The following is a 56,860-nucleotide window of genomic DNA, read 5'->3' as shown; positions in this document are numbered from 1 at the left end:
AGCGCGCGTACCCGGAACGCGGGATCAGCGTCGAGATGCGTACCCGAGACTCAGCGGGCGAACCAGATGCCGATCTCGCGCTCGGCAGACTCCGGCGAGTCGGAGCCGTGGACGAGGTTCTGCTGGACCTTCAGGCCCCAGTCGCGGCCGAAGTCGCCGCGGATGGTGCCCGGGGCCGCGGCGGTCGGATCGGTCGCGCCGGCGAGCGAGCGGAAGCCCTCGATGACGCGCTCGCCCTCGAAGACCGCGGCGACGACGGGGCCGCTCGCCATGAACTCGAGCAGCGGCTCGTAGAAGGGCTTGCCCTCGTGCTCGGCATAGTGCTCGGCGAGCAGGTCGCGGCTCGGCGTGAGCTGCTCGAGGGCCACGAGACGGTAGCCCTTGGCCTCGACGCGGGCCAGGATGGTGCCGGCCAGGCCGCGGGAGACGCCGTCGGGCTTGACGAGGACAAGGGTGCGTTCGGTGGTCACAGGTGCTCCTGGAGGAAAGGGGGCTGGTTTCCCGCCCAGTCTACTGATCAGGCCCCGTCGCCGGCGGCGCCGGGCTCTGCCGGGCCCGCCGCGGGGTGGCTGCGCTCCCACTCGGCCTGCTCGCGGTCGCGCTGGACGTTCTCCCGGTCGAGCCGGGCCCCCGTGCGGATGGCGAAGAACCACGTCACGAGCAGGATGCCGCCTACGACGAACATCATTGGCTCGAAGAAGCCGAGGGCCACGAGGACGAGCTGCAGGATCCAGCCGAGGGCCATCCCCCATGGACGGGAGACCACGGCGCAGGAGAGGACGAACAAGGCGAGCAGGCCGAGCCCACCGCCGAGCACGGTCCCGGCGCCGAGGTCGTGCGCGCGCAGGCCGAACAGCACGAGCGTAGCGAAGAACACCACGAAGGCCTCGGTGAGCAGCAGGACCGAGGCGAACATGACCCGGACCGAGCGGCGCTTCCTGGGCATGCCCGGGCGCCATTCGCGCTGGGCCCTCGTGAGCCTGGCCATCATGAGGCGTCCTTCCCCAGCAGGGTGCGGGCCTCGCCCACGACCGTGATCGATCCGGTGATCAGCACGCCGCCGGCGAAGTCCTCGGTGGCATCGGCGCGCTCGACGGCGTACGCGATCGCATCGTCGAGCTTCTCCTCGACGTGGACGGCGTCCTCGTCGAAGCCGAGGTCGAGCGCCACCTCGGCCAGCTCCTCCGCAGGGATGGCGCGAGAGGATGCCGACTGCGTGAAGCAGTACTCGACGCGCTCGTCCGCGAACTCCTCCTCGAGGGTCCGCAGGATCTCCTCGGCGTCCTTCTCGCGCAGGACGCCCAGGACGATCACGAGGGTCGAGAAGTCGAACGCCTCCTTGAGGGCCTGGGCACTCACCCGGATCCCATCGGGGTTGTGGGCGGCGTCCACGATGATCGTCGGGGACGTCCGCACGGTCTCGAGCCTGCCGGGAGAGCTGACCTCCGCGAACCCTTCGCGCAGCACCTCCACCGACAGCTCGCGCTCGCCGCCGCCGAGGAACGCCTCGAGGGCCGCCACGGCCACGGCGGCGTTCTCCGCCTGGTGGGCGCCGTGCAGCGGCACCACGAGGTCCTCATAGCGCCCGGCGAGGCCCTGGACGGTCACAACCTGACCGCCGACGGCGAGGGAGCGGGACTCGACGCCGAACTCCACGCCCTCGAAGCGGTGCGGCACGCCCACCTCGCGGGCCTTCTCGAGGAGCACCTGCGCCGCCCCGCGGGGCTGCGCGGCGCTCACGAGGAAGCCGCCGCGCTTGATGATGCCGGCCTTCTCGCGCGCGATGTCCTCCACCGTGTCCCCGAGGAGGTCGGTGTGGTCGAGCGAGATGGGCGTGACGACGGAGACCGCGCCGTCGCCGACGTTGGTGGCATCGGTAATGCCGCCCAGGCCGACCTCAATGACCGCGACGTCCACGGGCTCGTCCGCGAACACGGCGAAGCCGAGGATCGTGACGCACTCGAAGTACGTCAGGCGCGGCTCGCCGGCCGCCACGAGCTCGGCGTCCACGATCGCCAGGTACGGGGTGATCTCGTTCCAGATCCGCACGAAGGTCGCATCCGGCACCGGGGCCCCGTCGAGGCTGATCCGTTCCGTGACGCGGGCCAGGTGCGGGCTCGTGTACCGCCCGGTCCGCAGCCCGTGGGCCCGCAGGCCGGCCTCGATCATGCGGGCCGTGGACGTCTTCCCGTTCGTGCCCGTGATGTGGATGATCGGGAAGGCCCGGTTGGGCTCGCCGAGCACGTCCATGGCGCGGTGAAGGGGCGCGAGGCGGGGCTCCATCTTGTTCTCCGGTGCCCGGGCGAGGAGCAGTGCGTAGACCTCCTCGACCGTGGTCGGCTCGGCCGCGGGCTGGGCGGCGCGCTCGCTCACTGGCCGGCCTCCCCGGCCGCCGCGCCCTGGCGCTCGGCCCGGTCGGAGTCGACGCGCTCGACGAGCGCGGACGGCTCGACGTCGGCCACGAGCAGCTCGAGCTCGACCGCGAGGGTCTCGCCCTTGAGCAGATCGGCGTGCTCGCGGGCCGCCGCGATGACGTGTGCCTTCGCGGTGACGCTCGCGCGGATGCGGTCGCCCACGGCGAGGTCGGCGTCCTTGCGCGCCTGCTGGATCACGCGCACGAGGTCGCGGGCCAGGCCCTCGGCCTCGAGCTCGGGGGTGAGGCCCGTGTCGAGGACCACGAACCCGCCGCCGGGGAGCATCGCGACGGCGGCGTGCTCGCCGGCCTTCGCCGGGTCGACGACGGTCTCGAGCGTGTACTCGTGCGGTTCGAGGACGATGCCGCCGGCGGTGACGGAGCCGTCGTCGGCCGACCAGTCCCCCGACTTCGAGCCCTTGATCGCGGTCTGGACGCCCTTGCCGAGGCGCGGCCCGGCGGCGCGGGCGTTGACCACGAGCCGCCGCTCGATGCCGAACTCCTCCTCGCTGGCGTCGGCGGCGTCGAGGAGCCGGACGGCCTTGAGGTTCAGCTCATCCGCGATCACCGCTTCCGAGCCGGCCAGGTGCGCCGCTGAGGGCACGACGACGGTCATCGCCGCGAGCGGCAGGCGCACCCGCAGCTTCGCGGCCTTGCGCAGGGACGAGCCTGCCGAGCACACGGCCTGGGTGCGGTCCATCTGCTCGACGAGCGCGGGATCGTCGGCGAACAGGGCGGGGTCCGGCCAGTCGGTGAGGTGGACCGAGCGGCCGCCGGTGAGGCCGCGCCAGATCTCCTCGGTGACGAGGGGCAGCAGCGGAGCGGCGACGCGGCACACGGCCTCGAGGGCGGTGTAGAGCGCGTCGAACGCGTCAGCGTCCTCGTCGAAGAACCGCTGGCGGGACCGGCGCACGTACCAGTTGGTGAGCATGTCCAGGTATTCGCGCAGCAGGTCGCACGCGGTGGAGATGTCGTAGGCGTCGAGCTGGGCCTGCACGCCGCGCACGAGGCGGCCGGTCTGGGCCATGAGGTACCGGTCCAGCGGGTCGGTGTAGCCGTCGTGGCGGACCGCCGCCTCGAAGCCGGGGCCCGCGGCGCCGTCGCGGGAGCCGCGGGCGGCGTTGGCGTAGAGCGTGAAGAAGCTGTACACGTTCCACAGCGGCAGGATGACCTGGCGCACGCCGTCCCGGATGCCCTGCTCGGTGACGATCAGGTTGCCGCCGCGCAGGATCGGGCTGGCCATGAGGAACCAGCGCATCGCGTCGGAGCCGTCGCGGTCGAGCACCTCGGAGACGTCCGGGTAGTTGCGCAGGCTCTTGGACATCTTCTGCCCGTCGGAGCCGAGCACGATCCCATGGCTGATGACGTTGCGGAACGCGGGGCGGTCGAACAGCGCCGTCGCGAGGATGTGCAGCGTGTAGAACCAGCCGCGGGTCTGGCCGATGTACTCGACGATGAAGTCGCCGGGGTTGTGCGTCTCGAACCATTCCTGGTTCTCGTAGGGGTAGTGCACCTGGGCGTAGGGCATCGAGCCCGAGTCGAACCAGACGTCCAGGACGTCCGGGACGCGGCGCATCGTGGACCGGCCCGTGGGGTCGTCGGGGTTGGGCCGGGTGAGCTCGTCGATGAAGGGCCGGTGCAGGTCCGGCTTGCCCTCGTGATTGAGCGGGAGCCGGCCGAAGTCGGCCTCGAGCTCGGCGAGCGAGCCGTAGACGTCGGTGCGCGGGTACTCGGGGTTGTCCGAGACCCAGACCGGGATGGGCGAGCCCCAGTAGCGGTTGCGGCTGATCGACCAGTCTCGCGCGTTCTCGAGCCACTTGCCGAACTGGCCGTGCTTGACGTTGCCCGGGATCCACGTGATCTGCTCGTTGAGCTCGAGCATGCGGTCCTTGATCTTGGTCACCTCGACGAACCAGCTCGAGACGGCGCGGTAGATCAGGGGGTTGCGGCAGCGCCAGCAGTGCGGGTAGCTGTGGACGTAGCTGGCCTGCTTGAGGAGGCGGCCCTGCTCGCGCAGGACCCGGGTGATGGGCTTGTTGGCCTCGAAGACCTGCAGGCCCACGATCTCCTTCAGCGGCGCGTCCTCGCGGGAGCCGAACAGCGGGAGGAACTTGGCGCCGTCGTCGACGGAGAGGATCACCGGGATGCCGGCCGCCTCGCAGACGCGCTGGTCGTCCTCGCCGTAGGCCGGGGCCTGGTGGACGATGCCGGTGCCGTCGGTCGTGGTGACGTAGTCGGCGACGAGGATGCGCCAGGCCTTGCCCGTGCCGTAGACCTCGGCGTCGGTGAAGTAGTCCCAGAGCGGCTCGTAGCGCAGTCCCTCGAGCTCGGTGCCCAGGTAGGTGCGCTCCACGGCCGCGGCCGCATCCTCGGGCTGGTCGTACCCGAGGTCCTTGGCGTAGGACGCGAGGAGGTCCTCGGCGAGCAGGAAGCGGGTGCCGGCGGCGAACAGCGAGACGCCGGTCGCCTTCACGCCGTGGGGACCGGCGGGCACGACGGCATAGCGCACCTCGGGCCCGACGGCGAGGGCCTCGTTGGTGGGCAGCGTCCACGGTGTGGTGGTCCAGGCGAGGGCCTGGACGCCCTCGAGCTGCCGGGAGATCTCGGAGTCGCCCGCGAGCAGCGGGAAGGTGACGGTGACGGTCTGGTCCTGGCGGTCCTTGTAGACGTCGTCGTCCATGCGGAGCTCGTGGTTGGACAGCGGCGTCTCGTCGTTCCAGCAGTACGGCAGGACGCGGTAGCCGCTGTACGTGAGCCCCTTCTCGTGGAGCGTCTTGAACGCCCAGATCACGGACTCCATGTACTCGACGTTGAGGGTCTTGTAGTCGTTCTCGAAGTCCACCCAGCGGGCCTGCCGCTTGACGTAGGCCTCCCACTCGTGGGTGTACTTCAGCACGGAGGCGCGGCAGGCGTCGTTGAACTTGTCGACGCCCATGGCGTCGATGTCCGACTTCTGGTTCATGCCGAGCTGCTTCATGGCCTCGAGCTCAGCGGGGAGGCCGTGGGTGTCCCAGCCGAACCGCCGCTCGACCCGCTTCCCGCGCAGCGTCTGGTACCGGGCCACGAGGTCCTTGGCGTAGCCGGTGAGCAGGTGGCCGTAGTGCGGAAGGCCGTTGGCGAAGGGCGGCCCGTCGTAGAAGACGAACTCGTTGGCGCCCTCGCGCCCGGCGTCCCGGCCGTCGACCGACGCCTGGAAGGTGCCGTCCTCGTCCCAGTACGCGAGGATGCGCTCCTCCAGCTCCGGGAAGCGCACGGAATGGTTCGTCGCCGCGTCCTGGGCGGCTGCTGCAGAGGCCTTGGGGTACACGCTCACTGGGATCCTGGCTCGCTTCGTGCTGCTGGATGCGAGGACGGCGTCCACCCGGATCTGCCGGACGGGGCCGCGGTACCACCTCACTTGCCTGCGCCGACCGGCGCGGGCCTCTCATTGACGGCTGTGACGGGCCTGCCCGTCCGGTTCTACTGGGCGTTCCCGCTGGCGCGGGCGGCGCTGTTCTTCCGGAAGCTCGCCGGTGATGGCCGGGTCGACGCTGGTGCTGCAAGTCTAAGCACTCGGGCTCGGGCCTGTCGAAAGCAGAAAATATCTCCAACGACTGGAATAAATGGCCGAGGCCGCGCACAATGGAGCCGTCACCAGCGCGCTCACCAAGGAGTCCAGGATGCGCACCACCCCAGCACTGCCGCTGCCGACCCTCGTCTCGGCGCCCGAGTGGGTCGCCGCGGCCGCCGCCGACGGGCTCCGGCTCGAGGTCGCGCACACCGGGCGCCGTCAGCACGTGCCGCGCTCCACCCGCTCGGCCGCCACCGCCATCCTGCGCACCGCCCTGGAGAACGCCGCACGGCACGCCGACGCGTCCCGGCCGGTTCGCCTCGAGGTCGCCTGGCAGCCCGAGGGCCTCCGGCTGCGGATGCTCAACGTGCCCGGGGAGACGGCCCTCGGCCAGATGCTCCGGCCGGGCCGCGGCATCGCCTCGATGGCATCGCACGCCCACCACGCGGGCGGGTGGCTGCGCGCCGGGCTGTGCGACCGGGGGTTCGAGGTCGTTGCCTTCCTGCCGTGCGCCGTCCCGGTCAGCGCGCAGTCCCGCGCCCATGTCCGGGGAGCGGCGCGCACGGTCCCAGCCCTCCTCGCGTGGGCCGCGGGCGCGTGAGCCGGCCCCGCCGGCCCTAGGCGCGCCTGCGGATGAGCTTGTGGGCAGCGGCCTGGGCGACCGGCCGGACCACGATCTCGTCGAGGTTGATGTGGTGCGGGACGGTCACCGCATAGCGGACGACGTCGGCCACGTCCTCCGCGGTGAGCGGCTCCTCGACGCCCTCGTAGACCTTCTCGGCCGCCTCGGCGTTGCCGCCGAGCCGGCGCAGGGAGAATTCCTCCGTCTTCACCAGCCCCGGGAGCACCTCGACGACCCGCACATTGTGCTCGGCCTCCTCAAGGCGCAGGGCCCGCGTCATGGCCCGCTCGGCGGCCTTCGCGGCGTTGTAGCCGCCCCCGCCCTCGTACGAGACCAGGGCGGCCACCGAGGTGAGGTTGAGCACCGTGCCGTGGCCGTTCGCGCGGAGCATCGGAAGGAAGGCCCGGGTGATCTTCATCGTGCCCAGGACGTTGGACCGCAGCATCCACTCCCAGTCCTCGGTCTTGGCCTCCGCGACCCAGTCCGTGCCCCGGGCACCACCGGCGATGTTCACCAGCGTGTCCGCCCCGCCTGCGTCGACGACGGCGGCGACGAGGCGCGCGACGTCGTCGTCCTCTGAGATGTCGGCCGGGACGGCGATCGCCCCGGTCTCGGCGGCGAGGCTCTCGAGCCGCTCTGCCCGCCGCGCCACGGCGAACACCCGCCAGCCGTCCGCGGCGAGGGCCCGCACGGTGGCCTCTCCGATCCCGGTGCTCGCTCCGGTCACGATCGCGGAGCGCTGGTCAGTCTGGGGCACAGTCGTCGTCATGCGCCCAACCTACCGCGCTCCCCCGCTCGGCCGTTCAGCGTGCCCCGAGCAGGTCCGCGAGGACCACCGCCTGGTTGTGCTCGGTGTCCCTGGCCGAGTACACGAGGTCCACGCTGCCGTGGTCCCGCACCGCCGCCTCGAGTTCGGCGAAGGCCTCGGCACCGTCGAGCTCCTGGCGGTACTTGCGCGCGAATTCCTCGAAGCGGGCCGGGTCATGGCCGAACCACGTGCGGAGCCCGTCGGAGGGCCCGACCTCCTTGAGCCAGAGGTCCACCGCGGCCCTGTCCTTGCTCAGCCCCCGGGGCCAGATCCGGTCCACGAGGATGCGGAAGGTCCCGTCGGGAGACGGCTCGTACACCCTGCGGATCCGCACGCTGCCCATGCCGCCATGCTAGGACCGCCCACGCCGCAGGGCCACGGTCGGCCACGTGCAGCAGAAAGCATGGAAGAATCGATGGCATGCCTGAAGCAGCCATCACGGGTACAGACACGCCCGACCGCACCCCGACGAATCCGACGAACGTCCCGGACAAGCCCGCCCTCGAGGGGCTCGAGGCCAAGCTCACCGAGCGCTGGCTCGCTGAGGGGACCTACCGGTTCGACCCCGACACGACCCGCGAGGCCGTCTACTCGATCGACACGCCCCCGCCCACGGCGTCCGGGTCCCTGCACGTCGGACACATGTTCTCCTTCACGCAGACCGACCTGCTCGCGCGCTACCAGCGCATGACGGGCAAGAACGTCTTCTACCCCATGGGCTGGGACGACAACGGCCTGCCGACCGAGCGGCGCGTCCAGAACTACTACGGCGTCCGCTGCGACCCGGCCATCCCGTACGACGCGGACTACCGGCCGCCGGCGCAGCCGGCCAAGAACCAGCGCGATTTCGACGTCGTCTCCCGGAAGAACTTCATCGAGCTCTGCGAGGAGCTCGCGGTCGAGGACGAGAAGGTCTTCGAGCACCTGTTCAAGACACTCGGGCTCTCGGTCGACTGGGGCCTGACGTACCGCACGATCGATGACACGTCCCGGGCCGTGTCCCAGCGCGCGTTCCTGCGGAACTTCGCCGCCGGCGACGCCTACCTCGCCGAGGCCCCGACGCTCTGGGACGTCACCTTCCGCACCGCGGTCGCCCAGGCTGAGCTCGAGGACCGCGAGGTTCCCGGCGCCTACTACCGGTACGCGTTCACCGCGCCCGACGGCGAGGCGGTGCACATCGAGACCACCCGGCCCGAGCTGCTGGCCGCCTGCGCCGCCCTCGTGGCCCACCCCGACGACGAGCGCTACCAGCACCTCTTCGGCACCAGCGTGGTCTCGCCGCTGTTCGGCGTGGAGGTCGAGGTCAGGGCCCACCCGCTCGCCAAGCCGGACAAGGGATCGGGCATCGCGATGGTCTGCACCTTCGGCGACCTGACCGACGTCACCTGGTGGCGCGAGCTGCAGCTGCCGACCCGCCCGATCATCGGCCGCGACGGCCGCCTCGCCGCCGAAACCCCGGAGTGGATCACGGACGAGGACGGCCGCGCCGCCTACGCCCGGATCGCGGGCAAGACCGCCTTCTCGGCCAAGGAGGCCGTCGTCGAGATGCTCGCCGAGCAGGGCCTGCTCGACGGGGAGCCGAAGAAGATCCTCCACCCGGTGAACTTCTACGAGAAGGGCGACAAGCCGCTCGAGGTCGTGACCTCGCGCCAGTGGTACATCCGCAACGGCGGGCGCGACGAGGAGCGCCGTGCGACGTTCGTGCAGCGCGGCCGCGAGCTCGAGTGGCACCCGGCCTTCATGCGGGCGCGCTACGAGAACTGGGTCGAGGGCCTCAACGGCGACTGGCTCGTCTCGCGCCAGCGCTTCTTCGGGGTCCCGATCCCGGTCTGGTACCGGCTCGACGCCGAGGGCAACCCCGACTACACGGCCCCGATCGTGCCGGACGAGGCATCGCTGCCCGTTGACCCGGTGGCCGAGCCCGCCCCCGGCTTCACCGAGGACCAGCGCGACGTCCCCGGCGGCTTCACGGGTGACCCAGACGTGCTCGACACGTGGGCCACCTCCTCGCTCACGCCGCAGATCGTGGGCCGATGGAGCCGGGACGAGGCCTTCTTCGCCAACGTCTTCCCCTTCGACGTGCGGCCGCAGGCCCACGAGATCATCCGCACCTGGCTCTTCTCGACCGTGGTGCGCGCCCAGGAGCTCCATGGCTCGCTGCCGTGGAAGCATGCCGCGATCTCGGGATGGGTCCTCGACCCCGACCGGAAGAAGATGTCCAAGTCGAAGGGCAACGTCGTCGTCCCGACCGACATCCTCGAGGAATACGGTGCGGATGCCGTGCGCTACTGGGCGGCCTCCGCCAAGCTGGGCGCGGACACGGCGTTCGAGGTCGCCCAGATGAAGATCGGCCGGCGCCTCGCGATCAAGGTCCTGAACGCCTCCAAGTTCGTCCTCGGCCTCGGCGCGACGGAGGCGGACGTCCTTACCGACGGTTCGGACCCCGTGCTCGTCAACCCGCTCGACCGTGCGCTCCTCGCCCAGCTCGCGGACGTTGTCGGGCAGGCCGGCGCCGCCTTCGCAGCGTACGACCCGGCCAAGGCGCTCCAGCTGACGGAATCGTTCTTCTGGCAGTTCACGGACGACTACGTCGAGCTCATCAAGGACCGTGCCTACGGCGCCCAGGGTGAGGAGCAGAAGGCGTCCGTTCTTGCCGCCCTCGCGACGACGCTCGACGCCGTGCTGCGCCTGTTCGCGCCGGTGCTGCCGTTCGCGACGGACGAGGTGTGGAGCTGGTGGCGCGCGGGCTCGGTCCACCGCGCCCCGTGGCCTGCCCCCGTCCCCGTCGCCGACGGCGACCGGGGGATGCTGCCCACGGTGGGCCTGGCGCTCTCGGGCATCCGCAAGGCCAAGTCCGAGGCGAAGGTCAAGCAGCGCACCGAGGTGCTCTCCGCCGTCGTCTCCGCCCCCGCCGAGCTGCTCCCGCAGCTCGAGGCCGGCCTCGGAGACCTCCGCGCCGCGGCGAACGCGCGCTCGATCGAGCTGCGGGACGGCTCGGGCGAGGTGAGCGTGAACGAGGTCCAGCTCGCGGACGCCTAGCCGGGCGCCCGCGGGCAAAGGGGAAGCCCCATCAGCGTTGTCGCGTTGGTGGGGCTTCGACTTTTCGGCTGCTCGGTGACGTTCTCGCAGTCTGGTGGACTCCTCGGCATCCAGGTCTTGCCGTCCCGTCACTGGCGGCCAGTCGATGGCTTTGCCTGAGGCTGCGCCGAATCGGCTGTCACTGGATCTTCGGTTTCCACGTCCTCATCGTCTCCGATGGGGTGCTTCCATTGTGGCCTCGGCCACACCCGCTTTCAAGGGTCTTCCCCTAACTACACCACGGTAGTTCCGCGGAGCGGGCCGCTGCGCTCAGCGCGCCGAGGGCTGCTCGGTGCGGGTGCGCTTGAGCTCGAAGAAGTGCGGGAAGGCCGCGAGCCCGACGGCTGCGTCCCAGAGGGCACCGGCTTCCTCACCCCGCGGCACGCGGGTGATGACCGGGCCGAAGAAGGCCGTGCCGTTGATGGCGACGACGGGGGTCCCGACGTCCTGCCCGACCTTCTCGATGCCCTCGCGGTGGCTGGCCCGCAGCTGGCGGTCGAACTCGTCGGAGTCGGCGTACTGGGCGAGCTCGGCCGGCAGGCCGACCTCCTCGAGCGCACGCCGGATGACCTCGCCGCGGTCGGTGACCTTCTCGTGGTGGATGAGGGTCCCCATGGAGTCGTAGAGCGGCTTGATGTGCTCTGAGCCGTGGAGCTCGGCGGCCGCGACGATCACGCGCACCGGGCCCCAGTTCTCATCCATGGCGCGCTGGTAGTCGTGCTCGAGCTCGCGGCCCTCGTTGAGCACGGACAGGCTCATCACGTGCCACCGGGTCTCGATGTCCCGGACCTTCTCCACCTCCTCGATCCAGCGGGAGGTCACCCAGGCGAAGGGGCAGGCGGGGTCGAACCAGAAGTCGGCGCGCTGCGCGGACGAAGCAGGGGTGGACATGGCAGCTCCTTGGAGTGGTCAGGCCGCGCCGACATCAGGCTGACTTGTTGCGGCGCTTGGCGACGACGCTGTGCGGGATGAGGCCCGGCTCCTCGGATCCGGCGACGACCCCGCGGCTGATGACCACGCCGGCGATGTCGTCACGGCTCGGGAGGTCGAACATCACCGGGAGCAGCACCTCTTCCATGATGGCGCGCAGTCCGCGGGCACCGGTGCCGCGCTCGAGGGCGAGGTCTGCGATGGCCTCGAGGGCCCCCTCTTCGAAGTGGAGGTCGACGCCGTCGAGCTGGAACATCTTCTCGTACTGCTTCACGAGCGCGTTCTTCGGGACCGTGAGGATCTGCATGAGCGCCGGCCGGTCGAGGTTCTCGACCGTGGTGATCACGGGGAGGCGGCCGATGAACTCCGGGATGAGGCCGAACTTGAGCAGGTCCTCCGGCATGACGTCGGCGTAGGAGCTCTCCTTGCTCGTCAGCGCGCTGAGCGGGGCGCCGAAGCCGATGCCCTTCTTGCCGGCACGCTGCCCGATGATCTCCTCGAGGCCGGCGAAGGCCCCCGCGACGATGAACAGGACGTTCGTGGTGTCGATCTGGATGAATTCCTGATGCGGGTGCTTGCGGCCGCCCTGCGGCGGCACCGACGCTACCGTGCCCTCAAGGATCTTCAGCAGGGCCTGCTGCACGCCTTCCCCGGACACGTCGCGCGTGATCGACGGATTCTCGCTCTTGCGGGAGATCTTGTCGATTTCGTCGATGTAGATGATGCCCTGCTCGGCCTTCTTGACGTCGTAGTCCGCCGCCTGGATGAGCTTGAGCAGGATGTTCTCGACGTCCTCGCCGACGTAGCCGGCCTCGGTCAGGGCCGTGGCGTCCGCGACCGCGAACGGCACGTTGAGCCGGCGCGCCAGGGTCTGGGCCAGATAGGTCTTGCCGCAGCCCGTGGGCCCGATGAGGAGGATGTTGGACTTGGCGATCTCGACGTCGTCGTGCGCGTCGGCGAGCGATCCGCCCTTGCTGGCGTGCCCCGACTGGATGCGCTTGTAGTGGTTGTAGACCGCCACCGCGAGGGCCCGCTTGGCCGGCTCCTGGCCGATGACGTATTCCTGGAGGAAGTCGAAGATCTCGCGCGGCTTGGGGAGCTCGAACGAGCCGAGGTCTGAGACTTCGGCGAGCTCCTCCTCGATGATCTCGTTGCACAGCTCGATGCACTCGTCGCAGATGTAGACGCCGGGGCCCGCAATGAGCTTCCGGACCTGCTTCTGGCTCTTGCCGCAGAAGGAGCACTTCAGCAGGTCTGCGCTCTCACCAATGCGCGCCATTCGTCGATTCCCTTCCTGAAGAAGTCTGACCATCCCACTGTAGGCCACCGCGCCGACAGCCGTCGTAGGACACGGCACCCGAAGCCACGCCCGGTCCGGCGCCGGTGCCCGCGTTCCGGGCACCGGCGCCGGGCCGACGGCGCGGCCGGCGTCAGCGGGTGATGGCGCTCGGGCGGATCTTGCGGGATTCGAGGACCTCGTCCACGAGCCCGTAGTCCTTGGCCTCGCTCGCGGTGAGGAAGAGGTCGCGCTCGATGTCCCGGCTGATGTCATCCGGGGTCTTGTTCGTGTGCTTGGCCCACGTGTGCTCGAGCCACTCCCGCATGCGCAGCACCTCGCGCGCCTGGATCTCGAGGTCGGTCGCCTGGCCGCCGGAGCCGCCGGCGAGCGAGGGCTGGTGGATCATGACCGTGGAGTTGGGCAGTGCGAGCCGCTTGCCCGGCGTCCCTGCTGCGAGGATCACCGCGGCGGCCGAGGCCGCCATGCCGAGGCAGACCGTCTGGATCTCCGGACGGATGAACTGCATCGTGTCGTAGATCGCGGTCATGGCCGTGAACGATCCGCCCGGTGAGTTGATGTACATCGTGATGTCGCGGTCCGGGTCGTTGGCCTCGAGGACGAGCAGCTGCGCCATGACATCGTCCGCCGAGGCGTCGTCGACCTGGACGCCCATGAAGATGATGCGGTCCTCGAAGAGCTTGGTGTACGGGTCCTGGCGCTTGAAGCCGTACGGGGTGCGCTCCTCGAACTGCGGGAGCACGTAGCGGCTCGTGGGGAGGTTCGCGGGGTTGACGCCCATGTTGTAGTTCATCGTGTTGCTCCTAGTCCTTCCGGGCGTCCTACTTGTCGGTCCCGCCGCCGCCGGACACGTGGCCCGCGCGCTCGGCGATCTTGTCGAAGAAGCCGTACTCGAGGGCCTCCTGGGCGGTGAACCACTTGTCGCGGTCGTTGTCCTTGAGGATCCGCTCGACGGGCTGCCCGGTCTGCTCGGCGGTGAGCTCGGCCATGACCTGCTTCATGTGCAGGATCAGCTCTGCCTGGATCTTGATGTCCGACGCCGTGCCCCCGATGCCGCCCGACGGCTGGTGCATCAGGATGCGGGCGTGCGGGGTCGCGTAGCGCTTGCCCTTCGTGCCGGACGAGAGCAGGAACTGCCCCATGGAGGCGGCAAGGCCCGTCGCCACCGTCACGACGTCGTTCGAGATGTACTGCATCGTGTCGTAGATGGCCATGCCGGCCGTGACGGACCCGCCGGGCGAGTTGATGTAGAGGTAGATGTCCTTCTCGGGATCCTCGGCCGAGAGAAGGAGCAGCTGCGAGCAGATCGCGTTCGCGTTGTCGTCGCGCACCTCCGATCCGAGCCAGATGATCCGCTCCTTGAGGAGCCGCTGGTAGATGTAGTCCTGGCCGCCGGACCCCTGGACCGGCTCAGCCATGCTCGGCGACTTCTCCTGCTGCATGGTGCGATACCTCTCGATCTGATGCACTGGGCATGGTTCGTTCTACAGGGACATTAGCCGTTTTCAGGGGCGCATTGTTCCGGCCCTGCGCGCTGTTCGCTCCCAGCGCATGCGCCTCAGGGCGGGGACGACGGAGGCCGCCGCCCCCGCCCCTTCAGGGACGGCGGACGGCGGCCTCGCGTGTGCCGCTCGGCCCGGGCGGGAGACGCCGGGCCGGGAGGGGCGTCAGAACGTGGCGGCGGCGGGATCGTCGCTCGGCGTCGCCTCGGTCGCCTCGGAGGCCTCCGGAGCCTCCTCCTCGTCGAGCGGACGGACGAACTCGCTGAGGTCGATCGCGTTGCCCTCGGAGTCGGTCACCTCAGCCTTGCCGAGCACGGCGGCGAGCGCCTTGCGGCGGCGGACCTCGCCGACCATCATCGGGACCTGGCCGGACTGGTCCATGATCTGGGCGAACTGGTTCGGGTCCATGCCGTACTGGCTGGCCGTGGTGACGAGGTACTCGATGAGCTCGCCCTGCGAGACGCCGATCTCCTCCTTGTCGGCGATCGCGTCGAGGATGACCTCATTCTTGAAGGCGCGCTCCGTGTTGGCCTTGACCTCGGCGCGGTGCTCGTCGGTGTCGTGGTCCTCGTCCGCCGCGTGGCCCCCGTTGGCCGGGTTGAAGTGGGCCTCGACCTGCTCGGCCACGACGCTCTCGGGAACCGGGACCTCGACCAGCTCGACCAGCTTGTCGAGGACCTTGTCGCGGGCCTCGACGCCCTGGGCGACGACCTTCGACTGGGCGGCCTGCTTGACGAGGTCGGCGCGGAGCTCCTCGATCGTGTCGAACTCGGAGGCGAGCTGGGCGAAGTCGTCGTCGGCCTCGGGGAGCTCGCGCTCCTTCACCGCCGTGACCTTGACGGTCACGGAGGCGGTCTCGCCCGCGTGCTCACCACCGGCGAGCTTGGTCTCGAAGACGGCCTCTTCGCCCTCGGACAGGCCGGTCACGGCCTCGTCCAGGCCCTCGAGCATGGTCCCGGAGCCGACCTGGTAGGACAGGCCCGCAGCGGAGTCGACCTGCTCGCCGTCGACCGTCGCGGAGATGTCGATCGTCAGGAAGTCATCGCCCTGCGCGGGGCGGTCCACCGGCTTGAGGGTGCCGAAGCGCCCGCGGAGCTCGTCGAGGGCGGTCTGGACGTCGTCGTCGCTCGTCTCGGCGGCTGCGACGTCGACCTTGAGGCCCTCGTAGTCGGGGAGCTCGATCTCGGGGCGCACGTCGACCTCGACGGCGAACTTGAGCTCGCCCTCGGTGGCGGCGGGGTCCGGAACCTCGGTGATCTCGACCTCAGGGCGGGAGAGCGGGCGGATGCCCGTCTCGGCCACGGCCTGCTGGTACCAGTCGTTGAGGCCCTCGTTGATGGCGGTCTCGAGCACGTAGCCGCGGCCGACGCGCTGGTCGACGAGGCGGGCCGGGACCTTGCCCTTGCGGAAGCCCGGCACCTGGATCTGCTCGGCGACGGACTTGTAGGCGGCATCGATGTTGGGCTTCAGCTCGTCGAGGGTCACCTCGACGTTGAGCTTGACCCGCGTGGGGCTGAGGTTCTCGGCAGCGCTCTTCACAGCGTGGCTCTCCTGGATGGTCGGATCATGGGTGCCGCCCTGGGCGTGATGCCTCAGGACGCGACTGTCGGGGTGACAGGATTTGAACCTGCGACTTCCTGCTCCCAAAGCAGGCGCTCTAGCCAAGCTGAGCTACACCCCGGTCTAGTGCACAGACCACGATACAGGCCTGCGACAAACCAATGCACATCAGCCCCGGGGCACGGAAACGGGCCCCTCCGTGACAGGAAGGGCCCGGTACAGGCGAGGGGGCGACGGGAATCGAACCCGCGTATCCAGTTTGGAAGACTGGCGCTCTACCATTGAGCTACGCCCCCGGGGCCCTCCAACTAAAGCGAACCGGGCCCGCGGGTGTCAAATTGCGCCGCGGGTCCCGTCCGGGGCCTGGCAGGCGGTGCACCAGTAGAGCTTGCGCCCGGCCTCCGCGGCCATGGTCACCGCGGTGCCGCACACGCGGCACGGCATCCCGTGCCGCCGGTAGACGTAGTGGGCGTCCTCCGGGCCGGGAAGCGACCCGGGCCCCCCGGTCCAGAACGGGGGGCCGGTGGTGACGATCCTGCCGTCGCGGACGCCCTCGGCCATCGCCGCCGCGGCATCCTCCCACAGGGAGAGCGCACGCTCCGTGCCGAGGGCCGTGCCGGGCGTGAACGGGTCGAGCCGCGCGCGGAAGAGCAGCTCGGCGCGGTAGACGTTCCCAATGCCGGCGACGACCTCCTGATCCATGAGCAGCCGGGCCACGGGAGTGCGGCGCCGCGTGAGGCGCCGGGCGAATTCCGTTGCGTCCGCACCGTCTGACACCTGCCGCTCCCCCGCCGCGGCACGGGCGAGCGGGTCGGGACCGAGGCGGGCGCGGACCGCGGCGGCCTCGTCGGCGGTCTCGACTACGCAGGCGCTCGCACCGCGCAGGTCCGCCCAGCCGTTCTCGGACACGAGGCGCGCCCTGACCGCGCCGCGCGGAGGGGGAGGCGCGGCACTCGGCTGCCGTGCGCCGTCGTCCGCCAGCTCGCGCTCCCCCATCCGCCGGGGCGCGCCGATGCTCGAGGCGCCCCGGAACGTCGCGTCGCCGCCGAACTCCCAGGCCCCGTAGAGGCCCAGGTGCACGCGCAGCACGAGTCCGCCTCCGAACCGGAGGAAGAGCTGCTTGCCGTGGGCCGAGGCGGCCTCCAGGACGCGCCCGTCCAGGAGCGCGGCCCCCTGGGCGAAGCGGCCCTGCGGGCTCGAGACAGCGAGCCGCCGGCCGACGAAGACGTCGCCGAACTGGCGGGCAAGACGGTGGATGGAGTGTCCCTCGGGCACGGTCGCCGGCGCCTGCGGGCTACTCGACGATCTCGCCGGAGGCCTCGTACGCGGCGATCTTGCCGATCCGGCGGACGTGGCGCTCGTCGTGGCTGAACGGCTCGGCGAGGAACGCCTCGATGAGGGTCGTCGCCTCGTCGACGCTGTGCTGGCGGCCGCCGACGGCGACGACGTTGGCGTCGTTGTGCTCACGGGCGAGGCGGGCGGTGTCGAGGTTCCAGGCCAGGGCCGCGCGGATCCCCCTGACCTTGTTGGCCGCGATCTGCTCGCCGTTGCCCGAGCCGCCCAGGACGATGCCCAGCGCCGGCGTCCCGGCCTCCTGGTCGGCGACGACGGCGAGCGCGGCCTTGATGCAGAAGGCGGGATAGTCGTCGAGCGGGTCGTACTCGGCGGGTCCGTGGTCCACGACCTCGAAGCCCCGGCCCCGCAGATGGGACACCAGGTGGGCGGAAAGCTCCATGCCGGCATGGTCGGTGGCAATGTGGACGCGCGGCTTCGGCACGGGGTTCCTCTCCTCGGATTCTCTCGCCCCGCCGCCGGCGCGTAGGCCGTTCCCCGGTGCCTTCCGGGACCTCGCGGGGGGGCGAGGTCAAGACTACGCGCCCGAGGCAGTCCGCAGCACGTCCACGACGCGGCGGGCGGTGTCGCCGTCGCGCCCGGAGAACGTGGCCCGGCGGCCGTCGTCGAGGACCACCGTGACGGCTTCCCCGCTCGCCACGAGGACGGACAGGGTCTGGCCCCGGCGGCGGTACCCCCATCCCCCGAAGTCCCGGGCGCGGACCGTCTCGAACCCGGCCCGCAGCACCCGCTCCGGATCGAACCTGAGGACCGGGACGACCCCGGCGAGGAAGACCCCCACGGACTCCGGGCTCACCCGCACGCGGGCAACGAGCGAGGCGGCCGTGAGAAGCGCCGCCGCGGTGAGGACCAGCGAGATCCACCACGAGAGGACGAGCAGCAGGAGGGAGACCGAGACGCCGATAATGCTGAGCATGACGAACACCGAGGACCGGGCGTGCGCCCAATAGGTGAAGGTCGAGGCGGCACGCTCCGGCTCGAGCTCGTCGAGCAGCGCGGCCTCGTCCTTCGGGCTCCACTGCTCCTCGGGCTTGAAGGACAGCAGCATCACGACCGTGAATGCGACGGTGGCCCCGGACCCCATCGCGAGCACGATCGGATCCGGATGCGAGTCCCGGGCCGGGACGCCGTCCTGGCCGATGAGCCCGGCGGCGAGGACCGTGGTGAGGAACATCGACATCCCGACGCCGCCGGCCATGAAGATCCGGCGGGAGATGGGCGGGCGGGTCAGGAGCGCGGCCTGCAGGCAGAGGAGGGCTCCGACGACAGCGACCAGCACTGCGCCTCCGAGGAGGTAGGCGGTGAAGGGGATGAAAGCCCGGCCCCCGCCCGCGTCCCACTGCCATGCCACCGGGTCGGGGACCCGTCCGTGGAAGGAGAGCGAGGCCAGCCCGAAGCCCAGTGCGAGGAGCACGGGGTAGCCGATCGCGAAGCGGAGCGCCTTCCGGTCCCACCTCGCCTCCGCAGATCCCGCCATGCTCCAACGCTACTGCACCCGCACTGCCGCTCGGGGGGCGCCCCAGGAAGGCGCTGGCATGCTGCGGCGCACCATGAAACAATGCCTTCAAAAGTGACCCGCACCACGCGGGCCATCGTGGCGCACATGCTTGGAGGGCACATGCCAGGGACGAATCTCACCCGCTCGGAAGCCGTCGAGAGGGCTGAGTGCATCCGGCACGTCGAGGACTACCACGTCGAGCTCGACCTCACCCGCGGGGAGAGGGTCTTCAGCTCCCGGACCACGGTGCGCTTCAGCGCCGCTGAGGGCGCCTCGTCGTTCATCGACGCCATCACCGACACGGTCCGCTCGGTGACGCTCAACGGCGTCGAGCTGGACGTCGAGGAGGCCAGCGACGGCGTCCGCATCCAGCTGCCGTCCCTCGCCGCCGAGAACGTCCTCGTGGTCGACGCCGACGCCCCCTACATGAACACCGGCGAGGGCCTGCACCGCTTCGTCGATCCCGTGGACGGGGAGGCCTACCTGTACACCCAGTTCGAGGTCCCCGACTCGCGCCGCATGTTCGCCGTCTTCGAGCAGCCCGACCTCAAGGCCTCCTTCCGCTTCACGGTCACGGCTCCGTCGCACTGGGAGGTCGTCTCCAATTCGCCCACCCCGGAGCCGGTGCGCGTGCCCGTCCAGGACGCCCGCTCGGTGTGGGACTTCGCCCCGACCCCGCGGATCTCCAGCTACATCACGGCGCTCATCGCCGGCCCGTACCAGAAGGTCGCGGACGAGCTCGTGAACTCCGAGGGCCGGACCATCCCGCTCGGGATCTTCGCGCGGAAGTCGCTCATGCAGTACCTCGACGCGGAGAACATCTTCGCCCTGACCAAGGAGGGCTTCGCGTTCTACGAGCGCGAGTTCGGGTGCGAGTACCCGTTCGAGAAGTACGACCAGCTCTTCGTCCCGGAGTTCAACGCGGGGGCGATGGAGAACGCCGGCGCGGTGACGATCCTCGAGAGCTACGTGTTCCGCTCGAAGCCCACCCAGGCCACCGTCGAGCGGCGCGCCATCACGGTGCTGCACGAGCTCGCGCACATGTGGTTCGGCGACCTCGTGACGATGCGCTGGTGGGATGACCTCTGGCTCAACGAGTCCTTCGCCGAGTTCATGTCGCACCTCGCCGCCGCCGAGGGCACCGCCTTCCGCCACGCGTGGACCACCTTCGCCTCGGTCGAGAAGTCCTGGGCATACCGCCAGGACCAGCTCCCCACGACCCACCCGATCTTCGCGGACATCAGCGACCTGGCGGACGTCGAGGTCAACTTCGACGGCATCACCTACGCGAAGGGCGCCTCGGTGCTCAAGCAGCTCGTGGCCTGGGTGGGGCAGGAGCACTTCATGGAGGGCGTGCGCCGGTACTTCGCCAAGCATGCCTGGGGCAACACCGTGCTCGCCGACCTCATGGCCGAGCTCGAGGCGGCCAGCGGCCGCGACCTGGCCGCCTGGGGCCGGGCGTGGCTCGAGACCGCAGGAGTCAACACCCTCTCCCCCGAGATCGAGACGGACGACGACGGCCGCATCCTCCGCTTCGCCGTCCGCCAGAGTGCCGTCCCCGACTACCCGCGGATCCGCCCCCACCGCCTCGCGATCGGGTTCTACGACCGCGACGGCGCAGGCGCGCTGGTGCGCACGCACCGCGCCGAGCTGGACGTGGACGGGGAGCTCACCGAGGTCCCTGAGCTCGTGGGGCGGGCCCGTCCGGCCCTCGTGCTGCTGAACGACGACGACCTCGCGTACGCGAAGGTGCGCCTCGACCCAGCCTCGCTGTCCACGGCGACCTCGTGCCTGAAGGACATCGCGGAGAGCCTGCCCAGGGCCCTCGTCTGGGGCTCCGCCTGGGACGCGGCCCGGGACGGCGAGACCCCCGCCCGTTCCTATGTCGACCTCGTCCTGGGCAACATCGGCTCCGAGGCAGACGCCTCCGTCGTGCAGACGCTCCTCCGCCAGCTCGCCACCACCCTCGACTACTACGTCGACGCAGCCGCCCAGCCGGACGCCAGGCGCACCGCCGCAGAGCGGCTGTGGGCCCTGGTCCACGATGCGGCGCCGGGGTCGGACTCGCAGCTGCAGTTCGTGAAGGCGTTCGCGGCCCTCGCCTCCTCCGGGGAGCATCTGGACGCTGTGGCCGGCCTCCTCGACGGGTCGGCGGCGGTGCCCGGGCTCGAGATCGACCAGGACCTCCGCTGGGAGCTCGTGGCCTCGCTCGCGTGCGGCGGCCGCATCGACAGGGCCCGGATCGAGGACGAGCTCACGCGGGACACGACCGCCACGGGCCAGTGCGCTGCGGCGCTCGCCACGGCCGCGCTGCCCACGCCGGAGGCCAAGGCCGAGGCGTGGGAGTCGATCGTCGGGGAGGGGACCCTCTCCAACGCCATCCAGCAGGCTGCCATCAACGGCTTCGCCCGCGCCCACGACACGGCACTGCTCGCCCCGTTCGCCGAGAAGTACTTCGAGGCGGTGCCCCGCATCGTCGCCGAGCGCACCCACGCCCTGGCCCAGCAGGTCGTGGTCGGGCTCTACCCCGCCCGCCAGACCACCCAGGAAATGCTGGAGCGCACCGATCGGTTCCTCGCGTCCCTCGGGGCGGACCAGGCCGCCCTGCGCCGCATGACCCTCGAGAACCGCGACGGGGTGGCGCGGGCGCTGCGCGCCCAGGCCGCCGACCGGTAGCCTGCCTCCCATGGCGATCGGAGAGCACCACTACAGCGTGTCCGTGACGTGGACGGGCAACCGGGGCACCGGCACGTCCGGCGTGCGCGACTTCGGGCGGGAGCACGACGTCGCGCTGCCGGGCCTGCCCGTCCTGCCGGGCACCGCCGACCCGGCGTTCCGCGGCACGGCCGACCGGTACAACCCGGAGCAGCTGCTGCTGGCCGCGCTGGCCCAGTGCCACATGCTCAGCTACCTGTTCGAGGCCGCGCGGGCCGGCGTGGTCGTGACGGGCTACTCCGACGCCGCGACGGGCACGCTGAAGGTCCACGGCGCGTCCGGGGAGTTCACCGAGGTGACGCTGCGCCCGCGCGTCGAGCTGGCCGACGAGTCGCAGCGCGCGCTCGCGGACAGGCTGCATGACGACGCGCACGCGACGTGCTTCATTGCGCGCTCGGTGAACTTCCCGGTCAGGCACGAGCGGGTAGCACCCTGACGCCCGCGGGTCGTTAAGGTGGAAGGGCCACCATCCCCCAGACAAGGAGGCCCCCGACGGTGCATTCCGGCCTGTCCGCGATCCTGCTCGCCCTCACGCCCCGCACGGCGTCCAGCCCCTCCCCGACGCCGACCCCGGCTCCGACCACCGACAGCCCGAGCCCCGTCCCGATCACGGCGGCCCAGCTGGACAGCGCCGTGACCACGTTCAACCAGACCCTCCTCCAGATCGCGATCGCCGTCGGCATCGGCCTCGTGGTCTGGCTCGTGGCGACGTACCTGATCCGGCAGATCGTCAAGCGCATCCTCGCCGGCAGGACGCTCACGCAGCGGCGCATCTTCCGGTGGGCGGCTCCCGCGCTGAGGGCGCTCGACTCGGAGCGCAGGGCGCAGCGCGCGCAGACGATCGGCTCCCTCCTCAATTCGGTCGTCGCCGTGGTCATCACCACGATCGTCGGCATGTACGTCCTGCGGGCGCTCGGTGTCGATCTGGCCCCGGTGCTGACCAGCGTCGGGATCCTCGGCGTCGCCGTCGGCTTCGGCGCCCAGCAGCTCATCCGCGACTTCCTCGCAGGGATCTTCATCACGCTCGAGGACCAGTACGGGATCGGCGACTTCATCGAGACGGGTGCGGGAGAGGTGGCCGGCACGGTCGAGTCGGTGGGCCTGCGCATCACGCGGGTGCGGGCCGAGGACGGCACGATCTGGTACCTGCGCAATGGCGAGATCCTGCGCCTGGGCAACCGGTCCCAGGGCACCTACCTGCCGCCCGCCGTGGACGCCCCTGCATCCGTCCCCACGGCCGGCACGACCGGCACCGCCGGCGCGACCGGCGGGGGCCACGCCGCGGGAGGTACGGACCCCTCGCACGAGGGCAAGGGCGCGCTCGGCCAGGCGGCGGGCGAACAGTACGGCAACGGAGGGCAGAGGTCCCATGAGTGAGATGACAACACCGGGCGTGCCGGGCGGACCGCGCGGGAACCAGCCGGACCTCCTGCGCGGCTCGGGCGCGGGCGCCTCCTTCTACGACCTCGTGGGCGGCCACGAGACGTTCGTCAAGCTGGTGGACACCTTCTACGAGGGCGTGGCCGAGGATCCGCTCCTGCGCCCCATGTATCCCGAAGAGGACCTCGGTCCGGCCCGGCGCCGCCTGACCATGTTCCTCGAGCAGTACTGGGGAGGGCCGGGTACCTACAGCGCCGAGCGCGGGCACCCGCGCCTGCGGATGCGGCACGTGCCGTTCAAGGTCAATCCCGAGGCGCGCGACCGGTGGCTCCACCACATGCGGGCGGGCGTGGATGCGCTCGGCCTCGCCCCCGTGTACGAGGCCACGCTGTGGGACTACCTCGAGCGGGCCGCGCACTCGCTCGTGAACACCTTCGACGACTGAGCGGCGCCCGCGCCGACGGACCCGCCGCGGTATCCCCGTCGCCCGGAGGCTAGCCGCCCTGCAGGACGGGGGCGCGCCGGCACAGCACGTGTCCCCGGCTCGAGGACAGCCGGGACCACGGACCGCAGGAGAACCGCTGCAGGTCCTCCCCCGGCGTGATGAAGCCGAGCATGTGGGCCGCGAAGGCTGCCCCTGCCGGGAGGGCCGGGCACGGCCCGAGGTCCCGTCCCCACACGGCTGCACGCACGCCCTGCACCACCGCCGCGCCAGGCTGGTCCGGGACGGCACCGACGACCTCGGCGATGCCCGCCGCGGCGGCGGCCCGCACTGCCTCTGCGTCGACCTCGCCCTCGGGGATCCAGGGCCCGCGCGGCGGCGTGACCGCGGCCCAGGGCGCGCGCGTCTGCGCGGGCGGAAGCTCGAGTTCGGTCCCCGAGGCGCCGAGGCGTGCGAGCCGGTCGAACACCGAGGCCATCGTCACGGTCACGTCGGCCTGGGCCGGCGTGGCGAGGCCGGCAGTCCGGAGCCCCAGGACCGTCGGGACGGGCTCTCCGAGGGCCCGCGGGCCCATGACGAGCACGTAGGCGGCCAGCACGCTGCCAACGGCCTGGAGCCGTACGGCGCCGTCCTCGATGGCGCGCGCCCGGGAGAGGAAGACCCGCAGGTCCTCGACCGCGTGCGGATCCCCGAGGTCCAGCACCGTGTCCGGGCCCGCCGCCCTCACGGCTGCCCCGCCTCGGCCGGAAGCGGCGGGCGGCGGCGGAAGGGCACGTCGGGGCCGGCGAAGTGGGCGAATTCCGAGCGCATCGCCTCGGGCAGCCGCACCGGCCGGCCGGTCGACCGGCTCACGAGCACCATCGACGTCGAGCAGTTGGCGCACACGGCCCCGTCCTCGGGATCGACCACGGCATAGCCGAGGTCGAAGCTCGATCCGCCGACCCTTGTCACCCAGAGGTCCACGGCCACCGGCTCGCGGCGGTACATGAGCGGAGCGAGGTACTCGATCTCGTGCCGGCCCACCAGGGTGAAGTTCTCCGCCGTCACCAGGTCCGCGAGCGTCTGGGCGCCGTCCTCGCGGTCCGCACTCCTGAGCGGCTCGCGGAGCCAGTGGACACGGGCATCCTCGAGGAACTGGAGGAACCGCACGTTGTTCACGTGGCCGTAGGAGTCGACGTCGCCGAAGCGCAGCTGGAGGGGGAACCGGTAGGCGGAGGGCATGGACCCATCTTCGCACCAGCGCAGGAGGCCCTCCGCCCCCGCTGGCTGGCAGCGGGCTGGCCGGTGCGTCTAATGTCGTGCCATGACGTCACCCGCGCGCCGTTCCGGGCCCACCGGAACCCTGCTGACCCTTCTGGACCTCGACGATCTGGGAGGTGCCCGCACCGACGAAGACGTCTTCGTCGGCCCGAGCGAGCGGCAGCCGCGGCACCGGGTCTTCGGCGGACAGGTCCTCGCGCAGAGCCTGGTGGCCGCGTCGCGCACGGTCACCGGGGATCGCCCCGTCCACTCGATGCACGCCTACTTCCTGCGCCCGGGCGACGCGGACAAGTCCATCACGTTCGGGGTCGAGCGCCTGCGGGACGGGCGCTCCTTCTCGGCGCGGCAGGTGCACGCCTACCAGGACGGCAACCCGATCCTGTCGATGATCGCCTCGTTCCAGGAGGAGTCGGAGGGCGTCGAGCACCAGTCGGCCATGCCCGAGGGGATCCCCGACCCCGAGTCGCTGCCGAGCACTGCAGACCTCCTGGGGGAGATCGACCACCCGGTGGCGCAGTACTGGGCCTTCGACCGCCCGTTCGACGTCCGGCACGTGGACCCGGCGATCTACATCTCGACCTCGGGCCCGCATGTCGCCCGGAATGCGGTCTGGATGAAGACCATCGAGCCGATGCCCGACGACGGCATGCTCCACCGCGCGGCACTGGCGTTCGCGAGCGACTACACGCTGCTGGAGCCGGTCCTGCGGCGCCACGGCCTCTCATGGATCACCCCCGGGATGAGCGTCGCGAGCCTCGACCACGCCATGTGGTGGCACCGCCCGGTCCGGGTGGACGAGTGGCTGCTCTACGTCCAGGAGTCGCCCAGCGCCCAGGGCGCCCGCGGGCTGGGCGCCGGCAAGGTGTTCAGCCGCAGCGGGGTCCATGTGGCCAGCGTTGCGCAGGAGGGCATGGTCCGCCTGCCCTATCTGGAGGGCCCGGCCTAGGGGCCACGAAGCCCTGGCACAGAAGCCCTGGCGCAGACGAAGGGGCCGGCCGTTGCGGCCGGCCCCTTCCCCTGACCAGTGCGGCCGCCGTCAGTCGCGGGTGAGCTTGCGGTGGGTGACCCGGTGGGGCTTGGCCGCGTCGGGGCCGAGGCGCTCCACCTTGTTCTGCTCGTACGACTCGAAGTTGCCCTCGAACCAGTACCAGTTCGACTCGTCCTCGTCCGTGCCCTCGTAGGCGAGGATGTGGGTGGCCACGCGGTCGAGGAACCAGCGGTCGTGGGAGACCACGACGGCGCAGCCGGGGAACTCGAGCAGCGCGTTCTCGAGGCTCGAGAGAGTCTCGACGTCGAGGTCGTTCGTGGGCTCGTCGAGCAGGAGGAGGTTTCCGCCCTGCTTGAGCGTCAGCGCGAGGTTGAGCCGGTTGCGCTCTCCGCCGGAGAGCACGCCGGCCTTCTTCTGCTGGTCAGGACCCTTGAACCCGAACGCGGAGACGTAGGCGCGCGAGGGCATCTCGACCTGGCCGACCTGGATGTGGTCTAGCCCGTCGGAGACGACCTCCCACAGGGTCTTGTTCGGGTCGATGCCGCCGCGGCCCTGGTCGACGTAGGAGATCTTGACCGAATCGCCGATCTTGAGCTCGCCTCCGTCGAGGGGCTCAAGGCCGACCAGCGTCTTGAAGAGCGTGGTCTTGCCGACGCCGTTGGGTCCGATGACGCCGACGATGCCGTTGCGCGGCAGGGAGAACGAGAGCCCGTCGATGAGCACACGGTCCCCGAAGCCCTTCTTGAGGTCCTTGGCCTCGATGACGAGCTGGCCAAGACGCGGGCCCGGCGGGATCTGGATCTCCTCGAAGTCGAGCTTGCGCGTGCGCTCGGCCTCGGCGGCCATCTCCTCGTAGCGGGCGAGGCGGGCCTTGGACTTCGTCTGGCGGCCCTTCGCGTTGGACCGGACCCAGTCGAGCTCCTCGGAGAGGCGCTTGGCGAGCTTCGCGTCCTTCTTGCCCTGGACTTCGAGGCGGGCCCGCTTCTTCTCGAGGTAGGTCGAGTAGTTGCCCTCGTAGGGGTAGAGCCGGCCGCGGTCCACCTCGCAGATCCACTGGGCGACGTGGTCGAGGAAGTAGCGGTCGTGGGTCACCGCGAGCACGGCCCCGGGGTAGTCGGAGAGGTGCTGCTCGAGCCAGAGGACGCTCTCGGCGTCGAGGTGGTTGGTCGGCTCGTCGAGCAGCAGGAGGTCCGGCTTCTGCAGCAGAAGCTTGCACAGCGCGACGCGCCTGCGCTCACCGCCCGAGAGGACCTTCACGTCGGCGTCCGGCGGCGGGCACCGCAGGGCGTCCATGGCCTGTTCGAGCTGGGAGTCGAGGTCCCAGGCGTCCGCGGCGTCGATGGCCTCCTGGAGCTTGCCCATCTCCTCGAGCAGCGCGTCGTAGTCGGCGTCGGGGTTCGCCATCTCCTCGGAGATCTGGTTGAAGCGCTGGATCTTGCCGTAGATCTCGCCGACGCCCTCCTGCACGTTCCCGAGGACCGTCTTGTCCTCGTTCAGCGGCGGCTCCTGGAGGAGGATGCCGACGCTGTAGCCCGGGGAGAGCCGGGCCTCGCCGTTCGACGGGGTATCGAGGCCCGCCATGATCTTGAGGATGGTCGACTTGCCGGCACCGTTCGGCCCCACGACGCCGATCTTGGCTCCGGGGAAGAACGACATGCTCACGTCGTCGAGGATGACCTTGTCCCCTACGGCTTTGCGGGCCTTGGTCATGGTGTAGATGAATTCCGCCATGGCCTTAAATCTAGTGCTTCGCGCGGATGATCACACATCCGGGCACCGCCGGCGGGGAGCCCGTCCGGCCAGCCGTTGGGGCTCCCCTGCCCGCGTCCGCCTGCTCACGCGGACATGAGCCGCTCCCCGGGGCCAGCGTCCGCGCCGCCCTCGGCCCCGTCGCGTCCCTCCGGACCCGCTCCCCCGTAGTCCTCCGCGGACTCGTGTCCGGAGGGGTAGGCATCCTCGTCGTCGAGGTCGGGCGGCGCCCCGAGGAAGGGCTCCTCGGCCGGCCCGGCGGCGGCGACCTCCCCGGTGACCGGGTCGACGACGCCGACCCCGTCCACGGCCTCGGCGGCCCGCGCGAGCGGCGTGGGCTCGTCCCGTCGGCGGTTCCACCGGCCCATGCCGAGGGCGAGGTCGTGGCCGACGGAAGCGGCGATGATGTCCGCCTCAGTGCCCGGTGTCCCGTCGGCGCGTTCGAAGTTCCTGATCTGCAGGCGCCCCATGACGATCAGCCGGTGGCCCTTGCGGACGCTGTCGGCGACGTTCTCCGCCATGGGCCCGTAGCACTGGATGTTGTACCAGCTCGTGTGGTTGTCGACCCACGACTGGCGCTCGCGGTCGAACCGCCGGTCGTTCACGGACATCCGGAACCGGCAGTACGGCGTGTTGTGCCGGGTGAGTCCGACCGTCGGCTCGGTGCCGACCCAGCCGCGCAGGGTGATCGTGTCGTTCATCAGAAGACCTCCAAGTCCGGGCCCTGCGGTATGGAGGGCCCGGAACCAGCCTCTCGGCGGGCCGGGTGCGGCAGAAGCGCGTCCGGCGCGTATGTGGACGGCGCCACCGAGGCGGGGGGTGTGGAGGAGAAGAGGACGGCGTGCGACAGTGCCGGGCGGTGCGGGATAGACTTTCACAGGCCCGCCCCAGTAGCTCAGAGGATAGAGCAGGAGCCTTCTAATCTCTTGGTCGGGGGTTCGATTCCCTCCTGGGGCGCTCCGCGGTGTCCCGGGCCCTTTCCGCCGAGCCCCGGCCGACATCCAGGGCACCCCCGGTCCGCGCGCCGGGGGTGCCCGCCGGTCTCGGCCTAGTCCGCGGACCTGTTCCGGCCGGGTCCCTCGGCGCGGAAGTCGAGCGAGAGCCGGAACCGGCGGGCATCGAGTCGGTACTGCGGCAGTTCCACGGGCCCGCACGCGCCGGTACCAAGGCCGTGGTGCTCCGCGTCGAGGGTGACCCACAGCCAGTCGGGGTCGGGCACCAGGTCCGTCGGGTGGGCCGCCGCATCGAGGGCCTCGCTGGTCCAGCGGCGGCCCGTGAAGATGAACGGGTCACCCGTGATGGTCAGCCCCGCCCCTCCCCCGGAGAGCGCTGCGCGGCGCACCCCGCGCCGGGCGCCGTTCTCCTGCGGCCGGACGCAGGGCTCCTGGAGCTCTGCGACGTCCACGGAGAAGCTGCCCTGGCGGACCGCTGCCAGCGCGTCCGGATACGACTCCCCGGGCCCCAGCCCGAGCCATTCGACGCGGTCCAGCGCGGCGGGGACGGCAAGGCGCACCCCCAGGCGCGGCACCGGGACCTGCCAGGCGCCCAGAGGCGAGCCGACGACGTCCAGGTGCAGCCCGCCGTCGTGCGCGTGCCAGCGGTACTCGACCTCGTAGCCCACGTCGCTGCCCGCGGGCATGACGTGCGAGACGACGCTCAGGGCCCCTTCCTCCTCGGCGACCGAGACGGTCCGGTGCCGGAGCCGGTCGAGGCCCAGCGCACGCCAGGCGGCGGCCGGAGCCGACCCGGGGGCCCGTTCGTCGTTGTCGGTGGGCGCACGCCACAGGTCCAGCCGGGGCCCGACCATCGGGAGCCCTGCCAGCAGGGTCAGCCTCCCCGCGGCGTCGAAGCGGCCCGGGCCGAGGTCCCAGCCGCCGGCCGCGCGGGGACGGCAGGGCGCGTCCCCAGCGGGCCTGCTCGGACCGCGGGACGCTTCCGCTGGCCGGTCCAGCCGGGCCTGGGCGAACGCGACCTCGTGCCCGGCGCCGGCCCACGGGGCGGACTCCGCCAGGTGCGCGGACACGGTGAGCCACCGCTCGCTGCCCGGGAGCGGACCCGGGGGCGCGGCGGCAGCCGGCAGCGGGACCTCGGCACAGCCTCCCGGCTCCAGCGCGGGGACCTCGAGGAGGCCCGAGGCGACCGCGGCGCCGTCGTCCTCGATGCGCCACCGGAACGCGAGGTGGGAGGTGTCCCGGTGGGCCAGGCGCGAGCGGACGCGCACGCTGCCGGGGCCCGGCTCGAGCACGAGGGGCGCGTAGGCCACGGCAAGCTCGCTGAGCCCGGACGAAGGACGACGGTCTGGGAAGAGGAGGCCATCCGCGACGAAGTTGCCATCGTGGACGTCCTCGCCGAAGTCGCCGCCGTAGGCGAAGAACTCCCGGCCCGCGCCGTGCCCCGCCGAAACGCGCTGGGCGATGCCGTGGTCGATCCACTCCCAGACGAAGCCGCCGGCGATCCTGGGGTACGCGTCGAACAGCGCGGCGTACTCGGCGAGGCCGCCGGGCCCCGTGCCCATCGCGTGGGCGTACTCGCACAGGACGAACGGCAGGGCCCGCCGGTGCGCGTCCGCTGCCCGGTCCGCCGCAGGCGGTTCCTCGCCGCGGCCGATGAGCTCCGTCTCGGCGTGGTCGGCGTACATGCGGGAGTACACGTCGACGTAGGCGCTGTCCCAGTCGCCCTCGTAGTGGATGAACCGCTCCGGGTCGCGCTGCCGGGTCCATGCGGCCATCGACTCGAGGTTGGCCCCGCGCCCGGATTCGTTGCCCAGGGACCAGCCGATGACGCAGGGGTGGTTCTTATCGCGCTCGACGGTGCGGGCCATGCGGTCCAGGAACGCCTCGCGCCAGCCGGCCTCCCCGCTCGGGTTCCGGTGCCAGCCGACCTTCTCGAAGCCGTGCGTCTCGAGGTCGCATTCGTCGAGGACCCACAGGCCGTATTCGTCGCACAGGGCGAGGAAGCGGGCATCCGGTGGATAGTGGCTCGTGCGCACGGCGTTGACGTTGTGCCGCTTCATGAGCTCGATGTCCGTGCGCATCGTGTCGAGGTCGAGCGCACGGCCCGTGCGCGGATGCCACTCATGCCGGTTCACGCCCCGCAGCGCGAGCGGGGCGCCGTTGACGGTGAGGGTCGCGTCCGCGATGGCGACCGTGCGGAAGCCGACGGCGATCCTGGCGGTCTCCCCCGGCGTCGAGACCGTCCCGCGGTACAGCCTGGGCGTCTCCGCGCTCCACGGCTCGACGTCCGGCACCACGAGCGGCTCGTTCACCGGAGCGTCGATGCCCAGGCCGGGGATCCGCACGACGGCGCCGGAGGGGCCCTCGACGAGGAGCCGGCCCTCGCGGGTCGCGGCGTCGAAGCCGGCGTGGACGAACAGATCCTCGATCCCGTCCACGGGCCGGTGGAGGAGGGTGACCGGGCGGAAGATGCCCGAGAGCCACCACATGTCCTGGTCCTCGAGGTACGAGCCGGCAGACCACTGGTGGACCCGCACGGCGATCAGGTTGCCCGTGGGGCGCACGCTCGCGGTGACGTCGAACTCGTGCGTGAGCCGTGAGCCCACCGCATCACCGATCCGGTCCCCGTTGAGGTAGACCTCGAAGGCCGAGTCCACGCCCTCGAAACGGATGACCCAGCGGCCGCCTGCGGGGGCGGCGGGCAGGTCGAAGCTGCGGCGGTATTCCCCCGTCGGGTTCTCGTCCGGCACGTCGGGCGGGTCCAGGGGGAACGGGTACGTGACGTTCGTGTACGCCGGGGCCGAATACCGGGGCGGCCCGGGAACGCCCTCAAGCTGCCAGCAGTGCGGGACGCGCACCCGGTCCCAGGCGCGGTCGTCGAAGCCTGCCGTCTCGAAGCCCGCGGTGCCCGCGGCGGTGGGAGAACAGCGGAAGGCCCAGTCGCCGTCGAGCGGCAGACGGGCGGCGTCGGTGTCCAGGTGCGCGCGCGGCGCCAGCGCGCCGTGGTGCGGAGCCGTGTCGGAGAACCATGCGTGCCGCTGCCTCGCGGCGGTCATGGGGTCCTGCTGCGGGAGGGGATCAGCGGGGCGAAGAGGACCCGGGTCTTCCAGTCCCACAGCACCATGTAGGCGACGAAGGCCACACTCAGCACGATCGCCACGCCTCGCACCGCCGCGAGCGGGATCCACTCGAACACGTCGAGCTGGTCGGTGATGGCGATGACGGTGAAGAACATGGTCACGAGGTAGTAGGTGAGCAGCGGCCAGCCCTTCCGCACGCCGACGAGGGCGAACAGCGCCATGAGCCACGTGATGTACCAGGGCTGGATCATCGATGCGGTCATGACCACCGCGGTGAAGGCGAGGGCCATGCGGAGGAACACCTCCGCGCTCCGGCCCCGCACGATGAACCACAGGGCGATGACCGCCCCCACGATCGTCCCGACGCGCTTGATGAGGCCGGCGACCAGGTCCGGGTCCCCGCCGGCGAGCTGGGTGGCCCAGCCGGCGACGACCGAGAGCAGGCCGAAGGGCGCGTACCAGATCCACAGTGTGCCGGGCGTGGCCATCGCCGGGACCCACCCGAACCAGAGGCCGGAGGCGGCGCCGGCGGCGGCGAGCAGCGCCAGGGCGATCGCCGCGGTCGCGGCCCAGTACCCGATGCGCCGGCCCCAGCCGGCGTCCCTCCCGGCCCACATGAGGCCGAGGAAGGGCAGTGCGAGGATGGTGATCGGCTTGATGAGGATGGATACCGTCACGATGAGGACCGCGAGCACGTGCCGGCCCCGCACGGATGCGAGGAGCCCGAGCAGCAGCAGGCCGAGCATGAGCGCGTCGTTGTGGATGCTGGCGACAAAGTTGATGACGAACAGCGGGTTGACCACGGTCAGCCACAGCGTCTTGGACGCCCCGAGTCCGAAGTGCTCGGCGAGGCCGATCACGGCGACGGCGCACAGGGCCACGCCGCCGACGGCCACGAGGCGGAACAGCGCGATCGCCACCTCGAGGTTCCCGCCGCTGAGCCAGACGATGCCCTGCTCGATCCACAGGAACAGCGGCCCATAGGGCGTCGGCGCCTCGGTCCACAGCGAGTCGGGTCCGAGGTTGTGGTAGTTGTTCAGCGCGGAGATGCCGTTCACGTACGGATCGAGCCCAGCCGCCATCAGCCGGCCCTGGCCGATGTAGGCGTACACGTCACGGCTCAGCAGCGGAAAGGTGAGCATGAACGGAGCGCACCAGAGCGCGGCAATCCGGACGGCCACGCGGGGGTGCACCTCCGACCAGTCCCCCACGCGCTGCCCGAGGCGCAGCCATGCCCGAACGAGCAGGAGGCCGCCGGAGGCGACGAGGACCGTGCACAGCACCACGAGGACGGGGTTGTCCCGCAGGAGGATGAAGAACGGAACGCGGATGAGCGAGGACCCGTTCGCCATCCAGCCCACGCCCAAGCCGCCCACGGCCATGGCGAGCGCGGAGGCCGCCCCCTGCCACACGGCAATGCGGCCGTCGCCCGGAAGCCCGGCGATGGTGCCCGCGGCACGGGGGACGCTCAGGCTGCCGCCTGCCGGAGGCTGAGGCATCAAGGTCCCTACTGTCTCGGAAGCGCTGGCTCGGAAGCGCTGTCTCTCAAACGCCGGACGGAGGCCGCCCGCTGGGCGCCGTCCCCGTCGGCATGACGTCCTCCCGATGCTACCAGCCGGCCGCCGCTGCCCCGGCGGCGCAGGGGCCCGCTGGTAGACTTGCGGGCGGTCGCGAGCCCCCGTGCGGCCCGCCGGTCCGTAGCGAGGAGAACAGCCATTTCCATCCAGCCTGCCCGCCCCGCGGACAAGAGCCAGCCTGCGGACGAGAGCCGCGCCGCCCAGCCCCGCCGCGTCACCGCGTGGCTCCTCTCCCCCGCCGGCCTGCTGACCGGCTACCTCGCCGTCCACCTCGGCTACCTGGCCTACCTCTCCATCTTCGTCTTCCAGGGGCAGGCGTTCAGCGACACGAACATCTACCGCGCCTGGGCCGCGGACGGCTTCCCGCAGAACGTGCAGCCCTCGCCGTGGGTCTACCCGATGGTCGGGCTCCTCCCCATCTGGATCTCTGGGCTGGCCGGTCCGGGCCCGTTCCTCATCCTGTGGGTCGTGCTCACCTCGCTGCTCAACGGTGCCGCGCTCGGAATCCTCAGCGGCTGGGGCAGGAAGGCCGAAGGCGTCCGCGCCGGGTGGTGGTGGCTCGTGTTCATCGCCCTCATGGGCCTGCTGGGCTTCGCCAGGGTCGACGGCGTGACCGCGCCGATCGTGCTCATGGGCCTGAGCCTCGGCGTCGCCAGCCCGTTCGCCGCCTCGGCCATCCTCGCCTTCGCCACGTGGATGAAGATCTGGCCCGCCGCCGCCCTCCTGCCGCTCTTCGCCGTCGTCAGGGACCGCTGGAAGGTCATCGTCGGCGCCGCACTCGTCACGGCCGGGGTGGTCGCGGCCGCCGCGGCCCTCGGCGTGCTCGGCCACCTGCTCGACTTCCTCACCACCCAGGGCTCACGCGGCATGCAGCTCGAGGCCACGTTCACCACGCCGTGGCTGTGGATGTCGGTCCTCCGACTCGGTGGCGCGCACATGTACATGAACACCGAGATCAACTCGATGCAGGTGGACGGCCCCGGATCGACGGTGGCATCCGCCCTCATGCAGCCGCTGTTCGTCCTGGTCGCCGCCGCCATCGCGGGAACCATCTTCTGGGCCCTCCACGAGGGGAAGAAGCGCGGGCACGAGGACCGCTCGGAGCTCCTGCTCGCCGGGGCCCTCGCGATGGTGAGCGCGTTCATCGTGTTCAACAAGGTCGGCTCGCCGCAGTTCATGGTCTGGCTCGGCCCCGTCGTGGCGCTCGGCATCGCCCAGGACCGCGCCGCCTGGCGGGTCCCGGCGCGGCTCCTGCTCGGCATCGCGGTCGCCACGTACTTCATCTACCCGCTGTTCTACGACGCGCTCAGCCACAACAACCCGCTCATGGCCGTGGTCCTCACCGTGCGGAACGTGCTGCTCGTGATCCTGTTCGTGTGGTCCGCGATCCGCCTCGTGCGGCTCGGACGGCGCGGCGCGCCCGCCGAGCCAGAGCTCGACGCCCGCCGCTAGGACGACGACGCCCGGCCGGGGCCGACAGCGGGCCCTGCCGGCGTCGGATGGGGCCGCCGGCGGGCCCTGCTGACGTATGACGAGGCCGCCGCGGATCCTGGCTGACGGGTGCCGGCGGACAGCCCCCCGCCCGAACCCCGGCCGCGCCGGTCCGCCGAACGGTCAGGTCAGAAGGTGCTGGTCCGGCTGCTGCCCCGCTCACGTGGGCGCTCGAACACGATGCGCCGCGTCTTGGGGTCGAGCAGGACGAGATAGGCGACGAAGGCCAGGGCCACGAGCCCGGCGAGGGCATCGGGCGGAAGCGGGATGTTCACGAACCCGAACACGTGCAGCTGGTCCTGGGCGCCGAACACCACGAAGAACACGACGGTCAGGTACCACAGCTTCACCTGCCAGTCGTCGCGGACCCCGGTCACCGCCAGGAACGGGAAGAACCACAGGACGTACCACGGCTGGATGATGGGGCCGAGGACCACGATGGCCATGAAGGCGAGGCCGAGCCGGCGCACCACCTGCCGGTCGTCGCCGCGGAAGATGAGCCAGACGGCGGCCGCGATGCCCGCCCATTTGAGGATGCCCCGGTAGACCTCGGCGGCATGGCCGCCGTCGAGGCCCATCGCGCCGAGCACGGCGGCCACGATGTTGCTCGTGAAGCCGGACGGCGTGTAGGCGATGAACCCGGGCGTGGGGTCGACGATCGCGTTCACCCACCCGAATCCGAGGCCGTACACGAGCGAGCTCACGGCGAACAGGCCCAGGCAGATGAGGCCCGTGCCGGTCCAGCAGAGGAACTTGCGCGGCCACGAGGCCCGGGGACCGGCCCAGAGGAGGCCGATGAACGGCAGGACGACGGCGGTGATCGGCTTGACCCCGATGGAGAGGGTCGTCAGGACGATCCCCGCCAGCCAGTTGCCGCGCGCCGCGTAGTAGACGCCGGCCACGGCGAAGCCGATCATGAGCGCCTCGTTGTGGGCGCTCGCGATGCAGGAGATGAGGAAGAGCGGGTTCGCCACGGTCAGCCACACGGCCCGCGCGCCGTCCACCCCGTGGAGCTCCGCGAGCCGGTAGCCGTAGTACGCGCACAGTGCCACCCCGCCGAGGGCGAGGACCCGGAACAGCAGGACGGAGAGGTCCGGCTGGCCCCCGGTGAGCTGCACGATCCAGCGTTCGAACCAGAGGAAGTAGGGCCCGTAGGGGGTGCGGGTGGAGGCCCAGGAGGGGTCCGTGCCGAGCTCGAGCCAGTTGTTCAGGCTCGAGATTCCGGTGTCGTAGGGGTTCAGCCCGGCGGCCATGAGCCTGCCCTGCCCCACGTAGGCATAGACGTCCCGCGAGTAGATGGGCACCGCGGCCGCGAGCGGAAGCCCCCAGAGCAGGACGGCCGCCACGGTGGGCCGGATCGTCCCGGGCCCCCAGTGGCGCAGCCGCTGTCCGAGCCTCAGCCAGGACCGGGTGAGGAGCATGGCCCCGATCACGAGCGCGATGATGCAGGCCGTGACGCCCCACGTCTCGGTGCGCAGCATGATGAAGAGCGCAGTGCGGTTGAACTGGGAGGCGTCTGCGAGCCAGCCGACCCCGAAGGATCCGACCACGATCAGCAGGGAGCCGACGAAGCCCTGGCCCAGCGCCCAGTGCGGGGGCTGGTTCACGCCCGCGGGGGGAACCGACGTCCACAGGGAGCCCAGCCGCTCGAGAATCCTCCCGGGCAGGGCAGGGCGCTGAGAGGACATGGGCCACCCCTTCGGTCGGTGCGGGAGAGGCTCATTCTAGCATCGGCGCCCTCGGCCGGCCCGTCGGGAACCGGGGTCCGGCCCCGGCTGGCGGTACTCTTGGCGGGTGCCCATCAGCAACGAACACATCGTCTGGATCGACTGCGAGATGACCGGCCTCGACCCGGTCGCCGATGCCCTCATCGAGGTGGCCGTCCTCGTCACCGATTCAGAGCTCAACGTCCTCGGCGACGGAGTCGACGTCGTCATCAGGCCCTCCGACGAGGCCTTGGCCGGCATGGGCGACTTCGTCCGCGCCATGCACACCGAATCGAAGCTGCTCGACGAGCTGCCCCACGGCATGACCATGGAGGCGGCCCAGGCCGAGGTCATGGCCTACATCCGGACCTGGGTCAAGGAGCCGAACAAGGCCCAGCTCGGCGGCAACTCGGTCGGGACCGACCGGATCTTCCTGGCCCGCGACATGCCCGAGGTCGTCGAGTACCTGCACTACCGCGTCATCGACGTCTCGACCATCAAGGAGCTGGCCCGCCGCTGGTACCCGCGGGCGTACTTCCAGTCGCCCCCCAAGACCGGGAACCACCGGGCCCTCGGCGACATCCGCGACTCCATCGACGAGCTGCGCTACTACCGCGAGACGGTGTTCGTCCCCGCACCGGGTCCCGACTCCGCAGCGGCCCGCGAGGCGGCGGAGCGGATCACCTCGGGCGCGGCCGCAGCAGGAACTACCGCGAGCCCGGAGACCGCAGAAAAAAGTTAGCCGTGGGCGGCCGTTTTGGTCGTGAGCACCGCCGCGGAGCAGGTAGACTATTTCTCGTTGCTTTCACGGGGAAGGACGGCTGAGCCAGCTCGGCTTCTTCCCCGAACAGCGCACGCGGTGGGTATAGCTCAGTTGGCAGAGCGTCTGGTTGTGGTCCAGAAGGTCGCGGGTTCGAGCCCCGTTACTCACCCCGAAGAGGCCGGGTCTCCGGCCACCACGAGGCCGCCGGGGTTGTCCCCGGCGGCCTCGTTGTTGTCCCTCGCCGTCCCGTCGATCCGTGAGGGCGAAATGCCCCCGGCACAGAAGAGGAGCCGCACCGTGGCCGTCCGTCCCATCACCATCTGGGGTGAGCCTGTGCTCCACCGCCGCGCCTCCGAGGTCACGGAGTTCGACGCCGCCCTGCACGACCTCATCGAGGACATGCACGAGACGAATGAGGCCGCCCACGGCGTCGGCCTGGCCGCTCCCCAGATCGGGGTCGGCCTGCGCGTCTTCGTGTACAAGTTCACCAACGACGACGGCGTCCCGCCCCGCGGCGCGATCGTCAACCCGCGCCTGACCCTCTCCAAGATCTCGGGCGCCGCTCCGGACCCCGAGGAGGACGAGGAGGGCTGCCTCTCCTTCCCTGGCGAGGGCTACCCGCTGCAGCGCGCTGAATGGGTCAAGGTCGAGGGGTTCGACGGCGAGGGGCAGCCGCTCGAGTTCGTCGCGACAGGCTGGTTCGGCCGGGTCATGCAGCACGAGTACGACCACCTCGACGGCAGGCTCTACGTCGACCGCCTGATCGACCGCTATGCGAAGAAGGCGCGGCGGGCGGCGCGCAAGCACGGGTGGGGCGTCCCGGGCCTGAAGTGGATGCCGGGAGTCGACCCGGACCCGTTCGGCCACGACGACCACGACCATGACGTGCACGAGCACATCTGAGACGGCGGACAGGGCCGTACGCTGACGCGGAAGGGCGCCGCACCGGGTAGTGCGGCGCCCTTCGCGCATCGAGTCGGGGATCTACTGCTCGCGGATGACCCGCTGGAGGTCCTCGTCCGCCGCCCGCTGGAGCTCCTCCAGCTGGGCGACGCGCTCGGGGGTCACATCCCCGTGCGCAAGGGCCGCCTTCGCGTGGTCGACGAGCAGCTTTGCCTGCTTGGCATTGGCCTTGGCGACGTCGAGTGCGTGCTCGAGCGTGCTCTCATGCTCTGTTGCTTCCATAGGTGCATCTTGCCCCTGGGCCGGCGCCGAATCCAGCTTCCCCGCCGATTGCTACCGAGATGTTGCGAGGGTGTACTCGTCGGCCGCGGTCTGCACGGGGAACGACGGCGCGTGGTCGCCGGCCATGTCCTCGAGGACGCGGACCACCTGCGAGCTGTAGCCGAACTCGTTGTCGTACCAGACGTACAGCACGAGGTTCTTCCCGGTCGAGATCGTCGCGAGGCCGTCGACGATCCCGGCGCGGCGCGAGCCGACGAAATCGCTCGAGACGACCTCCGGCGAGTCGATGTAGTCGATCTGCTTGCGCAGGTCGGAGTGCAGCGACATCTCGCGCAGGTACGCGTTGACCTCGTCCTTGGTGGTCTCGTTCTCGAGGCTGAGGTTGAGCACCGCCATCGACACGTCCGGGGTGGGGACGCGGATCGCGTTGCCGGTGAGCTTGCCGGCCAGCTCGGGCAGGGCCTTCGCCACGGCCTTGGCGGCGCCGGTCTCGGTGATGACCATGTTGAGCCCCGCGGCGCGGCCACGGCGGTCGCCCTTGTGGAAGTTGTCGATGAGGTTCTGGTCGTTCGTGAAGGAGTGCACGGTCTCGACGTGGCCGTGGATGACCCCGTACCTGTCGTTGATGGCCTTCAGGACCGGCGTGATCGCGTTGGTCGTGCACGAGGCCGCCGTGACGATGCGGTCGTCGGCCGAGATCGAGGTGTGGTTGATCCCGTGCACGATGTTCGGCAGGTCGCCCTTGCCGGGGGCGGTCAGGAGCACACGGGCCACGCCCTTGCTCTGCAGGTGCTGGGCCAGGCCCTCTGCGTCGCGCCACTTGCCGGTGTTGTCCACGACGATCGCGTCGTTGATGCCGTACTGCGTGTAGTCGACCGTGGCCGGGCTGTCCGAGTAGATGACCCGGATGAGGGTGCCGTTGGCGAGGATCGTGCTGTTCTCCTCGTCCACCGTGATGGTGCCCTCGAAGGCGCCGTGCACGGAGTCGCGCCGCAGCAGGCTCGCGCGCTTGATGAGGTCCTTGTCGGAGCCCTTGCGGACCACGATGGCGCGCAGGCGCAGGCCCGCGCCGCCGCCGGCGTGCTCGATGAGGATGCGCGCGACCAGGCGGCCGATCCGGCCGAAGCCGTAGAGCACCACGTCGGTGCCCGTGCGGGGATCGGCGCCGTGCTTGCCCACGATCTCGGCGAGTTCGGCCCGCAGGAAGTCTTCGAGCGGGAGGGTCTGACCCTCGGCCCGGAACGCCTCGTTCAGGCGGGCGATGTCGATCGACGCCGCGCCGAGCTCCAGCGTGTCGAGCGCCTTGAGGATCGGGAGGGTCTCCTCGAGGGCGAGCTCCTCGCTGTCGATCTGGCGGGCCCAGCGGTGGGCCTTGAGCAGTCCGACCACGGACTGGTTGATGAGGCTGCGGCCGTGGACCGAGGTCACCACGTTGTTCTGGCGGTAGAGCCGGCCGATGACCGGGATCATCTCCTCCGCGGCGGCCTCGCGTCCGATCCACGTGCCGAGTGCGGTTTCCGTCGTTGTGCTCACACAGGTGCCTTTCTCTGCTTCTCGCACGCCGTCGTGCGGATGCCCGCTGTGGATGTCCAGGGGTTTGGTCAGCGGGCATGAAAAGAGCCGGTCCTGCGATCGCAGAGCCCGGCCCGTGGAGAACTTCTACGTTCTCTTCCAGTCTACGTGCGGCAGTCCGGCGGCGGGACCGGGAGCCCTGTGAAGTCACTCACAGGCTCTCGGTTCTGCCGACCGGGTGCCGGGGACGAGGACAGGCCGGCCTGTGAGCCGGGTTCTGTCTCCGCGCCCGGTTGCCCGGACGCGGGAGGCGACCATCCATCTAGGACCGCCGTTGCCGGCGGCCTCGAGCGGCCTACCCGGGCGCTCGGGCGGGCAGCCCTCGATCGCGCCCTGTCTGGCCTTGCTCCGGGTGGGGTTTACCGAGCCTCCCCGGTCGCCCGGGGAGCTGGTGGTCTCTTACACCGCCGTTTCACCCTTACCGCGGACGCGGCGCCAGGCGCCTGTCCGCGGCGGTCTGTTCTCTGTGGCACTGGCCTGCGGGTTACCCCGAGTGGGCGTTACCCACCACCCTGCCCTGCGGAGCCCGGACTTTCCTCGCGGCGCCCTGGCATACGCCAGACCGCCCCGCGGTCGCCCGGCCGACCTGTCCTCGACTTCCCAGTCTATAGGCCCGCGCTCCGCCCGCCCTCCGCCGCCGGGTACGATGCCGTGGTGCTCATCCTGCTTCCCCCCTCCGAGGGCAAGACGCCCGCGCGCTCCGGCCCCGCCGTCGACCTCGGCTCGCTGAGCTTCCCGCAGCTCGAGGTGGCCCGCAAGGAGGCCATGGAGGCGCTGGCCGAGGTGAGCGGTCGGGAAGACGCCCTCGCAGTCCTCGGGGTCGGCCCGTCGCTCGCGCACGACGTCGAGCGGAACCGCCGGCTCGCGACGGAACCGGCGGCGCCGGCCCACGGCGTCTACTCGGGCGTTCTCTACGAGGCCCTCGGCTATGCGGGCCTGACCCCGGCGCAGCGCCGCAGGGCCGACGACTGGGTCGTCGTGGTCTCCGCACTGTGGGGGGCCGTGGGCTTCGCGGACAGGGTGCCGGCGTACCGGCTGTCGATGTCGGCCTCCCTGCCCGGGCTCGGGCGGCTCGCCGGGTACTGGAGGCCGCTCCTCGCCGAGGCCCTCGCGGACCGCGCGGCCGGGGAACTCGTCGTGGACTGCCGCTCGAGCACGTACGCCGCAGCCTATGCGCCGCCGCCGGCCGGGACCGTGACGGTCGATGTGTTCAGGGAGCGGGACGGCAAGCGCAGCGTCGTGAGCCACTTCGCCAAGCACCACCGGGGCGACTTCGTCCGGCACCTGCTCACCCGCCGCGGCAAGGCGCCGGCGACTCCCGAGGCGCTGCTCGCCGTCGCCCGCGAGAAATGGGAGGCGGAGCTCCTCCCCGGGACCGCGCGCCGGCCACACTCGCTCGCGCTCGTGCTCAGGGACTGAGGCCGGAGCGGCCCCTCAGGCCCACTCGGGCGAGCGGACCAGGATGCACCCGGAGTCCGGGCAGAAGACCACGTCGTCCTCGGCGGCGTTCCGGATCGCCGCGAGGTCTCCCGGGCTCAGCGCCATGCCGGACCCCTCGGAGGTCCCGTGGAAGAGGCGCGCGGCGCCCACTCCCCGCTTGGCCAGCGTCTTCTCGTAGACCCCTACGAGTCCTGGCTCGATGCCCTGGGCATACGCGGCGCGCTCGTCGGCCGCCGCGGCCCGCTCGGCGGCGATCGATGCGAGCTGGGCGTCGAGCTCGGCCCGGAGCTCGTCGCTCGCGCCGCGGGCTTCGCCGAGGGCCTCGGCCGCGATGCCCTGCGCCGAGCGCAGCCCGTCGAGGCGTTCGAGGACCTCGAGTTCGGCGTCCTCGAGGTCGCTCTGGCGAGCGCGCAGGCCTGCGATGTCCTTCTGGAGGGCCTCGAGGTCCTTCGACAGGCCCCCCGCGTACATGCGGTCCTCGTCCCGCGCGATCCGCGTGGAGGTCTCCGAGACCTTCGCCTCGATCCCGGCGAGCTCGGCCTCGGCCTCCGCGACGGCCCGGTCGGCGTCGCGCGCCGCCGCGGAGGCCTGCTCGAGGGCCGCCTTCGCGGGGCCGAGCCGCGGGTCCGCCTCGAGGCTCCGGCGGCGCACCTCGAGGGAGCGCAGCCGGGCGTCCAGGGCCTGCAGCCCGAGAAGCTTGAGCTGTTCGGCGGCCGGGGCCTTGGGCATCGTTCCTCCTTAGGGGCCGCTGCCCTGGATGGAGTGGCGGTGGCGGCCGGTGGCTGCGACTCTATCCCTCGCCGGGGGTGAGGATGAAGTCCCAGGGATCGGTGTTGATCGTGGAGACCCTGATGTCGAGGCTGTGGCCCTGGTCGGTGAGGACGTTGTCGAGCGCGGACGCGGCTGCGGGCAGCCAGAGCCATTCGCTCGCGAAGTGGCTCACGTCGATGAGGTAGGGGCGCCCGTCCGCGGAAGCCTCCCGCGCCTCCGAGGCCGGGTGGTGGCGGAGGTCCGCGGTGATGTAGACGTCGGCCTCCGCCGCACGGACGGCATCGAACAGGCTGTCGCCCGCTCCCCCGCACAGCGCGACCCGGCGCACGAGCCCGTCGCGGTCGCCTGAGACGCGGACGCCGCCGGCCACCGCCGGCAGGATTCCGAAGAGCCGCGCGGCCAGGTCGCCCAGACTCGTGAGCTCGGCGAGGTCGCCCACGCGGCCGATCCCCTCCTCGGGAAGCCCGTTGGCGGCCTTCGTCAGCGGCGCGACGTCGTCGAGCCCCAGCGCGTCGGCGAGGACGTCGGAGACGCCGCCCACGGCGGAATCGCCGTTCGTGTGGACGCTCACGAGGGCGGTGCCCGACTCGATGAGGCGGTGCACGGCGCGGCCCTTGGGGGTGTTCGCGGCGACGCTCGTCACCCCGCGCAGCAGGAGCGGGTGGTGGGCCACCACGAGGTCGGCCTCCCACGCGGCGGCCTCCTCGATCACCTCCAGGACCGGGTCGACGCAGAACAGGATCCTGCGCACCGGCTGGGAGGGACGCCCCGTCACGAGGCCCACCGCGTCCCATCCCTCGGCGAGGGACTCGGGCCAGAGCTCCTCGATGGCCAGGAGGACGTCGGCGAGCGTCACCCCCTCTGCTGCGCCGGGAGTGCCCTCGGGGGCCTCCTCGCCGCCGGGCTCGGCGCTGGGGCCGGTGGATGCGTCCAGCGGGACGGGGCCGTTCTGCTCTGTCACGAGGCGAGGTCCTCTCTCGGGAATCTTCCGCGGGCTGCGGACATTGTAGGCAGCATGAAGACTTTCATTCTGGGCGGCGGCTGCTTCTGGTGCCTCGACGCGGTCTACCAGAAGACCCGCGGCGTCTCATCGGTGGTCTCCGGCTACACCGGCGGCCACTTCCCCGACCCCGACTACTACAGCGTGTGCTCCGGGATGACGGGGCATGCCGAGGTCGTCGCGGTGACGTTCGACGAGGAGGTCATCCCGGAGGAGACCGTGCTGGACCTGTTCTTCGTCCTGCACGATCCGACCACGCCCAATCGGCAGGGCTATGACGTCGGCACCCAGTACCGCTCATCGATGTTCTACCTGACGGATGAGGAGAAGGACCTGTTCGAGCGCGCGATCGAGCGCAACCAGCCGCTCTGGAGCGCCCCAATCGTGACCGAGGTGAGCCGGGCGGGCGCGTTCTACCCGGCCGAGGACTTCCATCAGGACTACTACGCGAAGAACCCGGACGCGGGCTACTGCAGCGTGATCATCAATCCCAAGCTCGCCAAGGCCAGAAAATATTACTCGCAGTGGCTGACCTCCTAGCCGCCGCTTCGGCGCGCTGGCTAGGCTGAAGCCGCAGCCGGCCTCTACGGTCAAACTGTCACGCCCATTTCCAGAAAGCTAAGGACTCATGGCACGCATCTACGACGACGTCACGCAGCTGGTCGGCAACACCCCCCTGGTCCGGCTCAACCGGCTCACGGAAGGCCTGGAGGCCCAGGTCGCTGTCAAGCTCGAGTTCTACAACCCGGCCAACAGCGTCAAGGACCGCATCGGCGTGGCCATCATCGACGCTGCCGAGAAGGCGGGCGCGCTCAAGCCGGGCGGAACGATCGTGGAGGGCACCTCCGGCAACACGGGCATCGCGCTGGCCATGGTGGGCGCCGCCCGCGGCTACAAGGTGATCCTCACGATGCCCGAGACGATGTCCACCGAGCGCCGCGTGCTGCTGCGCGCCTACGGCGCCGAGATCGTGCTCACCCCGGGCTCGGAGGGCATGCGAGGCGCCGTGGAGAAGGCGCAGGAGATCGTCGCCAACACCGAGAACTCGATCTGGGCCCAGCAGTTCGCGAACCCGGCCAACCCGGAGGTCCACCGGGCCACCACGGCCGAGGAGGTCTGGAACGACACCGACGGCGGCGTGGACATCTTCGTCAGCGGCATCGGCACCGGCGGCACCATCACCGGCGTCGGCCAGGTCCTGAAGGAGCGCAAGCCGGGCGTGCAGGTCGTGGCCGTCGAGCCGAAGGACTCCGCCATCCTCAACGGCGGGCCGGCCGGCCCGCACAAGATCCAGGGCCTCGGGGCCAACTTCGTGCCGGAGATCCTCGACACGAACGTGTACGACGAGGTGCTCGACGCGACCCTCGAGGACTCCGTCGAAACGGCCCGGGCGCTCGCCGCGCAGGAGGGCATCCTCGGCGGCATCTCCTCGGGCGCGATCGTCTGGGGCGCGCTCGAGCTCGCCAAGCGTCCGGAGAACAAGGGCAAGCTGATCGTCGCCGTCGTGTGCGACTTCGGCGAGCGCTACATCTCCACGGTCCTGTACGACGACATCCGCGGCTAGGGGCCCGGGTTCCGGGCTCGGCAGAAGGAAACCTGTGTCTCTGATCAAACGCACGGTGGCGCGACTGAGGGAAGACCTCGAGGCTGCGGCGGCGCACGACCCGGCCGCCCGCGGCAACGTCGAGAACTTCCTCGCGTACTCCGGCCTGCATGCCATCTGGATCCACCGCCTCACCCACGCCATGTGGCAGCGCGAGGACCTCCGCTTCCCGGCGCGCCTGATCTCGCAGGCCGGCCGTTTCCTGACCGGCATCGAGATCCATCCGGGCGCGACGATCGGGCGCAGGTTCTTCATCGACCACGGGATGGGCGTGGTGATCGGCGAGACCGCCGAGATCGGCGACGACGTCTTCCTCTACCACGGGGTCACCCTGGGCGGCCGCTCGCTCGCAAAGGTCAAGCGGCACCCCACCATCGGTGACGGCGTGACCATCGGGGCGGGCGCGAAGGTGCTCGGGCCCATCACCATCGGGGCCGGGAGCGCCGTCGGCGCGAACGCCGTGGTGGTCAAGGACGCCCCGCCCAACTCGATCGTCACGGGTGTGCCGGCGACCTGGCGCCACCGCGACGCGGCGAAGGAGACGAAGCCGGCCGTGGACCCGGCGGAGTACTACTACATCTAGTCCTCGATCCGCCCGGCCCCGCCGGACGGCCGGGACCACGCACGACGGCGCCGCTCCCCCGCGCGGGGTGCGGCGCCGTCGTCGTCCGGGATCGTCCCGCAACGTCCACCGGCCGTTAACGCCCGGTTGGCCCGGACCGCACGCGGGCGCGGCATGCTCGGCCCATGACGAACCCCCCAGAGAACTCCCCCGTCACCCGCCGGCGCCTGCTCCTGGGCGCCGGGCTCGCGGCCGCTGCCGGGAGCGTGGCCTTCGCCGCCCCCGCGGACGCGGCCCCCGGGCGCCCGGTGTCCAGCAGGGACCTGCCCGGCTCGCTCTCGGCGACGGATCCCACGGCCGTGCCGACGGTCGGCGGCCTACACCTCCAGTTCGGCTCGGACGCCTCGAGCGAGATGGTGGTCTCGTGGCACACGCTCCAGCAGGTGCGCGAGGCCCGCGTGGTCCTGGGCGACGCGCACGGCACCTTCGCCAAGGCAGTCGCGGCGGAGACCCGCAGCTACGTCGACGCCAAGTCCGGCCGGACCGTGTACGCGCACCACGCCGTCCTGACCGGCCTCGCCGGACAGACGGGCTACCTCTACGCGGCGGTCCATGACGGAGCGGCGCCGCAGTTCGGCACCTTCACCACCGCGCCCCGCGGCCGCGCGCGCGTGACCTTCACCAGCTTCGGCGACCAGGGGACCCCCACGCTCGGCAAGAAGCTGGGCACCGCGTGGGCCAACGACAACCTCGGCTCCCCCGCCGCCGGCGACACGACCGGCGGCGTCGAGCGGGTCCAGCCCATGTTCCACCTCTTCAACGGCGACCTCTGCTACGCGAACCTCGCGACGGACCGGATCCGCTCGTGGTGGGACTTCTGGGCCAACAACTCCCGCAGTGCCCGGAACCGGCCGTGGATGCCCTCGGCGGGGAACCACGAGAACGAGCTGGGCAACGGCCCCATCGGCTACGCCGCGTACCAGACGTACTTCGAGGTCCCCGAGGCCGCGGGCCAGACCGAGGTGACGCGCGGGCTCTGGTACAGCTTCACGGCCGGCGCGGTCCGGGTCATCTCGATCGCGAACGACGACGTGTGCTACCAGGACGGCGGCGACTCTTATGTGCGCGGCTACTCGGGCGGCGCGCAGAAGGCCTGGCTCGAGAAGGAGCTCGCCGCGGCCCGGTCGAGCCGCGAGATCGACTGGATCGTGGTGTGCATGCACCAGGTGGCCATCAGCACGGCCAACAACTTCAACGGCGCCGACCTTGGCATCCGCCAGGAGTGGGTGCCGCTGTTCGACAAGTACGGAGTCGACCTCGTGGTGTGCGGGCACGAGCACCACTACGAGCGCTCGCACCCCATCCGCGGCCACGAGGCGAACCAGACGCTGACCCCCCTGCCCGCAGCGACGGACACGCGGACGATCGACACGACGCGGGGCACCGTGCACATGGTCCTGGGCGGCGGCGGGACGTCGGCGCCGTCGAACCAGCTCCTGTTCACCCCGCCCGAGTGCCGGGTGATCGTCTCGGTCTCGGACCAGCCGAGCCCGACGACGCATCACCGCGTCCCCGTGTACGTCCACGAACCGGCGGCGTGGTCCGCCGCCCGCGACGCCGCGAACTCGTACGGCTTCGGCGCCTTCGAGGTCGATCCGGGCGCTCCCGGCGGGGATACCACGATGACCGTCACCTACTACAACGTCACCGGCGTCGGGGGCGGCCTCGAGGCCTTCGAGACGTTCACGCTGCGCCGCCCGCGCTCCGACGCTGGCCGGCCGGCCGGCCAGCAGGGACAGCAGGGCAAGCAGGGCTGACGGCCCGGCTGCCGCACGGCCGCCCCACGCACGACGGCGCCGCCCACCTCGTACGGTGGGCGGCGCCGTCGTGCTCCTGGGTGGCCCCAGAAGGTGACCCCCAGATCAGTTGGGCCGGATGCCTCAGTGGGTGTCGACGGCCGAGATCTCGGACCGGTCCTCGCCCCAGAGGGTGTGGAAGGTGCCCTCGGCGTCCACCCGCCGGTACGTATGCGCGCCGAAGAGGTCGCGCTGGCCCTGGATCACCGCGGCGGGGAGGCGCCTGGCCCGCAGGGCGTCGTAGTAGGCCAGCGAGGACGAGAAGACCGGGACGGGGATCCCGAGCTGGATGGCCGTGGCCACGACGCGCCGCCAGGCCGGGACGGCCTTGCCCACGGACTCCACGAAGGCGGGGGCGAACAAGAGGTTCGCCGGCGCCTGGTCGCCCTTGTAGGCCTCCATGATGACCTTGAGCAGGTCGGCGCGGATGATGCAGCCCGCGCGCCACAGCGACGCGATCTCGTCCAGCTTGAGGTCCCAGCCGTACTCCTTGGCGGCGCTGGTGAGCATGTCGAGCCCCTGCGCGTAGGAGACGAGCTTGGACGCGTAGAGCGCCTGGCGGATGTCCTCGACGAAGTCCTCCGGGAGGGCGACCTCGGCCTCGTGGCCGGCGAGGGTCGTCTGGGCGATCTCCCGCTGGGCCGCCTGCGAGGAGATCCCGCGGGCGAAGACGGACTCGGCGATGCCCGAGACGGGCGATCCGAGGTCGAGCGCCGACTGGACGGTCCAGCGGCCCGTCCCCTTCTGGCCGGCCGCATCCACGACCACGTCAACGAACGGCTTGCCGGTCCTCGCGTCCACGTGCCCGAGCACCTGGGCGGTGATCTCGATGAGGAAGGACGAGAGCTCGCCCTGGTTCCACTCCTCGAAGATGGCGGCCTGCTCGGCCGGCTCGATGCCGGCGGCACCGCGGAGGAGGCTGTACGCCTCGCCGATGACCTGCATGTCGGCGTACTCGATGCCGTTGTGCACCATCTTCACGAAGTGGCCGGCGCCGTCGGTGCCGATCCACGCGCAGCAGGGGGCGCCGTCGTCGGCCTTCGCCGAGATCTTCTCGAGGAGGGGGCCGAGCGCATCGTAGGACTCCTTGGAGCCCCCGGGCATGATGGAGGGGCCGTTGAGCGCGCCCTCCTCGCCGCCGGAGACCCCCACGCCCACGAAGTGGAGTCCCTTCTCGGCGAGGGCAGCCTCCCGGCGCCTCGTGTCCTGGTAGTGGGAGTTGCCGCCGTCGATGACGATGTCCCCCTCCTCGAGGAGCGGCACGAGCTGGTCGACGACCGCGTCCACGGGAGCACCGGCCTTGACCATGATGAGCACCCGGCGGGGCTTCTCGAGGGCATCCACGAGTTCCTGGAGCGTCTCGGTGCGCACGAACTCGCCCTCGTCGCCGTGCTTGGCCAGCAGGGTGTCCGTCTTCTCGACGGACCGGTTGTGCAGCGCGACGGTGAAGCCGTTGCGGGCGAGGTTGCGGGCGAGGTTGGCGCCCATCACCGCAAGGCCGGTGACGCCGATCTGTGCAGACATGTACTCTCCGTCTCTTCGTGGGGTCTCAAGGATCAAGGCTAGTTGAGGCGCGGGATCCTGACTTCCGTTTGACATCGTATTTCGGTGCGCCTCACTTTTGGCAAGCGCTTGCCAGCCGGTGCCAGCCAGACGACTGCACGCGCGGGCCCCGCAGCCGGCCGAGGGCTACGCCGCGTCGCACCGCGCCGCACCGCGCCGGGAGAGCTTTCTGCTCATCTGTTTTGAATTCGCCGGAGTTTGGCCCTATATTCGTCTGCAGAGCCTCCCGTCGCGGCAACCCCCCCAATGGCCGCGGCGGGAGGCTCGTTCCATGCCCGGGCGTCCTTTGCGGAGTGCCGAGGTCTGGAGGCAGGGAACCCCAGGGAACCGTAGGGGACCCCCAGGGTGCCGGTTGCGGCGCTGGGAGGAGGCGACGCTGCGCGTCGCGGAATGAGGGTGGGTCCTACCGGGATCGAACCGATGACATCCACGGTGTAAGCGTGGCGCTCTACCAGCTGAGCTAAAGACCCTTGAGACGGACCGCGCGGCGGCCCGACGGGGTTCAACAGTACCGCAGAGGCCGGGGAGCAGCGAACCGCGGGCGGGCGCAGCGGCGGCCGTGGCCCTACGGCGCGTCCGTGCCCGTGATCTGGGCGAGCGCCCGGCGGTACTCGGCGATGTCGCGGGCCTGTCCCCGGGGATTGACGACCCGGTAGCGCACCACGCCCTCGGCATCCATGATGAAGGTGCCCCTCAGGGCCATGCCGTCCCGCTCATCGAAGACGCCGTAGCGCCGCGCGACCTCGCCGTGCGGCCAGAAGTCGGCCAGGAGCGAGAACTCATAGCCCTCGGCTGCCGCGTACGCCCGCTGCGCGAACTTGCTGTCCACGGAGATCGCGAGGACCTCGCAGTCGACCTCAGCGAAGGCGTCCCAGCCGTCCCGCACCTCGCAGAGCTCTCCCGTGCAGATTCCGGAGAAGGCGAAGGGGAAGAAGATCACGACCACGGGACGGCCGCGGAACGACGAGAGCCGGACGGGCTCCCCGTACTGGTTGGGCAGCTCGAAATCGGGCGCCGCCTCGCCGACCGCCGGCGCGGTTCCCCCCATCGCGGCGGTCACTGCTTCTTGCGGACCAGGCGCGTGGCGCTCCAGTCCTTCGAGACCCCCACGGACGAGGTGGAATGCAGGCCCGCCGTCGGCGCCGACTCCTGCACCTCGACGGGGCGCACGTGTCCGTCCCGGCCCTGCTTGGGGGTGAGGAGCCAGACGACGCCGGCCTCGTTGAGGGTGGTCTGCGCGTCCATGAGCATGTCGACGAGATCGCCGTCGTCCTCGCGCCACCAGATGATCACGCCGTCAACGACGTCGTGGTCCTCCTCATCGAGGAGGTCGGAGCCGACCTGCTCCTCGATGGCCTCCCGCAGACCGAAGTCCACGTCCTCGTCGTAGCCGAACTCCTGGATCAGGTCACCGTCCTTGAAACCCAATCGCGCCGCCACATTGCTGCCCGCGGCGGTGTCGGTCTCGCCCACGTCGTTTCCTCCTCGTCTCCGCTGTGCACTTCGGCACTGTCCCGGCAGGCGGCGCGGGCCGCATCCACCGGATGCGGCGCAGCACACAGCCCTGCCGTAGCTATAAGCCAACTACGTTTGGCCCGCAGCTTCAAGCACAGGCCCTGTGGAGGCGCGCCCCGCCGGGCCGATCGCGCCCGTTCAGGGCCGCTGTGGAGTCCGCGGACCGCGAGGTGACGGGGCGTCCCCGGGGCCCCCGCCGCCCGGGACGCGTCCCTGCCGGCGCGAAGATGACCGGGCGGCGCCGCCGCCGGCTAACGGTCGCTTCCCGCGCGCGGCTAGAGTGGCATCTGAGTGCCCACCGCCCGGCAGACCCCTCGGGCCGCGCGGCGCTCACAGTACCAACGGCCCTGCACGCACAGGGCACCGCGACGAGACTGCCCGCATCCGGCTGCCACCAGCTCCGGCCCTACGGGCTCGAAGAGAGGTTTGGACGTGTCTGTAGGAGAGGAAACCTCGCACATCCTCAGCGGCCTGACGAATCAGCTGCCGGACCGCGATCCCGAAGAGACCGCCGAATGGGTTGAGTCCCTCGACTCCCTGATCGAGGAGCACGGCACCGAGCGCGCGCAGTACATCATGCGCAGCCTCCTGCAGCGGGCCGGTTCGCGCAGTGTCGGAGTCCCCATGGTCACGACCACGGACTTCGTGAACACCATTCCGGCCGACCAGGAGCCCGAGTACCCGGGCAACGAGGAGTTCGAGCGCCGCTACCGCGCGTACATGCGCTGGAACGCCGCGATCATGGTCCACCGGGCCCAGCGCCCCGGCATCGGGGTCGGCGGCCACATCTCGACCTACGCCGGCGCGGCCACGCTGTACGAGGTCGGCTTCAACCACTTCTTCCGCGGCAAGGACCACCCCGGCGGCGGGGACCAGGTCTTCTTCCAGGGCCACGCCTCCCCCGGCATGTACGCCCGGGCGTTCATGGAGGGCCGCCTCTCTGAAGAGGACCTCGACGGGTTCCGCCAGGAGAAGTCCAAGGAGGGCCATGCCCTCTCCTCCTACCCGCACCCGCGGATGATGCCGGAGTTCTGGGAGTTCCCGACCGTGTCCATGGGCATCGGCCCCATGAACGCGATCTACCAGGCCCAGACCAACCGGTACCTCCACAACCGCGGGATCAAGGACACCTCGGACCAGCACGTGTGGGCCTTCCTCGGCGACGGGGAGATGGACGAGCCCGAGTCCCGCGGCCTGCTCCAGCTCGCCGCGAACGAGAACCTGGACAACCTCACGTTCGTGGTCAACTGCAACCTCCAGCGCCTCGACGGGCCGGTGCGCGGCAACGGCAAGATCATCCAGGAACTCGAGGCGTTCTTCCGCGGCGCCGGCTGGAACGTCATCAAGGTCATCTGGGGCCGCGAGTGGGACTCACTGCTCGCCCACGACGACAACAACCAGCTCGTCAAGATCATGAACGAGACGCTCGACGGCGACTACCAGACCTACAAGGCCGAGTCCGGCGGGTTCGTCCGCGACCACTTCTTCGGCAAGACCCCGGAGACCAAGGAGCTCGTCGCCGACTACACGGACGAGCAGATCTGGAACCTCAAGCGCGGCGGCCACGACTACTGGAAGGTCTATGCGGCCTACAAGGCGGCCACCGAGTTCAAGGGCAAGCCCAGCGTCGTGCTCGCGATGACGGTCAAGGGCTACGGCCTGGGCCCGCACTTCGAGGGCCGCAACGCGACCCACCAGATGAAGAAGATGACCCTGGGAGACCTCAAGGACTTCCGCGACCACCTGCGCATCCCCATCTCGGACGAGCAGCTCGAGGCCAACCCGTACGAGCCCCCGTACTACCACCCCGGGCAGGACTCCCCCGAGATCCAGTACATGATGGACCGACGCAGGGCCCTCGGTGGCTTCCTGCCCGAGCGACGTGACCCCCACGAGGGCATCACGCTGCCGGCGGAGAAGTCGTTCGAGGTCGCCAAGCGCGGCTCGGGCAAGCAGCAGGCCGCCACGACCATGGCGTTCGTCCGGCTGCTCAAGGACCTCATGCGGGACAAGGAGTTCGGCAAGCGGATCGTGCCGATCGTCCCGGACGAGGCGCGCACCTTCGGCATGGACGCCTTCTTCCCCACGGCCAAGATCTACAACCCCAAGGGCCAGAACTACCTCTCGGTGGACCGTGACCTCGTCCTGGCCTACAAGGAGGCGCCCGAAGGCCAGATCCTGCACGCCGGGATCAACGAGGCCGGCTCGATCGCGGCCTTCACCGCGGCCGGGACGTCCTACGCGACCCACGGCAAGACGCTCGTGCCGGTCTACGTCTTCTACTCGATGTTCGGCTTCCAGCGCACCGGCGACGGGATCTGGGCAGCGGCGGACCAGATGGCCCGGGGCTTCATCATCGGCGCCACCGCCGGCCGCACCACGCTCACCGGCGAGGGCACGCAGCACGCCGACGGACACTCCCCCCTGCTCGCCTCGACCAACCCGGCCGTCGTCACCTACGACCCGGCCTACGGCTATGAGATCGGCCACATCGTCAAGGCCGGGCTCGAGCGCATGTACGGCGGCAAGCACCCGCAGCCGAACGTCATGTACTACCTCACGGTCTACAACGAGCCGATCGTCCAGCCGGCCGAGCCCGACGAGCTCGACGTCGAGGGCCTCCTCAAGGGCATCTACCTGCTGGCGCCAGCGAAGATCGACGGACCGCGCACGCAGCTGCTCGCCTCCGGCGTCTCGGTGCCCTGGGCGCTCGAGGCCCAGCAGATCCTCGCGGACGAGTGGGGCGTCTCCGCCGACGTGTGGAGCGTGACGAGCTGGACCGAACTGCGCCGGGACGGCCTCGCCGCCGAGCAGCAGGCCTTCCTCCACCCGGAGGAGGAGCCCCGGGTCCCGTTCGTCACCCAGCAGCTCGCCGGGGCGACGGGGCCGATCGTGGCCGTCACCGACTACATGAAGGCCGTGCCGGACCAGATCCGCCAGTTCCTCCCGAACGAGTTCGCGACCCTCGGCGCGGACGACTTCGGCTTCGCCGACACCCGTGCGGCCGCCCGGCGGTACTTCCACATCGACGCGCACTCGGTCGTGGTGCGTGCGCTGCAGATGCTCGCCCGCCGCGGCGAGGTCGACGCCGACGCGCCGCGCCAGGCATTCGAGCGGTACCGCCTGCTCGACGTGAACGCCGGCACCACGGGCAACGCCGGCGGCGAGAGCTAGCCCGCGGCGCTCCCTGCGCGCTTCGCCGCCTGCAGGCGACCACCGGACGACGGCGGCCCTCCCCACCCCCGGGGAGGGCCGCCGTCGTGCGTGGCCGGTGCCGCGGAGGCGCGCCCGGGCCGCTCCTGCCTGTGGCACCGGGCACGGGCCCTTGTAGCCTTCACACAAAACTGGTCCCCGCCTGAGTGCTCGCTATGCTCTTCACATGCCCCAGCCGCAGCACCCCTCCGCCATCCCGCCGAACGGGAAGCTGACCATCTCGCCGGCCAAGGCCGAGACGGTCAAGAAGCTGCGGGCCAATGTGGGGCAGCTGTCCACGAGCACGATGCGCGAGCTCGAGCGGTCCCTGCCGTGGTACACCCGGCTGAGCGCCGACGAGCGCTCCGCGCTCGGGCTCGTCGCCCAGAACGGGATCGCGGCGTTCGTCACCTGGTACGAGCGCCCCACCCTGCCGACCTGGATCCTCTCCGACGTGTTCGGCACGGCCCCGACGGAGCTCACACGGTCCATCAGCCTGCAGAAGGCACTCCAGCTGATCCGGATCGTCGTCGAGACGGTCGAGGACCAGGTGCCGCACCTCGCCCCCGAGGAGGACCAGCCCGCGCTGCGGGAGGCGGTGCTGCGCTACTCCCGCGAGGTCGCCTTCGCCGCCGCGGACGTGTACGCGCGGGCCGCCGAGACCCGCGGCTCGTGGGACACCCGCCTCGAGGCCCTCATCGTGGACGCGATCCTGCGCGGCGAGAACACCGACGCCCTGCGGTCCCGGATCGCGGCGCTCGGGTGGAAGGCGCAGGAGCGCTTCACGGTCATGGTGGGGTCCTCCCCGCTGGAGCCGAGCCCCACCTACGTGGGCGAGCTGCGGCGGATCGCGGGGAGGCACGCGCAGGATGCGCTGGTGGGCATCCAGGGCGACCGCCTGATCCTCATCCTCGGCGGCCTCCAGGAGCCGGCCACGGCCCTGGCGCGGCTCGCCGAGCTCTTCGCCCCCGGCCCCGTGGTGTACGGGCCCGAGGCTGCCACCCTGCCCGAGGCGAGCACCTCCGCGCAGGCGGCCTTCGCGGGCCTCTCGGCCGCCCGGGCGTGGCCGAACGCCCCGCGGCCCGTCTCGGCGGACGACCTGCTTCCCGAACGCGTGGCGGCGGGCGACGACGCCGCCCGCCGGGCGCTCGTCCAGAAGATCTACCGCCCGCTCGTGGCCGCCTCGAATGGACTGGTCGAGACCCTCAGTGCCTACTTCGAGCTCGGCCACTCGCTCGAGGCGACGGCCAGGGAGCTCTTCGTCCACGCGAACACCGTCCGCTACCGGCTGCGCCGGGTCTGCGACGTCACCGGGTGGGACCCGCTCCTGCCCCGCGAGGCGTTCGTGCTGCAGACCGCGCTCGTTGTGGGACGCCTCGCCGCTGCCCCGAAGCCGGGCCCCGAGCGGCATCCGCAGCGCTCCTGATGCGGGGTCCGCGCCCGGGGCACGTTGTAGACTTCCCACAAACCGCATGGAGGAGCTTCGTGCGCGCTCTCCCCCCTCAGAGCATCCCCGATTTGGAAAGCTTGGTTACGTGCTAGCAATTGTCTGCCCTGGACAGGGCTCCCAGACGCCCGGCTTCCTGGCCCCCTGGCTCGAGCTGCCCTCCGTTGCCGACCGCCTCGGGGCCCTCGGCGAGGTGGTAGGCCTCGATCTCGTGGCGCACGGGACGACCTCGGACGAGGAGACGATCAAGGACACGGCCGTCGCGCAGCCGCTCATCGTGGCCGCCGGCATCGTCGCGGCCGAGGCGATGTTCGACGCCGAGCTCTCCGACCTCCCGGTCGTGCTCGCGGGACACTCGGTCGGCGAGATCACCGCCTCGGCGCTGGCCGGCGTGCTCAGCGCCGAGGATGCCATGCGCTTCGTCGGCGTCCGTGCCCGGGGCATGGCCAAGGCGGCCGCCGTCACCCCGACCGGGATGAGCGCCGTGGTGGGCGGAGACCGCGACGAGGTCCTCGCGGCCATCGCCGCAGCCGGCGCCGAACCGGCCAACGTCAACGGCGGCGGCCAGATCGTCGCCGCGGGCACGTTCGAGGCCCTCAAGCAGCTCGCAGACAATCCGCCGGCCAAGGCCCGGGTCATCCCGCTCAAAGTCGCCGGGGCCTTCCACACGCAGCACATGGCCTCGGCCGTGGCGGACCTCGAGGCGCTCCGGCCGGAACTGGCCGTCAGCGACCCGGCCGTTCCCCTGCTCTCGAACTACGACGGCGCGGAGGTCGCCTCGGGCGCTTCCGCGCTCGAGAGCCTCATCGCGCAGGTCTCCCGCCCTGTCCGCTGGGACCTGTGCATGGAGACGCTCGCCGCGCGCGGCGTGACCGGCGTGATCGAGCTCGCCCCCGCCGGGACGCTCGTGGGCCTGGCGAAACGGGGCATGCCCGGCATCAAGACCGTGGCCGTGAAGGGCCCCTCCGACGTCGACGCGGCTCTCGAGCTGTTCGCCGCCGACGCCAGCAGCGACAAGGAGACCGTGTGAGCACCCCTACCCTCAAGCAGGCCGAGACCCACGCGCACTCGCGCATCCTCGGCATCGGCGGCTACCGCCCCTCGGTCGTCGTCACCAATGACGACGTCTGCCAGTGGATCGACTCCTCCGACGAGTGGATCCGCCAGCGCACCGGCATCGTGACCCGCCGCCGCGCCCCCGAAGACGTCAGCGTCCTGGACATGGCGGAGGGCGCCTCCCGCGAGGCCCTCGCCTCGGCCGGCATCGAGCCGAGCCAGCTCGGCGCCGTCATCATCTCGACGGTGTCCCACCCGTACGCCACCCCGTCAGCGGCGGCGGCCCTCGCGGACCGCCTCGGCGCCACTCCGGCCCCCGCCTATGACATCTCGGCCGCCTGCGCCGGCTACTGCTACGGCATCGCCCAGGGCGACGCGCTCGTGCGGTCCGGCGCGGCGGACTACGTGCTCGTCGTCGGCGCCGAGAAGCTCAGCGACTTCATCGACAACACCGAGCGCAGCATCTCCTTCCTGCTCGGCGACGGCGCCGGCGCCGTGGTGATCGGCCCCTCCGACACCCCCGGCATCGGACCCTCCGTGTGGGGCTCCGACGGCAGCAAGTGGAACGTCATCGGCATGACCCACTCGCTCCTCGACATCCGCGACCTCTCCGACGAGGCCGAGCACAACGGCGCGAGCAACGCCGCGGCCGTGCTGGGCACCGAGGCGAAGATCTGGCCGACCCTGCGCCAGGACGGCCAGAGCGTCTTCCGCTGGGCCGTGTGGGAGATGGCGAAGGTGGCCCGGCGGGCGCTCGACGCCGCCGGGATCGAGCCGGAGGACCTTGCCGCATTCATCCCGCACCAGGCGAACATGCGCATCATCGATGAGATGGTCAAGCAGCTCAAGCTGCCCGAGACGGTCATCGTGGGCCGCGACATCGCCGAGTCCGGGAACACCTCCGCGGCCTCGATCCCGCTCGCCACGGTGCGGCTGCTCGAGGAGCACCCCGACCTCCACGGCAAGCTGGCGCTCCAGATCGGCTTCGGCGCAGGCCTCGTCTTCGGCGCCCAAGTCATAGTCCTCCCCTGAGACCACGGCGCTGCCCGCACGGGCCGCGCTGAGACCAGGCCGCGCACAGCGGCTGGAACCCTGATCCGGCGGACCGCCGGGAACCGAGAAAAGGAGCCGACATGGCAACCAACGAAGAGATCCTCGCCGGTCTGGCCGAGATCGTCAACGAGGAGACGGGGCTCGCCACCGACGCCGTCCAGCTCGACAAGTCGTTCACCGATGACCTCGACATCGACTCGATCTCGATGATGACCATCGTGGTCAACGCCGAGGAGAAGTTCGGCGTCCGCATCCCCGACGAGGAGGTCAAGAACCTCACCACGGTTGGCGACGCCGTCGACTTCATCGCCAAGGCCCAGGCCTAAGGGC

The 56,860-nt window shown here is 70.9% G+C and carries 48 protein-coding genes, 5 tRNA genes and 1 other RNA gene; 22 read left to right on the top strand and 32 right to left on the bottom strand.

Going from position 1 to position 56,860, the window contains the following annotated elements:
* Positions 1-50 precede the first annotated feature (50 nt).
* Genes ndk through ileS form a run of 4 tightly spaced genes read right to left on the bottom strand, consistent with a single transcriptional unit; the run spans position 51 to position 5,726 of the window.
* Positions 51-470 (bottom strand): nucleoside-diphosphate kinase, encoded by a 420-nt coding sequence (ndk, locus tag ACYVKZ_RS03025; protein ID WP_460990509.1) that lies wholly within the window; start codon positions 468-470, stop codon positions 51-53.
* Between the two features lie 47 nt (positions 471-517).
* Positions 518-988, bottom strand: coding sequence for a DUF4233 domain-containing protein (locus tag ACYVKZ_RS03020; RefSeq protein WP_460990591.1), 471 nt, complete (start codon positions 986-988; stop codon positions 518-520).
* A complete protein-coding gene (locus tag ACYVKZ_RS03015) occupies positions 988-2,373 on the bottom strand; it encodes a bifunctional folylpolyglutamate synthase/dihydrofolate synthase (RefSeq protein WP_460990508.1) in 1,386 nt (461 codons plus the stop codon). The genes ACYVKZ_RS03020 and ACYVKZ_RS03015 overlap by 1 nt, the downstream gene beginning before the upstream one ends.
* On the bottom strand, positions 2,370-5,726 hold the full coding sequence (ileS, locus tag ACYVKZ_RS03010; protein WP_460990507.1) for an isoleucine--tRNA ligase: 3,357 nt from the start codon (positions 5,724-5,726) through the stop codon (positions 2,370-2,372). Before ileS ends, ACYVKZ_RS03015 begins: the two co-directional genes overlap by 4 nt.
* Before the next feature lie 346 nt (positions 5,727-6,072).
* Between ileS and ACYVKZ_RS03005 the strand changes: the two genes are divergently transcribed.
* Positions 6,073-6,564 carry a sensor histidine kinase gene (locus tag ACYVKZ_RS03005; RefSeq protein ID WP_460990506.1) on the top strand — a complete coding sequence of 164 codons (492 nt, stop codon included), beginning with the start codon at positions 6,073-6,075 and terminating at the stop codon, positions 6,562-6,564.
* 16 nt (positions 6,565-6,580) lie between these two features.
* Here ACYVKZ_RS03005 and ACYVKZ_RS03000 read toward each other — a convergent pair whose 3' ends face one another.
* On the bottom strand, positions 6,581-7,354 hold the full coding sequence (locus ACYVKZ_RS03000) for an SDR family oxidoreductase (RefSeq protein ID WP_460990505.1): 774 nt from the start codon (positions 7,352-7,354) through the stop codon (positions 6,581-6,583).
* A gap of 34 nt (positions 7,355-7,388) precedes the next feature.
* Entirely contained in the window at positions 7,389-7,736 is a 348-nt protein-coding gene (locus ACYVKZ_RS02995; RefSeq protein ID WP_460990504.1) for a DUF488 domain-containing protein, read from the bottom strand.
* Between the two features lie 77 nt (positions 7,737-7,813).
* Between ACYVKZ_RS02995 and valS the strand changes: the two genes are divergently transcribed.
* Positions 7,814-10,432 (top strand): valine--tRNA ligase, encoded by a 2,619-nt coding sequence (valS, locus tag ACYVKZ_RS02990; protein ID WP_460990503.1) that lies wholly within the window; start codon positions 7,814-7,816, stop codon positions 10,430-10,432.
* A gap of 309 nt (positions 10,433-10,741) precedes the next feature.
* Here valS and ACYVKZ_RS02985 read toward each other — a convergent pair whose 3' ends face one another.
* The 10 genes from ACYVKZ_RS02985 to ACYVKZ_RS02940 all read right to left on the bottom strand — a co-directional run bounded on the left by ACYVKZ_RS02985 (position 10,742) and on the right by ACYVKZ_RS02940 (position 18,590).
* On the bottom strand, positions 10,742-11,362 hold the full coding sequence (locus ACYVKZ_RS02985) for a mycothiol-dependent nitroreductase Rv2466c family protein (protein ID WP_460990502.1): 621 nt from the start codon (positions 11,360-11,362) through the stop codon (positions 10,742-10,744).
* A gap of 34 nt (positions 11,363-11,396) precedes the next feature.
* Positions 11,397-12,680, bottom strand: a complete 1,284-nt coding sequence (clpX, locus tag ACYVKZ_RS02980; RefSeq protein ID WP_307008303.1) for an ATP-dependent Clp protease ATP-binding subunit ClpX — start codon at positions 12,678-12,680, stop codon at positions 11,397-11,399.
* A 151-nt stretch (positions 12,681-12,831) separates the two neighbouring features.
* Positions 12,832-13,491, bottom strand: coding sequence for an ATP-dependent Clp protease proteolytic subunit (locus tag ACYVKZ_RS02975; RefSeq protein ID WP_460990501.1), 660 nt, complete (start codon positions 13,489-13,491; stop codon positions 12,832-12,834).
* Positions 13,492-13,519: 28 nt separating this feature from the next.
* On the bottom strand, positions 13,520-14,140 hold the full coding sequence (locus ACYVKZ_RS02970; RefSeq protein ID WP_307008299.1) for a ClpP family protease: 621 nt from the start codon (positions 14,138-14,140) through the stop codon (positions 13,520-13,522).
* A 225-nt stretch (positions 14,141-14,365) separates the two neighbouring features.
* Positions 14,366-15,739, bottom strand: coding sequence for a trigger factor (gene tig / locus ACYVKZ_RS02965; protein WP_460990500.1), 1,374 nt, complete (start codon positions 15,737-15,739; stop codon positions 14,366-14,368).
* Positions 15,740-15,806: 67 nt separating this feature from the next.
* Positions 15,807-15,881: transfer RNA gene (locus ACYVKZ_RS02960), tRNA-Pro, on the bottom strand.
* 104 nt (positions 15,882-15,985) lie between these two features.
* Positions 15,986-16,056 (bottom strand) — tRNA-Gly (locus tag ACYVKZ_RS02955).
* A 37-nt stretch (positions 16,057-16,093) separates the two neighbouring features.
* Complete coding sequence (locus ACYVKZ_RS02950; protein ID WP_460990499.1) at positions 16,094-17,035, bottom strand: Fpg/Nei family DNA glycosylase; 942 nt, start codon at positions 17,033-17,035, stop codon at positions 16,094-16,096.
* A gap of 19 nt (positions 17,036-17,054) precedes the next feature.
* Complete coding sequence (locus ACYVKZ_RS02945; RefSeq protein ID WP_307008292.1) at positions 17,055-17,537, bottom strand: ribose-5-phosphate isomerase; 483 nt, start codon at positions 17,535-17,537, stop codon at positions 17,055-17,057.
* Between the two features lie 93 nt (positions 17,538-17,630).
* A complete protein-coding gene (locus ACYVKZ_RS02940) occupies positions 17,631-18,590 on the bottom strand; it encodes a putative NADH:ubiquinone reductase complex subunit (protein WP_460990498.1) in 960 nt (319 codons plus the stop codon).
* A gap of 141 nt (positions 18,591-18,731) precedes the next feature.
* Here ACYVKZ_RS02940 and pepN point away from each other — a divergent pair, with 141 nt between their 5' ends.
* From pepN to ACYVKZ_RS02920, 4 genes are all read left to right on the top strand, one after another.
* Entirely contained in the window at positions 18,732-21,287 is a 2,556-nt protein-coding gene (gene pepN, locus ACYVKZ_RS02935; protein WP_460990497.1) for an aminopeptidase N, read from the top strand.
* Between the two features lie 10 nt (positions 21,288-21,297).
* Entirely contained in the window at positions 21,298-21,762 is a 465-nt protein-coding gene (locus tag ACYVKZ_RS02930; protein ID WP_460990496.1) for an OsmC family protein, read from the top strand.
* Between the two features lie 185 nt (positions 21,763-21,947).
* A complete protein-coding gene (locus ACYVKZ_RS02925) occupies positions 21,948-22,703 on the top strand; it encodes a mechanosensitive ion channel family protein (RefSeq protein ID WP_460990590.1) in 756 nt (251 codons plus the stop codon).
* 1 nt (position 22,704) lies between these two features.
* Entirely contained in the window at positions 22,705-23,151 is a 447-nt protein-coding gene (locus tag ACYVKZ_RS02920; protein ID WP_460990589.1) for a globin, read from the top strand.
* 49 nt (positions 23,152-23,200) lie between these two features.
* Here ACYVKZ_RS02920 and ACYVKZ_RS02915 read toward each other — a convergent pair whose 3' ends face one another.
* Together ACYVKZ_RS02915 and ACYVKZ_RS02910 are read right to left on the bottom strand one after the other, a co-directional pair.
* A complete protein-coding gene (locus ACYVKZ_RS02915; RefSeq protein WP_460990495.1) occupies positions 23,201-23,875 on the bottom strand; it encodes a hypothetical protein in 675 nt (224 codons plus the stop codon).
* Positions 23,872-24,369, bottom strand: coding sequence for an acyl-CoA thioesterase (locus ACYVKZ_RS02910; protein WP_460990494.1), 498 nt, complete (start codon positions 24,367-24,369; stop codon positions 23,872-23,874). Before ACYVKZ_RS02910 ends, ACYVKZ_RS02915 begins: the two co-directional genes overlap by 4 nt.
* An 82-nt stretch (positions 24,370-24,451) precedes the next feature.
* On the opposite strand from ACYVKZ_RS02910, the gene ACYVKZ_RS02905 reads away from it, so the two are divergent.
* Positions 24,452-25,354: an acyl-CoA thioesterase gene (locus ACYVKZ_RS02905; protein WP_460990493.1), complete on the top strand. Its 903-nt coding sequence runs from the start codon at positions 24,452-24,454 to the stop codon at positions 25,352-25,354.
* Positions 25,355-25,444: 90 nt separating this feature from the next.
* Here ACYVKZ_RS02905 and ettA read toward each other — a convergent pair whose 3' ends face one another.
* Complete coding sequence (gene ettA, locus ACYVKZ_RS02900; RefSeq protein ID WP_460990492.1) at positions 25,445-27,127, bottom strand: energy-dependent translational throttle protein EttA; 1,683 nt, start codon at positions 27,125-27,127, stop codon at positions 25,445-25,447.
* Between the two features lie 104 nt (positions 27,128-27,231).
* On the bottom strand, positions 27,232-27,846 hold the full coding sequence (locus tag ACYVKZ_RS02895; protein ID WP_460990491.1) for a single-stranded DNA-binding protein: 615 nt from the start codon (positions 27,844-27,846) through the stop codon (positions 27,232-27,234).
* A 183-nt stretch (positions 27,847-28,029) separates the two neighbouring features.
* Here ACYVKZ_RS02895 and ACYVKZ_RS02890 point away from each other — a divergent pair.
* Positions 28,030-28,102: transfer RNA gene (locus ACYVKZ_RS02890), tRNA-Arg, on the top strand.
* Between the two features lie 91 nt (positions 28,103-28,193).
* Here the strand turns inward: ACYVKZ_RS02890 and ACYVKZ_RS02885 are convergent.
* Both ACYVKZ_RS02885 and mptB (ACYVKZ_RS02880) read right to left on the bottom strand, forming a co-directional pair.
* On the bottom strand, positions 28,194-31,154 hold the full coding sequence (locus ACYVKZ_RS02885) for a glycoside hydrolase family 2 TIM barrel-domain containing protein (protein WP_460990490.1): 2,961 nt from the start codon (positions 31,152-31,154) through the stop codon (positions 28,194-28,196).
* Positions 31,151-32,677, bottom strand: a complete 1,527-nt coding sequence (gene mptB, locus ACYVKZ_RS02880; RefSeq protein ID WP_460990489.1) for a polyprenol phosphomannose-dependent alpha 1,6 mannosyltransferase MptB — start codon at positions 32,675-32,677, stop codon at positions 31,151-31,153. The genes ACYVKZ_RS02885 and mptB (ACYVKZ_RS02880) overlap by 4 nt, the downstream gene beginning before the upstream one ends.
* Positions 32,678-32,899: 222 nt before the next feature.
* Between mptB (ACYVKZ_RS02880) and ACYVKZ_RS02875 the strand changes: the two genes are divergently transcribed.
* Entirely contained in the window at positions 32,900-34,207 is a 1,308-nt protein-coding gene (locus tag ACYVKZ_RS02875; protein WP_460990588.1) for a glycosyltransferase 87 family protein, read from the top strand.
* A 167-nt stretch (positions 34,208-34,374) separates the two neighbouring features.
* On the opposite strand, the gene mptB (ACYVKZ_RS02870) is transcribed toward ACYVKZ_RS02875, so the two are convergent.
* A complete protein-coding gene (gene mptB, locus ACYVKZ_RS02870; protein ID WP_307008270.1) occupies positions 34,375-35,934 on the bottom strand; it encodes a polyprenol phosphomannose-dependent alpha 1,6 mannosyltransferase MptB in 1,560 nt (519 codons plus the stop codon).
* A gap of 106 nt (positions 35,935-36,040) precedes the next feature.
* On the opposite strand from mptB (ACYVKZ_RS02870), the gene orn reads away from it, so the two are divergent.
* From orn to def, 3 genes are all read left to right on the top strand, one after another.
* Positions 36,041-36,694: an oligoribonuclease gene (orn, locus tag ACYVKZ_RS02865; RefSeq protein ID WP_460990488.1), complete on the top strand. Its 654-nt coding sequence runs from the start codon at positions 36,041-36,043 to the stop codon at positions 36,692-36,694.
* A 117-nt stretch (positions 36,695-36,811) separates the two neighbouring features.
* Positions 36,812-36,884, top strand: a tRNA-His gene (locus ACYVKZ_RS02860).
* Between the two features lie 128 nt (positions 36,885-37,012).
* Complete coding sequence (gene def / locus ACYVKZ_RS02855; RefSeq protein WP_460990487.1) at positions 37,013-37,618, top strand: peptide deformylase; 606 nt, start codon at positions 37,013-37,015, stop codon at positions 37,616-37,618.
* An 81-nt stretch (positions 37,619-37,699) separates the two neighbouring features.
* On the opposite strand, the gene ACYVKZ_RS02850 is transcribed toward def, so the two are convergent.
* The 3 genes from ACYVKZ_RS02850 to rnpB all read right to left on the bottom strand — a co-directional run bounded on the left by ACYVKZ_RS02850 (position 37,700) and on the right by rnpB (position 40,061).
* Complete coding sequence (locus tag ACYVKZ_RS02850) at positions 37,700-37,900, bottom strand: hypothetical protein (protein ID WP_307008266.1); 201 nt, start codon at positions 37,898-37,900, stop codon at positions 37,700-37,702.
* Between the two features lie 51 nt (positions 37,901-37,951).
* Positions 37,952-39,433 carry a glyceraldehyde-3-phosphate dehydrogenase gene (locus tag ACYVKZ_RS02845; protein WP_460990486.1) on the bottom strand — a complete coding sequence of 494 codons (1,482 nt, stop codon included), beginning with the start codon at positions 39,431-39,433 and terminating at the stop codon, positions 37,952-37,954.
* Between the two features lie 229 nt (positions 39,434-39,662).
* Positions 39,663-40,061: RNase P RNA component class A (gene rnpB, locus ACYVKZ_RS02840), an RNA gene on the bottom strand.
* A 65-nt stretch (positions 40,062-40,126) separates the two neighbouring features.
* On the opposite strand from rnpB, the gene ACYVKZ_RS02835 reads away from it, so the two are divergent.
* Positions 40,127-40,891 (top strand): YaaA family protein, encoded by a 765-nt coding sequence (locus ACYVKZ_RS02835; protein WP_460990485.1) that lies wholly within the window; start codon positions 40,127-40,129, stop codon positions 40,889-40,891.
* A gap of 15 nt (positions 40,892-40,906) precedes the next feature.
* Here the strand turns inward: ACYVKZ_RS02835 and ACYVKZ_RS02830 are convergent, their stop codons facing one another.
* Together ACYVKZ_RS02830 and ACYVKZ_RS02825 are read right to left on the bottom strand one after the other, a co-directional pair.
* On the bottom strand, positions 40,907-41,641 hold the full coding sequence (locus ACYVKZ_RS02830; RefSeq protein ID WP_460990484.1) for a zinc ribbon domain-containing protein: 735 nt from the start codon (positions 41,639-41,641) through the stop codon (positions 40,907-40,909).
* Positions 41,642-41,702: 61 nt separating this feature from the next.
* Positions 41,703-42,539, bottom strand: coding sequence for a Nif3-like dinuclear metal center hexameric protein (locus tag ACYVKZ_RS02825; RefSeq protein WP_460990587.1), 837 nt, complete (start codon positions 42,537-42,539; stop codon positions 41,703-41,705).
* A gap of 159 nt (positions 42,540-42,698) precedes the next feature.
* Here ACYVKZ_RS02825 and msrA point away from each other — a divergent pair, with 159 nt between their 5' ends.
* The 4 genes from msrA (at position 42,699) to ACYVKZ_RS02805 (ending at position 46,665) form a co-directional block, all read left to right on the top strand.
* Entirely contained in the window at positions 42,699-43,223 is a 525-nt protein-coding gene (msrA, locus tag ACYVKZ_RS02820) for a peptide-methionine (S)-S-oxide reductase MsrA (protein ID WP_460990483.1), read from the top strand.
* A gap of 88 nt (positions 43,224-43,311) precedes the next feature.
* The gene (gene cysK / locus ACYVKZ_RS02815; RefSeq protein ID WP_460990482.1) at positions 43,312-44,247 is read left to right on the top strand and encodes a cysteine synthase A; all 936 of its coding nucleotides are present in this window, start codon (positions 43,312-43,314) and stop codon (positions 44,245-44,247) included.
* A gap of 43 nt (positions 44,248-44,290) precedes the next feature.
* Positions 44,291-44,869, top strand: a complete 579-nt coding sequence (epsC, locus tag ACYVKZ_RS02810; protein ID WP_307008321.1) for a serine O-acetyltransferase EpsC — start codon at positions 44,291-44,293, stop codon at positions 44,867-44,869.
* A gap of 164 nt (positions 44,870-45,033) precedes the next feature.
* Positions 45,034-46,665, top strand: coding sequence for a purple acid phosphatase family protein (locus tag ACYVKZ_RS02805; protein ID WP_460990481.1), 1,632 nt, complete (start codon positions 45,034-45,036; stop codon positions 46,663-46,665).
* Between the two features lie 123 nt (positions 46,666-46,788).
* Here ACYVKZ_RS02805 and gndA read toward each other — a convergent pair whose 3' ends face one another.
* The 4 genes from gndA to ACYVKZ_RS02785 all read right to left on the bottom strand — a co-directional run bounded on the left by gndA (position 46,789) and on the right by ACYVKZ_RS02785 (position 49,740).
* Positions 46,789-48,228 carry an NADP-dependent phosphogluconate dehydrogenase gene (gene gndA / locus ACYVKZ_RS02800; RefSeq protein ID WP_460990480.1) on the bottom strand — a complete coding sequence of 480 codons (1,440 nt, stop codon included), beginning with the start codon at positions 48,226-48,228 and terminating at the stop codon, positions 46,789-46,791.
* A gap of 436 nt (positions 48,229-48,664) precedes the next feature.
* A tRNA-Val gene (locus ACYVKZ_RS02795) sits at positions 48,665-48,737 on the bottom strand.
* A gap of 95 nt (positions 48,738-48,832) precedes the next feature.
* Positions 48,833-49,315, bottom strand: a complete 483-nt coding sequence (locus tag ACYVKZ_RS02790) for a peroxiredoxin (protein ID WP_460990586.1) — start codon at positions 49,313-49,315, stop codon at positions 48,833-48,835.
* Positions 49,316-49,323: 8 nt separating this feature from the next.
* On the bottom strand, positions 49,324-49,740 hold the full coding sequence (locus ACYVKZ_RS02785; RefSeq protein WP_460990479.1) for a DUF3052 domain-containing protein: 417 nt from the start codon (positions 49,738-49,740) through the stop codon (positions 49,324-49,326).
* Between the two features lie 474 nt (positions 49,741-50,214).
* Here ACYVKZ_RS02785 and aceE point away from each other — a divergent pair, with 474 nt between their 5' ends.
* The 5 genes from aceE to ACYVKZ_RS02760 all read left to right on the top strand — a co-directional run bounded on the left by aceE (position 50,215) and on the right by ACYVKZ_RS02760 (position 56,856).
* Positions 50,215-52,956, top strand: a complete 2,742-nt coding sequence (gene aceE, locus ACYVKZ_RS02780; RefSeq protein ID WP_460990478.1) for a pyruvate dehydrogenase (acetyl-transferring), homodimeric type — start codon at positions 50,215-50,217, stop codon at positions 52,954-52,956.
* A 205-nt stretch (positions 52,957-53,161) separates the two neighbouring features.
* Positions 53,162-54,400 carry a PucR family transcriptional regulator gene (locus ACYVKZ_RS02775; RefSeq protein ID WP_307003501.1) on the top strand — a complete coding sequence of 413 codons (1,239 nt, stop codon included), beginning with the start codon at positions 53,162-53,164 and terminating at the stop codon, positions 54,398-54,400.
* Between the two features lie 109 nt (positions 54,401-54,509).
* The gene (locus ACYVKZ_RS02770; RefSeq protein WP_460990477.1) at positions 54,510-55,451 is read left to right on the top strand and encodes an ACP S-malonyltransferase; all 942 of its coding nucleotides are present in this window, start codon (positions 54,510-54,512) and stop codon (positions 55,449-55,451) included.
* A complete protein-coding gene (locus ACYVKZ_RS02765; RefSeq protein WP_460990476.1) occupies positions 55,448-56,509 on the top strand; it encodes a beta-ketoacyl-ACP synthase III in 1,062 nt (353 codons plus the stop codon). Before ACYVKZ_RS02770 ends, ACYVKZ_RS02765 begins: the two co-directional genes overlap by 4 nt.
* Before the next feature lie 101 nt (positions 56,510-56,610).
* Positions 56,611-56,856: an acyl carrier protein gene (locus ACYVKZ_RS02760; protein ID WP_066498244.1), complete on the top strand. Its 246-nt coding sequence runs from the start codon at positions 56,611-56,613 to the stop codon at positions 56,854-56,856.
* Positions 56,857-56,860 lie beyond the last annotated feature (4 nt).

It is taken from the genome of Sinomonas soli, from assembly GCF_054782415.1.
Note: the sequence above shows the minus strand (reverse complement) of the source record. Positions and strands in the feature narration are given on the sequence as shown.

Excerpts from the sequence above, each read along its gene's own strand:
- ACYVKZ_RS03020 (WP_460990591.1), bottom strand. The coding sequence starts at position 988 with ATGGCCAGGCTCACGAGGGCCCAGCGCGAATGGCGCCCGGGCATGCCC.
- ACYVKZ_RS03005 (WP_460990506.1), top strand. The coding sequence starts at position 6,073 with ATGCGCACCACCCCAGCACTGCCGCTGCCGACCCTCGTCTCGGCGCCC.
- ACYVKZ_RS03000 (WP_460990505.1), bottom strand. The coding sequence starts at position 7,354 with ATGACGACGACTGTGCCCCAGACTGACCAGCGCTCCGCGATCGTGACC.
- ACYVKZ_RS02995 (WP_460990504.1), bottom strand. The coding sequence starts at position 7,736 with ATGGGCAGCGTGCGGATCCGCAGGGTGTACGAGCCGTCTCCCGACGGG.
- valS (WP_460990503.1), top strand. The coding sequence starts at position 7,814 with ATGCCTGAAGCAGCCATCACGGGTACAGACACGCCCGACCGCACCCCG.
- ACYVKZ_RS02985 (WP_460990502.1), bottom strand. The coding sequence starts at position 11,362 with ATGTCCACCCCTGCTTCGTCCGCGCAGCGCGCCGACTTCTGGTTCGAC.
- clpX (WP_307008303.1), bottom strand. The coding sequence starts at position 12,680 with ATGGCGCGCATTGGTGAGAGCGCAGACCTGCTGAAGTGCTCCTTCTGC.
- ACYVKZ_RS02975 (WP_460990501.1), bottom strand. The coding sequence starts at position 13,491 with ATGAACTACAACATGGGCGTCAACCCCGCGAACCTCCCCACGAGCCGC.
- ACYVKZ_RS02970 (WP_307008299.1), bottom strand. The coding sequence starts at position 14,140 with ATGCAGCAGGAGAAGTCGCCGAGCATGGCTGAGCCGGTCCAGGGGTCC.
- ACYVKZ_RS02940 (WP_460990498.1), bottom strand. The coding sequence starts at position 18,590 with ATGGCGGGATCTGCGGAGGCGAGGTGGGACCGGAAGGCGCTCCGCTTC.
- pepN (WP_460990497.1), top strand. The coding sequence starts at position 18,732 with ATGCCAGGGACGAATCTCACCCGCTCGGAAGCCGTCGAGAGGGCTGAG.
- ACYVKZ_RS02930 (WP_460990496.1), top strand. The coding sequence starts at position 21,298 with ATGGCGATCGGAGAGCACCACTACAGCGTGTCCGTGACGTGGACGGGC.
- ACYVKZ_RS02920 (WP_460990589.1), top strand. The coding sequence starts at position 22,705 with ATGACAACACCGGGCGTGCCGGGCGGACCGCGCGGGAACCAGCCGGAC.
- ACYVKZ_RS02910 (WP_460990494.1), bottom strand. The coding sequence starts at position 24,369 with ATGCCCTCCGCCTACCGGTTCCCCCTCCAGCTGCGCTTCGGCGACGTC.
- ACYVKZ_RS02905 (WP_460990493.1), top strand. The coding sequence starts at position 24,452 with ATGACGTCACCCGCGCGCCGTTCCGGGCCCACCGGAACCCTGCTGACC.
- ettA (WP_460990492.1), bottom strand. The coding sequence starts at position 27,127 with ATGGCGGAATTCATCTACACCATGACCAAGGCCCGCAAAGCCGTAGGG.
- ACYVKZ_RS02895 (WP_460990491.1), bottom strand. The coding sequence starts at position 27,846 with ATGAACGACACGATCACCCTGCGCGGCTGGGTCGGCACCGAGCCGACG.
- ACYVKZ_RS02885 (WP_460990490.1), bottom strand. The coding sequence starts at position 31,154 with ATGACCGCCGCGAGGCAGCGGCACGCATGGTTCTCCGACACGGCTCCG.
- mptB (WP_460990489.1), bottom strand. The coding sequence starts at position 32,677 with ATGCCTCAGCCTCCGGCAGGCGGCAGCCTGAGCGTCCCCCGTGCCGCG.
- mptB (WP_307008270.1), bottom strand. The coding sequence starts at position 35,934 with ATGTCCTCTCAGCGCCCTGCCCTGCCCGGGAGGATTCTCGAGCGGCTG.
- ACYVKZ_RS02850 (WP_307008266.1), bottom strand. The coding sequence starts at position 37,900 with ATGGAAGCAACAGAGCATGAGAGCACGCTCGAGCACGCACTCGACGTC.
- ACYVKZ_RS02830 (WP_460990484.1), bottom strand. The coding sequence starts at position 41,641 with ATGCCCAAGGCCCCGGCCGCCGAACAGCTCAAGCTTCTCGGGCTGCAG.
- msrA (WP_460990483.1), top strand. The coding sequence starts at position 42,699 with ATGAAGACTTTCATTCTGGGCGGCGGCTGCTTCTGGTGCCTCGACGCG.
- cysK (WP_460990482.1), top strand. The coding sequence starts at position 43,312 with ATGGCACGCATCTACGACGACGTCACGCAGCTGGTCGGCAACACCCCC.
- ACYVKZ_RS02805 (WP_460990481.1), top strand. The coding sequence starts at position 45,034 with ATGACGAACCCCCCAGAGAACTCCCCCGTCACCCGCCGGCGCCTGCTC.
- gndA (WP_460990480.1), bottom strand. The coding sequence starts at position 48,228 with ATGTCTGCACAGATCGGCGTCACCGGCCTTGCGGTGATGGGCGCCAAC.
- ACYVKZ_RS02790 (WP_460990586.1), bottom strand. The coding sequence starts at position 49,315 with ATGGGGGGAACCGCGCCGGCGGTCGGCGAGGCGGCGCCCGATTTCGAG.
- ACYVKZ_RS02775 (WP_307003501.1), top strand. The coding sequence starts at position 53,162 with ATGCCCCAGCCGCAGCACCCCTCCGCCATCCCGCCGAACGGGAAGCTG.
- ACYVKZ_RS02760 (WP_066498244.1), top strand. The coding sequence starts at position 56,611 with ATGGCAACCAACGAAGAGATCCTCGCCGGTCTGGCCGAGATCGTCAAC.